Raw genomic sequence first — 40,562 nt, forward strand, 5'->3', positions numbered from 1 at the left:
GGTGCATGCCGGAGGTGCGTCGCCAGGCATCCGTACGCACCGGCGCCTCGAACCCGCGCAGCCAGTCGAACTCCTGGCGGGCCCAGGCGTACGTCTCCTCCAGGTCGATCTCGGCGCCGAGGTAGCGCCGGGCTGCCGACTCGGCCGACGCGGCTGACCTCTCGGCCGACGCGGCTGACGCCTCGGCTGGGGTCAGGGGCGCAGCGTGCCGTCCACGCGACGCGGCGTGCCGGTGTGTCCGTCGCGCAGCTCCTCGGGCAACAGCTCCTGGGGCGCGTCCTGCCACACCATCGGGCGCAGGAACCGGCGTACGGCGGTGACGCCGACCGAGGTGTGCAGGGTGTTGGTGGAGGGCCACGGTCCGCCGTGGTGCTGCGCCCACGAGACGCGTACGCCGGTGGGGAAGCCGTTGAAGACCAGGCGACCGGCGATCGGGGCGACCGCATCGACGAGTCGTCGGGTCAGCGCGGACTCGTCGGGCTCGGAGTAGAGGGACGCGGTGAGCGATCCGGGAACCTGGGTCAACGCAGCGACGAGGTCGGCCTCGTCGGCGTACCTCACCACGACGGCGGCGGGGCCGAAGCACTCCTCGAGGACCTCCGGGAGTCCCGCCGAGCCGGTCACCAGGAGTCCCGCGGCGGCCCAGGCGGGTCCGCCCTGCTCCTGCGCCGTCACGGCGGCGGTGACGCCGGGCGCCGACGTGAGGCGGCCGAGGATCTCGCGGTAGGAGTCGGCGATGCCGACGTTGAGCAGCGGCTGCGCGACCGACTCGGCCAGGATCGCGGCCAGCTCCTCGACCAGCTCGTCGCCGACCTCCCCGGCCGGCACGAACACCAGTCCCGGCTTGGTGCACAGCTGCCCGGCCGACCCGGTGATCGACGCGGCGAGACCCTCGGCGATGGCTGCGCTGCGAGCCACGGCGGCGCCGGGGGTGACCACGAGCGGGTTGAGGCTGCCGAGCTCGCCGTAGAACGGGATCGGCTCGGGGCGCGCGTTGACCAGGTCGAGCAACGCCCGGCCACCGGCGGGCGAGCCGGTGAAGCCGACCGCCTTGATGAGCGGGTGGACGACCAGGTCGGCACCGGCCCCGCGACCGTGGACCAGGCCGACCGTCCCGGGCGGCAGCTCGAGGTCCTCGACCCCGGCACGCAACGCGTCGAAGGCGAGCTGGGAGGTCAGCGGGTGCGACTCGTGCGCCTTGACCACGACCGAGCAGCCGGCCGCGACCGCGGAGGCGGTGTCGCCGCCCGGCACCGAGAACGCGAGCGGGAAGTTGCTGGCCCCGAAGACGGCGACCGGGCCGATCGGCACGAGCATGCGGCGTACATCGGGGGCAGGCCCGAGCGGCGTCTGGCCGGCGTGGTCGATCGCCGCCTCGAGGAAGCCGCCCTCCCGGACGGCCTCGGCGAAGAGGCGCAGCTGGAAGCCGGTGCGGCCAACCTCACCCTCGAGCCGCGGCCGGGTCAGCCCGGTCTCCGACATCGCGGTCTCGACGAGCCGGGCGCGGCTCTCCTCGAGCCGGTCGGCCATCGCTTCGAGCAGGCGGGCACGCCCCTCGCGACCCAGCGCTGTCAGCGCCGGCACGGCGAGATTCGCCTCCGTGACGACCCGGTCGACCTCCTCGGTGCTGGTGGCTCGCAGTCCGGTCGGGGTCTCCTCGCCGGTGGCGGGGTTTCGGGAGGACAGGAAGGTCACAGCAGCTTCCTTCCGGCGAGGTTGCGCATCAGGTCGGCGACGCCGAAGTTCCACGGCGCGCACTCCTCGCTCGCCCTGACGCGGTTGACGAGGGTGCCGAGCTCGGGCGCGGAGATCCGGACGATGTCGCCCGAGTGATGGGTGAACCCCATACCGGGCTCGTCCCGGTCGTGCGAGGGCGCGAACATGGTGCCGAGCAGCAGCACGGCCCCGTCGGGGTACTGGTGGTGCGGGCCGACCAGCTGGCGCACCAGATCGGCGGGGTCGCGGCTGATCGCGCGCATCGACGAGGTGCCCACCATCTCGAAGTCGTCCTCGCCACGCACCTCGAGCGAGACCGTCATCGCGCGCACGTGGTCGAGGGTGAAGCCGGCGTCGAAGAGCCGTACGAACGGGCCGACGGCACAGGCGGCGTTGTTGTCCTTCGCCTTGGGCAGCAGGAGCGCCGAGCGACCCTCGACGTCACGCAGGTTGACGTCGTTGCCCAGGGTGGCGCCGACGATCCGGCCGTCAGAGGCGACGACCAGCGCCACCTCGGGCTCGGGGTTGTTCCAGCGCGACGCGGCCAGCACCCCGACCTCGGTGGCGGTGCCGACCGCGGACAGCGGCTGGGCCTTGGTGAAGATCTCGGCGTCGGGTCCGATGCCGACCTCGAGGTACTGGCTCCACATGCCGCGCTCGCGCAGCACCTCCTTGAGCCGCTGCGCCTCCGGTGAGCCGGGGAGCAGCTCGTCGAGCCCGCCGCCGATCGCCGCGGTGATCTCGGCGCGCACCGTGGCCGCGGCGTCGGCCTCGCCCCGAGCGCGTTCCTCGATGAGCCGCTCCAGCATCGAGACCACGAAGGTCACCCCGGCGGCCTTGACCGCCTGCAGGTCGACCGGCGGGAGCAGCCAGGGGCGGGTGGCGTCGCGGCCCTCCGGCGGCGTGTTGGCGAGCAGGTCGGCCACCGTAGCCAGCGGCTCACCGGGAACGCCGGCCAGAGCGGCGACGGAGTCGGTGTGCTCGCAGAGGTCGCGCACCGTCGGGAACGTCCCGCTCACGTCGTACGCAGTGCCATCCCGCACCACGACGACGCTCGGGCCTCCTGCTTGCGGATCCCAGACACGCCCCACGAGCGTCGGGACAGCGCCATCGGTGGGCAGCGTGGCGGCCAGGTCGGGGCCCCAGTCGGTGGTGACGGTCATCGGTGGTCCTTAGGTCAGGCTCGGACGAATCGGGGTGCGCGCTTCTCGGCGAACGCCGCGCGGCCCTCGGCGGCGTCGGCGGTCGCGAAGCACACGGTCTGGATGTCGCGCTCGTAGGCGACCGCCTGCTCCAGAGGCATGTTGGCGGCGGCGGCCAGATTGGCCTTGGCGGTCTCGACCGCGATGGGTGCGCGGCTCGCGATGGTCTCGGCGAGCTCGAGGGCTCGCGGCAGGAGGGCGTCGGGCTCGAGCACCTCGCTGACCAGGCCCCAGGCGAGCGCCTGCCGCGCGTCGATCGGATCTCCGGTCATCAGCATCACCGCCGCGTTGCTCGGGCCGATCGAGCGTGCCAGCAGCGCAGACATCCCGCCGCCGCCGATCCAGCCGAGCTTCACCTCAGCGGCGGCGAGCTTCGCGGTGGTCGACGCCAGCCGGATGTCGCAGATCAGCGCGGTCTCCAGGCCGCCGCCGAGGGCGTACCCGTTGACGGCGGCGATGATCGGCTTGCGCAACACCTTGAGCGAGTCGCAGTAGTCCTCCCGGTTGCGGAAGGCCCAGGGGCTGGCGTACTTGTCGAGCTCGGCGATGTCCGAGCCCGCGCAGAAGGCGCGGTCCCCGGCGCCGGTGAGCACCACGACGCGGATCTCGTCGGTGTCGTTGCACCAACGTGCCAGCGCGACGAGCGCATCGGACATCTCCTGGGTGACGGCGTTGAGCTTGGCGGGCCGGTTGAGGGTGATCACGCCGATATGGCCGCGCTGCTCGAACAGCACCTCCGGGCAGGTCGACTCGGGTGCGGTCATCGGGCAGCTCCTTCCGGGCTCGTGCGGCCGAGGGTGGCCAGGTGGCGGTCGTCGATCCGAGACAGGGCAGCGGCGATGCTGATCGAGCCGGACAGGGCCTCGCGCACGACCTCGGCGGCCTCGGTCTGGAACGTCACGTAGCCCGGATGACGGGGCCGCACCCACGCCCGCTCGACCGTCTCCAGGGTGCCGCGGTAGAAGTCGCCCACCGGCTCGTTCACCGCCGGCGAGGTCCACGCGGCGCGTGCGGACGGCTGGCCGGCGTGCGCCGGGATGAAGTCCTCCTGCACCGGCGCTGACATGAGGTGGCGTACGTGGTCGAGCAGCTCGGGCGTGACCTGGCACCGTGCCGTGATGGCCAGGCCGGTCCCGCCGAGGGTGGAGCCGGGCCGGGTACCAGGTGCCAGCGTGGGCGCGTCGGTGAAGCGAACCGGACGGTCGAGCGTGGTGTCGGCGTAGGTGACGTAGCCGTAGACGAGCGGCACGTGGGCGATCGTGTCGCCCTCGGTCATCTCGGCGAGCATGCCGATCGGGTCGAGGTCCAGGGTGTGGCGCGGCGCCCGCGCGGCCAGGTCGGCCATCAGCTCGAGGGCCTGGCGTCCGACCTCGTCGGAGACGAACCGCTGGGTGCCACCCGGCTCTTCTCCCAGTGCGACGCAGACCGAGGTGAAGGTCAGGAGCGCGTGCGGGCCCGCTACCGAGAGCGCGACCGGCGCCCGCCGGGACAGCGCGACGACCTCCGCCCACAGCCGCGGCACGGCGTCGACGAGATCCGCACATGTCGCGGCCACCTGCGTCGCCGCGTCGAGAGGCACCGCCCACAGCCGTCCGTCCATGACGTACGACGCCAGGCTCGGACCCACGGCCGCGTCCGCCCACGCCGCCACCTGCTCGTGACCGACGAGGTCGTCGAACGACTGCAGGCAGCCGTGTGCGAGTGCGTCACCGAGATGCGGGTGGTCGAGGACGACGAGGTCGTAGTCGGCGGCGATCTCCTCGATCGGGGTGGACTCGAAGCCGCTGAGCGGGTGCACATCCCAGGTCAGGTCCAGGTCGCTCGCCTCGGCCGCCGCGACCAGCGCATCCCGGCCGCGCGGGTGGTCCCAGGTCAGGCCGCGAAAGGTCGGCAGGGTCATCGGACCGGCTGCTCGGGACGGGTCTCGGCGACCACGCCACCGGCGGTCAGCGCCGCGATCTCCTCGCCGGTGAACCCGGCCTCTGCGAGCAGCTCGCCGGTGTGCTCCCCGACCAGGGGAGCGCCCCGCTCGATCGAGGCCGGCGTGCTGGAGAAGGCGTACGGGAATCCCGGGGTCGTGACCCGGCCCTCGGTGGGGTGGTCGTACTCGACGAAGGTCCCGTTGTGCTTGATCTGCGGGTCCTCGACCAGGGCCGCGTAGTCCTGGACCGGGCCGCACCAGATGCCGGCGGCACCGAGTGCGTCGAGCCACTCGGCCGTCGTACGCAGCACCAGCCTGTCCGCAGTGCGGCGATGGACCTCGTCCCGGTGGGTCCAGCCGTGCACCTCCGAGCTCATCTCGGCGAACGCGGGCTCGTCGATGACCTTCCCCAGCGTCGGCAGGTCGGGCATGGCGAGGGCGAGGAAACCGTCCGCCGTCTTGAACGTGCCATAGGGCGCCCGGATGTAGACGTGCGCGTGCGGCTCCGCGCTGCGCTGCTGGGGCACCTTGCCGGCCACGAACACCGACAGCTCCTGCATCTGCAAGGTGGTGATCGCGTCCAGCATGTTCACCTTCACCAGCTGCCCCTCGCCCGTACGCTCGCGGTGCAGCAGCGCGGCCAGGACAGCTTCGAACGCGGTGGAGGCGGTGACCGCGTCGACGAGGTACTGCCCCGCCGGCTGCGGCGGCTCGCCGTGGCGACCGGTCGAGAGCATCGCGCCGCTGCGGGCCTGCAGCAGCAGGTCCTGCCCGGGCTGGTCGACGTCGGGGCCGTCCTCGCCGTAACCGGACATCGAGACGTAGACCAGGCGCGGGTTGATCGCCGAGAGCGTCGCGTAGTCGACGCCGAGCCGTTCGGCCACGCCTGGGCGGTAGTTCTGGAGGAACACGTCTGCCGTCTCGACCATCCGCAGCAGCACCTGCTTGCCGGCGTCGGCCTTGAGGTCGACGGCCAGCGAGCGCTTGTTGCGGTTGAGGGAGAGGAAGGAGACGTTGATCTGATTGCCCTGCGCGCCGCCGGCCGCGGCGTGGCGCTGCCACTCGCCGGTGACCGGCTCGACCTTGACGACGTCGGCGCCCAGGTCACCCAGCCGCTGAGCGGCGAACGGGCCGGCCATGGCGATCGAGCAGTCGAGGACGCGGTAGCCCTCGAGGATGCGGGGTGTGGTGGTCATCGGTTCGGGACTTCCTTGCCTGGGTGGGTTGGCGGGTCAGTCGGGCTGGTCGCCGAGCGCGCGGATCGCGGCGCGGGAGGCCCGGACGTCCTCCGCGCCGTCGAGCACGCGGATCGTGGTGGTGTAGCTGCGCGTGTCGCCGTGCTCGAGCCAGGTCATCGACCCGTCCTCGCGGGCGGCGGCGTCGCCGGCGACCGCATGCGTCGACGGCTCCAGCCCGATGGCGTACTGGCCGCTGCGGAGGTTCTGCCACTCGAAGAAGTGCGGCATCGTGGCGGAGTCCCAGGAGACCTCCACGCCGAGGGTCTCGTCGCCGCGGAGCAGCGCGACCCGGTGCCGGCCGTCGGCCTCGGCGACGAGGGTGTGCTCGTGGACCTGCTCGACGAACCGCGGCTGCGGCTCGGGGAGGGTGCGGTAGGAGACGCCCTGCTCGGCGACCGAGTCCGAGCACCACGGGGTCTCGCTGATGGCCGCGACGAACTCGGTGCCCGCATCGACCAGTGGCCAGCCGAAGTTGAGGTGGTAGAGGAACATGTGCGGCGTCGGGTCGAAGCCGAGGTTGTCGACGACGTCGTGGAGGCGGATCTCGAGTCCGTCGAAGTCGGCCTCGATCGTGCGGGTCAGGCGCAGGTGCTCACCGAAGGACGTCGCCTGGACGACCTCGCCGCGCACCCGCAGCACACGACGGTCGCCGTCCCACACCTCGCCGGCCTCGAGCAGGCGGCCGGGGATCGCGGTGAGCCGGCCGTGCAGGCCGTGGTTGACCGTCTGCTTGGGCGGATAGTTGTACGCCGTGGCGTCCACGTCGCCACCGAAGAGGGTGTGGTCGAGGCCGCCGGAGACCAGCAGGCCGTCGAGGGCGCGCAGCCAGGAGAGACCGCCTTCGTCGTGGTGCTCGTGCAGGCCCGGGTGGCGGAAGCCGTTGCCGCTGCGCCACCCGAAGGGGACGCCCCGCAGCCGGGCCGCGCCGAGGTCGAGCGCCCGGTCGACCAGCACCTCGAGCTCGAGCCCGGCCGAGGTGCGCAGCTGCACCGCCCGTACGCCGCGCTCGGAACCGTTGTCGAGGACGACCTGGCGTACTCCCGCGACGGACTCGGTGTCGCCGGTGCGCTCGCGCAGCTCTCGCGGCGTGAGTCGGTGTCCGAAGATGTCGAGCTTGTTGTCGTGTTCGCTCATTGCATGTTCCATCCGCCGTCGACGTTCAGGGTCTGCCCGGTCATGAAGGACGCGTCGGGCCCGACCAGGAAGGCGACCACCGCCGCCAGCTCGGCGGGCCGGCCGCGCCGCTTGAGGGACTGGTGGTCCAGCACGTGGGCCGTGTAGGCCTCGGGATCCTCGTGGATCTCCTCGGCCTTGGTCGGGAAGGCACCCGGGGCGACCGCGTTCACGCGGATGCCGCTCGGGCCGAGCTCGCGCGCGAGCGCACGGGTCAGCGCCACCGCCGCGCCCTTGGTCGAGACATAGCTGGCCAGCTTGTCCCAGCCGCCGGAGAAGGTGATCGAGCCGATGTTGACGATCGAGCCGCTCCCCCGCGGCGCCATCAGCCGGGCCGCCGCCTGGGCGGCGACGAAGTAGGCCCGCTGGTTGACCGCCACCACGTCGTCGTACTCGCTGACCGGGATGTCCAGGAACGGCGTGGCCGGATAGATCGCGGCGTTGTTGAGCAGCACCTCGAGCGGCCACAGCTCGCGCTCGGCCTCCTCCAGGGCGGCGACCACTGCATCGGCGTCGCGGACGTCCACGGGCAGGGTGACCTGCCGAGCTCCGGTCGCCTCGACCTCGGCGGCTGTGGTGGTCAGTGCGTCACCCGGCAGGTCGAGCAGGGCGAGCGAGAAGCCCTCCTGCCCGAGGCGTACGGCGCTGGCGCGGCCGAGCGAGCCACCCGCTCCGGTCACCACGGCACAACCGCGGGTCGGGGTCTGGGACGTCATCTGGCTGGTCCTTTCGTGAGTGGGGCAGGTCAGCGCGCGGCGGGGCCCTGGGGGCGCGGGTGGAGGGACGGCTTGCGGACGAGCCGGCGACCGGCTCGCTCCGGACGTACGTGGGGGCCGCCGTGGCGTCCCCAGTCGGCGGCCTCGTTCATGTGCTCGATCGCCGCCTCGTCGACGACCAGGCCGAGACCGGGGAGGTCGCCGAGCACCAGGTGCCCGTCCTCGATCTCCTGGTCGGACTCGATACCGAAGGGCAGATGCAGGTCCTGCACCTCCAGCGAGAGGTGGTTGGGAACGACCGTGGCTGCGTGGGCGATCGGATTGGCGTTGTAGCCGACCGGACTCACCGGCAGGTCGAAGGCCAGCGCGAGGGCGGCCACACGCAGGAAGTGGCTGATCCCCCAGACGCTGCCGGTCTGCACGACGTCGACCGCGTTGGCCTGCAGCAGCGGCCGGAACTGCTCGAGTCCGGTGAGGTTCTCCCCGGTCGCGACGGCCGCACGCACCGACTGGGAGACGCGAGTCAGGCCGTCGACGTCCCACCGGCGCACAGGCTCCTCGACCCAGGCGAGGTCGACCGACTCCTCGAGGCGGCCGATGTGGCGTACCGCCTCCTTGCGCGACCAGGACTCGTTGGCGTCGAGCATCAGCGCGGGCGCGGCGCCCGTCCGGTCATGGAAGACGTCGCTGACGAGGTGGAGGCGCCGCAGGTCGGCTTCGACGTCCAGGCCGCCCTTGATCTTGACGGCAGTGAAGCCGTGGTCGGCGAACCGGGTCTGGAGGGCGGCGAGCTCCTCGTCGGTCAGCGGCCCGTCCAGGCCGGAGGCGTACGCCGGCACGACCCGGTCGCGCCCGCCGAGCAGGCGCCACAGCGGTTGGCCGGCCGCCTTGGCCTTGAGGTCCCACAGCGCCATGTCGAGTGCGCCGATCGCCCCGAACACCGCGCCGCCGTGCCCGGACTTGAAGACCCACGACAGCATCCGGTCGTAGAGCGCCTGCACGGCGATCGGGTCCTCGCCCTCCAGAGCGGGGAAGACGACGTCGAGGCCCTGGTGGTGGCCGAGGCCGATGCCCTCCAGTCCGGAGTCGGTGGTGAGCACGACGATCGGAACGACTGTCTTGCCCGATCCGACAGCGCCGTTGACGTCGCCGATGGGACGACCCCAGTCGTGCACGGTCGTCAGCGTGCGATAGCCCGTGATGCGCATGGTTCGGCGGCCCCTTTAACTCTTTCATGGAGTCCGTGAATCATCAGACATCATTTGTCTGTTGTCAACTGTATGCTGTCTGCAGGCAGAAGTGATCACCGGTGCTCAGGGAGCACCGGTGATCGATGGGCGCGACGGTCAGATGGCGATCTCCGGACGCACCCGCTTGGGCGTCCAGACCCGTTGCCGGCGAGCGCCGTAGCTGGTCAGCAGCAGCGCGCCGACGAGGAAGGCGGTCAGGACGAGGGCGTCCGCGACGACCCGCCCGGAGAGCCCGCCGTACATCAGCTGGCGCAGCCCGTCGACGGCGTAGCTCATCGGCAGTATGTGGTGGAGCCAGTGCAGCGGCTCGGGAATGGTCTGCCAGGGGAACGTGCCGCCGGCGGTGACGAGCTGGACGACCATCAGGACCAGGCCGAGGAACTGGCCCGGGGCGCCGAGGAGCGCGTTGAGCATGTGCACGATCGCGATGAAGGTCGCGGAGGTGAGCAGCAGGAACCCCAACGTGCCGAGCCAGTTCACCGGCGTGATGTCGACGGCGAGACCGACGACCACGAGCACGACGACCATCTGCGCGACGCCGATGAGCGCCGGGGTGAGCCAGCCGCCCAGGGCCACCCTCAGCGGGGTCTGGTTGGCGGCCAGCGCGCGGGTCGAGATCGGCCGGACGAGCAGGAAGAGGACGTACCCGCCGATCCATGCGCCCAGGGCGAGGAAGAACGGCGCCAGCCCGGCTCCGTACGAGGACGCCTTCGCCTCGGAGACCGAGTCGATGGCGACCGGGTCGGCGATCGTCGAGGCGATCCGGTCGCGCAGCTCCTCGTTGGTGGCGGGTGCCTGCGCGGCGCCGTCCTGCAGCCCCTTCTTCAGGTCGCCGGCGCCGGTGGCGAGCTCGGCGGCACCGTCACGCAGCTTGGTCGCTCCGGTGCTGAGCTCGCCGGCACCATCAGCGGCCGAGGAGATCCCGGCGACGAGATCGGGCATCGCATCGGCCAGCTGCTCGTTGCCGTCGGCCACTTGGTCCGCACCGGTGGCGAGCTGGTCGAGCTGGCCCGAGACGTCGCCGACGCGCTGGTCGACGCGGTCGAGCGGGGCGGAGCCGCGGTCGTAGATGGCCAGCACCTCGGCTCGTTGCTGCTCATCGAGCCCCTGCGCCTGGAGCCGGGCGTCGAGGTCGTCCCGATTCGACTCGTAGGCGGCGACGGCGTCATCGACTGCGCTCGCGGCCCGTTGCCCGGTGGCGGCGATCTCGCCGTTGGCGTCGGCAACCTTTCGGGCGCCGGTGGCGAGCTCGCGCGTCTTGCTGGGCAGGTCGGTGACCTTGCCCTCGATGGTGTTCAGGCCGTTCTCGAGGTCGCCGGCTCCGGTGGCCAGCGTCCCGGCTCCGTCGCGCAGCGTGACCGCGCCCTTCTCCAGCTTCGCGGCGCCGTCGGCGGCCTTCACCAGACCCGAGCGGAGGTCGGAGATGCCGAGCAGGAAGTTGGCCGCCGCCTGCTCGGAGACCTCGCTGGCGATGGCGGCGCGGACCTTGTCGGTGACGTTGGTCGCGATCGTGGTGGACAGGTAGGAGTTGGCGTCGTTGGTGATGACCTGGATCTGCGCCTGCTCCGGGTCGAGCCGCTCAGCGCCGGTCAGCGTACGGGAGAACCCCTCCGGGATCCGTAGAGCGAAGTAGTAGTCGCCTTCCTGGACGCCCTCCTCCGCCTCGGCGGCAGAGGTCTCCGTCCAGTCGAAGTCGCCGGATTCCAGGAGGTTGTCGGCGACATCGCGCCCGGCCTCGATCTTCGTGCCGTCGGTCGTGGTGGCCCCGGTGTCCTCCACGATGAGCGCCGCCGGGAGCTCGTCGAAGTGAGCGTACGGATCGTGGTTGGCGTAGAGGTAGAGCCCGGCGTAGAGCGTGGGGACGAGGACGAGCGCCACGATGACGAGCTTCGCCAGCCGCCCGGCAGTGATCCGGCGCAGCTCGGTCAGGGCGATACGCAACGAGTTCATGCTTCCTCCGTCGGACCGATGGTGAACGTACGCACGCCGGCGGGGATGGTGACCGCACGACTCGCGGTGACGAGGACGCCGGGCCGGCTCTCGGAGCCGGCGAGGTCGTCGGCGATGTCCAGCCACTGTGCGACCGGCAGGCCGAGGCGTTCGGGGTAGGTGAGGACGAGGAAGCGGGTGCCTGGACGCAGCAACGCCATCCGGGCGAGGATCTCCAGGCGCGGCACCGGCGGGACCGCCTCCGTGGTGATGCCGGTCGCGAGGTCGTACTCCCCCAGCCAGCCGTCGATGGCTGCAGCGCTCGGCTTGTGCTTCGCCATGGCGAGCTCCTCACCAAGGATCGTGCGGAACGGCACCATCTCGTCGGGCTCGGAGACCCCCGGCACGTCGACCAGCGCCACCGCAGCCTGCAGGACCCGAGGCGACGCGTCACCGTCCAGCTCCGCCCTGCCCGCGTCGAGCCGGAGCCGCCCGGCGAGCGCCAGAGCCAGCGACGTGTGCCCACCTCCCGGCGGACCGACAGCCACCGCGACCTCTCCCCCGTGCAACGTCAACGACGTGGTCGGGAGCAGGTCCCGAGCCCCCTGCCGAACACGTACGCCGAGGGCTCGCAGCCTCGTCTTCTCCTCGTCGACCGCGTCCTCGCTCATAGCCAAACCCTGTCACCAAATGCCGCCGATGACGGTCAGACACAGCGATCCGAAGGCACCCGAACGCTTCGCGTCAGGACTCGAGGATCTCCTTGAGCCTGGCCAGATCCTTGGTCGTCGCTCGCCGCATGGCCCGCTCCATCACCGGCGCAGCGACCCGGGAGAAACCGGACGGGTTGCCGCGGTTGCGCAGCGTCATCCAAGTGCCGCCCTCTCCCGCAGGCTCCCAGGTGTAGGTCGTCTCCATCGGGAACGGTCCATCGGCCGTACGCATCACCAGCCGCTCCCCCGGCACCCACTCGACCACCTCGTAGGTGTAGGCCAGCCGGCGCCCCAGGAACTGCGCGACGAAGTCCATCCTCGACCCGACCCGCACCGGCGGCTCCGTACGCCACTCGACCGAGCGGATGTTGGCGTACCAGGTCGGCGCGTTGGTCGGATCGCCGGCGTACGCGGACACCTCACCCGGCGATCGATGAATCGTCGTTTCCACCAGCACGTCGACGGCCATGACAGCATCCTCCTCCGAGTCAGCGTCCACGGCGAGTATCCGGACTCGGCGTAGGGCGACGAGAGCAGCGCCGAAGCAGGTCAGCTCTGACCGTGGAGCCCGTCGATCCACCCGGTGACGTCGTCGTACGAAGCGGCGATCACGCCGCGGTGGTCGACCCCGGCGTACGTCTCGGAGGTGACAGCAACGCCGTTGGCGGTCAGCTGGGACGTCAGCGCCTGCGTCCATGCCGGCAGCACGGTGGTGTCACCGTCGCCCTGCGCGAGGAACACCGGTACCGACGGCGCAAGCCGGCCCGGCTCGTTGTCGGCCATCGCCCGGTCGAAGGCGGCGAAGTCAGCGCCCGGCTGGAACACCTGGTCGGTGCTGAGCGCACCCCAGGAGTCCGACGCGTTGAGCTGGCCGACGCAACGGTCCTCGGCGTGCGACATCAACTGGTCAGCACCCGGCGTCAGCAGTCCGTCGGTCGACACGCCGGTGGTCTCGACGCCACGGATGATGAGCGGCAAGAACCCGGTGATGCCCCGCAGCGGAAGGTTGCGGATCTGCTCGACGAAGCCGCTCAGCTGAGAGCCGGGCGCAAGACCGACCGCACCGATCAGAGGGAGCTCGGGCGTCCAGCGCGGTGCGACGTCTGCGGCGAACAGGGCCGCGTGACCGCCCTGGGAGTGCCCTGCGGCAACCCATTCGGCACTCAGCTGTCCCGGCGGACCTGGCATCTTGTGTGCGGCGCGCACCATGTCGGCCGCGGCGCGTCCCTCGGCCTCACCGACGAGGTAGCTGTGCTGACCGTCGGTGCCCAACCCCTGATAGTCGGTGGCGACGACCGCGTACCCACGGTCGACCCAGCGCTGCACCGTCTCGTGCATGACCTGCAGGTAGTCGTGGGTCGGATGATCGGCCGCGTCACGAGAGGGCGCGCAGACATCGGCGACGCCCGTCGTGCCGTGCAGCCACGAGATCACCGGCCAGCCGCCCTTCGGGGCCTGGCCGCTAGGGATGGCGACGGTTCCCGAGACCGCGACCGGCTCGCCCTGAGGCGTGACGGAGCGGTAGAGGACCAGCCAGTTGCGAGCGCCGTCGTACGCCGCGTCGCCGTGGAGCGGACGGCGCCGGATCACGCTGCCGTGAGGACCGTCGAGGAGGTCCTTCGGTGCCTGGTAGAAGGCGTCGCCCACCGCTCCGGCAACCGCGGTCGGAGCGCTCGCCGCCGCGTGATGCGGGCGCGCCTCGGCCGAGGTCGTGGTGACCACGGAGGTGAGAGCGGTCGCAAGGACCGCGCCTCCGACGAGGAGTCTCTTCATGACGGGCCCTGCCTTCTTCATCATTGACGGATGCGGCGAGGTTACGTATTCCGTCACAGATGTGTCAAAATTCGTAACGGATCAGATCTTGCTCAGACTCTGGCGCGTCGACCGCACCGCGACCGCGCCGTCCCGCTGAAGGGTCCTCAGGACGTCGGCGGCGTCGAAGACCTGACCCGGTGCGCAGGCCCCGGATCCGTGATGACGCCCATCCAGGAGGCGGGCGACACCCTCGACGACGATCGGCGCACTGACGGCGTAGATGTCACGGCCACTCACGCTCGCTCGACGTACGTCGCCGCCGTCTCGAGCCACGACGTCGACGAAGAACCTCTGGGCCGAGCGGCCACGTTGGTCGACGGCCTCCGGCGCCGGTGTCTCGGCGTCGCGAAGCTCGTCGAGCGAGCCGGTGTTGAGATGAGAGCGCAGCTCCTTCACCTCCAGGTGACGGTCGATGGTGATCACCTCGGAGAACGGCAGCTGGACGACGGCCTGTTCACCCAGCGGCTCGTCGAAGGTCCACGTCTCGAAGGGCGCAGGACTCTCGAGGGGTGCCAGCGCGCCATCGCGGATGACCAGTCGGGTCGCGGTGTTCCGCACCCCGGTCACGCGCGTCCCCGCGGTCGGCCACCACCGGTCCAGACCGATCGCCACCTCGACCTCCTCTGCGTGCGTACGCCCTTCAAGGAGTGCCGTGACGAGCAGGTCGGCGAGGCCACCGTAGAACGCCATCGCCGGGACGACAGCCACGTTCGCCGACCGGGCGGGCGCGTCGAGGTCGCGGTACAGCGCCTGCACGACCGGCTGCTCGGCCGTGACGTCGAGGTAGTGGGCGCCGGCGTCGACGGCTGCCCGGGCCAGCGGAAGCGCGGTGTCGAGGAAGGGACCCGCGCAATTGACGACCGCCGCGGTCCCGGAAAGGGCACGCCGGAGGCCAGCTGGATCCGCCAGCGTGGCCACCCTCCGCTCGAGGCCGGCATACCGCGCGGGACCAGCGGCCAGCCGCTCGGCGTCGCGGCCGGCGAGCACGGGCTCGAGCCCGCGGCGCAGCAGCTCGTCGACGACGAAGCGCCCCGTGTGACCGGTGGCGCCGTAGACAAGGACTCGTTCATTCGTGTTCATGCCTCGATCCTGTCGAGGTCGGGCCGTCGAGACGAGTGTCCGAAACGACATGCACCGTACAGTTTGCGACATGCATCGGATTGCGCTCGTCCTGCACGACACCGCGATGCTCTACGAGGTTGCGATCGCCTCCGAGATCTTCGGCGCCGACCGCCCGGACCAGGACCCCGCAGGCGGCTGGTACGACCTCGTGATCTGCACCGCCGACGGCGGTCCCCATCCATGGCTACCCCACGTGCGCACGGCCGGTTACGCGGAGATCGCCCACGTCGACACCGTCGTCGTGCCCTCGGCCGACGAGCTCGACGACCGAGTGGACCCGGCGCTCATCGACGCCCTCGTCGCCGCCCAGCGGCGAGGCACCCGACTTGCCGCCCTCTGCACCGGTGCGTTCGTGCTGGCGGCCGCAGGCGTGCTCGACGGCCGCGTAGCCACCACTCACTGGATGCACGCCGAAGACCTCGCCCGCCGCTACCCGCAGGTCGACGTACGGCCCGACATCCTCTACGTCGACGACGGGGGCGTGCTCACCTCCGCAGGCAAGACTGCAGCGCTCGACCTCTGCCTGCACCTGGTACGCCGCGACTATGGCGCTGCCGCGGCCAACGCCATGGCCAGGCGGATGGTCGTACCCGCCCACCGCACCGGCGGACAGGCCCAGTTCATCACCCCGCCCGCGGCGCCACGCAGTCCGGACGGGCTCGCCCCTACCCTCGAATGGGCCCGCGCTCGACTCGACCAGCCCCTCACCGTCGCCGACCTCGCCGCCAACGCCCACCTCAGCCCCCGCCAGCTCACCCGCCGGATGCAGACGGAGCTGGAGGCCAGCCCGCTCGACTGGCTCCACCGTCAACGGCTGGCCCGCGCTCAGGAGCTGCTCGAGAGCACCGATGCCTCGATCGACCAGATCGCGACCAGCTGCGGCATGGGCACTGCCACCACCCTGCGCCGCCACTTCCACCGCACGCTCGGCGTCACGCCGACGGCGTACCGGACGACGTTCCGGCTGACTGACGACCCCAGCTCAGGCACTGAAAACCACGAAGGCCCGGACCTTTCGGTCCGAGCCTTCGTCTTGGGGTAGCGGGGACAGGATTTGAACCTGTGACCTCTGGGTTATGAGCCCAGCGAGCTACCGAGCTGCTCCACCCCGCGTCGCAAGAACAACACTACCCGCGAACTGACCCGAACCCCAATCTCGGGCGCCTGGGTCTCGTCGAGCCCGAAATCACGAAGGCCCGGACCTTTCGGTCCGGGCCTTCGTCTTGGAGTAGCGGGGACAGGATTTGAACCTGTGACCTCTGGGTTATGAGCCCAGCGAGCTACCGAGCTGCTCCACCCCGCGTCGCAAGAAGAACATTACACGCGAGGGGAAACGAACCCCTAATCGGAGGTGCCCTCAGCCTCCCGAGATGAGGTCGGCGGCCTGGTCGACCTTGTCCTGAGCCTCGGCGATGAGACGCTCACGCTCGGCGTAGTCGCCCGACTTGCCGGCCTCGTCGGCCTGGGCGAACAGGGCACGCGCGTCCTCGAGGAGCTGGCCGACCTCGCCCGGTGAGTCACCGGATGGAGGCGGAGTGGTCTCGGCCGGCTCCTCGTCGGGATCGGATGCCGTCGGAGGCGTCGGCGCGGCGCCGGTCAGCGCGACCTCGAGGGCCTCGTTCAGCGTCGTACCGTAGCCGACCCGTCCGTCGTAGGAGACCAGCACGAAGGCCAGCTGGGCATAGCCCGAGGTCGAGGCGGTCGCTCGGCGGGCGTAGATCGGCTCGACGTACAGGAGGCCGTTCTTCGCCGTCGGATAGGTGATGACCTGGCCCCACACCGGCGCCGAGCCGGAGCGGTTGAACGAGGCGACCTCGTCGGCGATCGCCTTGTCCGTGCGGAACTCGTTGGAGACCATGCCCGGCCCCTGGGTGTCCTCGGGGAAACCGGTGGTGATCCGGATCTTCCCGTAGTTCTCCGAGGTGGCGTCCGAGTCCACGGACATCATCGCCGCCAGGTTTGGACGGTTGTAGGGCACGAAGGCGGACGTCAGCGACCAGCGTGCGGTGCCGGAGCCGTCGTCGAGGAACATCCGGTAGGGCGTCTGCTGGTGGTTGTCGTCGTTCGGGTCCTCGGGCACGGCCCAGCGCTCGTTACCGGAGAAGAAGACGTCCGGGTCGGAGACGTGGTAGCGCGCCAGCTGGTAGCGCTGCACCTTGTAGAGGTCCTCGGGGTAGCGAAGGTGCTCCATCAGCTCCTTCGGGACCGACGACTTCGGCATCACGGTGCCGGGGAAGGCCGCCTCCCACGTCTGCAGGATCGGGTCCGACTCGTCCCACTCGTAGAGGGTGACCGTGCCGTCGTACGCATCCACGGTCGCCTTCACTGCGTTGCGCATGTAGTTGATCTCGTCGGTCGGCAGCGTCTGCACGCCGGTCGAGGTCTGGGTGGCATCGTCGGTCATCGAGGCGAACGAGTCACGCGCGGCCTGCGGGTAGCGGTCGGTGGTCGTGTAGCCGTCGACCACCCACTGGATCCGCCCACCGACGACGACCGGGTAGACGTCGTCGTCCAGGGTCAGCCACGGCGCCACCTTCTGCACCCGCTCCTTCGGAGAGCGGTCGTAGAGGATCTCGGAGTTCTCGTTCACGCGCGAGGAGAGCAGGAAGTTCGTGGAGCCGAACTGGATGGCGTACATCAGCTGCCGGAAGTTGGAGCCGATCGGGACACCGCCGGCGCCCTCGTACGTCGTCCTGGTCTCGCCGTCCTCGGAGTTGTAGTCGAGCTCGACCGGGTTGCCCTTGCCGGCCTTGCCGACGATCGAGTACTCCGGCGAGTCCTCGCCGAAGTAGACCTTGTCCTGGAACTTGCCCTGGCCCGAGGTCAGGTCGTGCTGGCCGGTGCGGTCGCCCTCGGCCCACTGCATCTGGTTCGACTCGGTCTTGTCGTCGGCGCCGCGCATGTTGGCGTAGGAGGCGATCACTCCGTTGGAGTGGGTGTAGACCGTGTGCAGGTTGGTCCAGGTGCGGTCGGAGTCGGAGATGCCGGCCTGGTTGAGCTCGCGTACGCCGAGCACGACCGCCCGCTCCTTGCCGCCGACCTCGTAGGTGGAGATGTCCAGCGGCTCGTGCACCGAGTAGTAGGAGCGGCCCTGCTGGACCTGCTCGAACTCGCGGTGGACCACCGCGGGGTCGACGATCGGCAGCGAGGACGCGGTCTCGTCGAGCTGCTCGGGCGAGGCGCCGTCGGCCTCGGCCTGCGAGGTGTACTCGGTCACCTCCAGGTCGTCCTTGGCGATGCCGTAGGCGTCCTGGGTGGCCTTGATGTTGGCCGCGAGGTAGGGCTTCTCCTTGTCCTGCTCGCTCGGCCGGACCTGGAAGCCCTGCACGACCGCGGGCCAGATCATCCCGATCAGCAGCACCGAGATCGCGAACAGCGAGATCGCGATCGAGGGCAGCTGCCAGCTGCGTCGCCACATGTTGAGGATGAACAGCACGCCGCAGATCACCGCGATCCCGAGCAGGATCTGGTTGGCCGGGAGCACCGCGTGCTCGTCGGTGTAGGTCATCCCGTCGAGGCGGGGCCCGGAGCCGTTGACCAGGTCGTAGCGGTCGACCCAGTAGTCGAGCCCCTTGACCAGCAGGATCAGCCCGAGCATGGCGCTGAGCTGGATCTGCGCGGAGCGGGTGAACCGGTCGCGCTGCGCGGTGAGCCGGATGCCGCCGTAGACGTAGTGCACGATCATCGCGCCGATGGTGCCGAGGATCAGCCCGGTCAGCGCGAAGTTGACCAGGTAGTGCCACCACGGCAGGTCGAAGACGTAGAAGCCGATGTCCTTGCCGAAGAACTCATCGGTCTTGTCGAAGTCGCGCCCGTGGCGCCACATCAGATACGTACGCCACTGGCCGGCGCCCGAGAAGCCGGCGAAGATCCCGGAGACACCAGCGACGCCGACCAGGAGCCAGGTGCGGATCGGTGCGATCGCGTCGCGGTAGCGGTCCAGGCCACCGATGTCATCGGCCGGGTGGAAGTAGGGACGGGTGCGGTAGGCGAGCGCCGCGGGAAGCCCGATCATGATCGCCATCAGCACGAAGAAGATGACGAACAGTGCCGTACGCGTCCAGAAGACCGTGCCGAAGACGCTGCTGAAGTCGATCGCGTCGTACCACAGCGCGTCGGTGTAGATCGCCGCGAAGGCACTGATGCCGAAGAAGAGCACGATGACCGAGACGGCCGAGATCGCCAGCCATCGGTTGCGGCCGGTGCTCTGTGTGCGCGCCGGCGCCTGCGCCGGGTCGTCGTCGTCGAACAGACTCATGCGTCAGCCTCGCTGTCTGGGTTCTCCTCAAGAGTGACACGCAGCAGTTCGAGGAGCTCGGGGACCAGGTCGACGCCGCCGATGACCGACTGGTCGTCGTCGTGCGCCTTCAACCGCAGAGCACAGTACGTAGCACCAGCACGTGTCGCGCCGGCCACGATGCGTACCTCTTGCCGGTCGGGGTGCGCCTTGGCGAACTCCGCGGCCGCCTCGGCGTCATCGGGGATCTTGCCGTCGGCGTCAGGCGGCAGCACGAGGCGCTCGACCACCGCTGCGCAGCCGGTGACCCCGGCGGGCCAGGCTGTCGTCTGGAGGACCTCCTCCAGCTGGGTCGTCACCGGCACCTGGTCCTGCTCGATCGGGGTCAGCGACCCGTCCTGATCGGGAGCGTCGAGGCCCATCATCGCGGCGAGCGCGGGCTCGGCCCGGACCAGCGCGGCGGTGTCGACGAGCGCGAAGAGCCTCGCCGGTCCGTCCCAGCCTTCGCCGGCGACGTGTGCCTCGATCTCGAGGACCGCTGTGGCCAGGGCGGGGTCGGTCTCCAGGTCGAGACCGCGGCTGAGCTCGGGCGTGGGCTCAGGGGTGTCGTTCACTTCGTGCTCCCACAGGTCGGCAGCTTGGCATTCGGGTCCTCGGTCCAGGTTTCGATGGCCTTGATGGCGTCGTCGAGAGTCTCCACACGGGTCAGGCGCATGTCACCGTTCTCGGCACCCTCGACGTCTTGGCAGTTGCCGGCGGGCACCAGGAAGAGCTTGGCTCCGTCCGAGGCCGCACCCGGGATCTTCTGCTGGATCCCGCCGATCGGGCCTACGTTGCCGTCACCGTCGATGGTGCCGGTGCCGGCGATCTTCTTCTCGCCGGTCAGCGGCCCCTCGGTGAGGGTGTCGTAGACCGAGAGCGCCATCATCAGCCCGGCGCTCGGTCCGCCGATGGCCGGGTCGAGGGTGATCTTGACGTCGTAGGGGAACTCGTAGGTCGCTCCCAGCGAGACGCCGATGAAGGCCTTGCCGTCCTTCTCACCGGTCTTGATGGTCTCGGTGAGCGTCTTGCCCTTGCGCTCGATGGTCAGCTCGACCGTGTCACCGGGCTCGACCTTCTGCACCTCCGCGACGACCTCCTCGGGGGTGTCGACCGCCTTGTCGCCGACCTTGGTGACCACGTCGTCGGCCTTCAGCTTGCCGGCGGCCGGCGCGTCCTCGGTCACCTCGGCGACCGAGACCTCGTCGACGTCCTCACCGAGCTTGGTGAACGCCGCGGCGATCGCCGCGTCCTGGGCGCTGGCCATCTGCACCTGCCCGGCCTCACGGTCGTCCTCGACGGTGCCCTGGTCGGGGTAGGCGACCTCGCGCGGGTAGACCGCCTCGGTGTCGCTCATCCATGCGCCGAGCAGGGTCCAGAGCCCGAGCCTTGCCTCGCGGGTGGTCTCGGAGACCGTGGTCATCCGCAGCTGCCCCTTGTCGCGGTAGCTCTTGTGGCCCTCGACCTGGACGATGTCCTTGCCGTCGAACTCGCCCAGGACGTTCACCGTCGGCCCGGGGCTGTAGATCGTGAAAGGCAGCGGAACGACCCAGGCGATCACGATCAGGGCAACCACGAGCGGCAGGGCGACAAGGCCGGCCAGGGTGCGCTGTGTCATAGCGTCACCTTCTCATTCAAGACCAAGTGCACCCTAAGAGGCATCGCGGTTGACACGGACCGCGACTCCGGTCGACCTGTCGGGCGGCGGCTGAGGCGCTGCGTACCTTCTCGAGCGCTCGCGCGTCTTCTCCTTCTCGAGCGCGATCCCGAGGCGGCGTACGACCTCTTCGCGGTCCTGCTCGCGCCCCTCACGTCCGAGGAACGCGACCCAGGCCATCGCCAGCACGGTGATGACCGCTGACGGTACGAGCCAGAGCAGGATGTCCACGTACGCAGCCTATTTGGTGGCGCCAATGCTGCGCATCAGGGCGCGCCGACCCACTCGTCTGTGCCGTCGGTGAAGACCTGGTGCTTCCAGATAGGCACCTCGGCCTTCAGGGTGTCGATGAGGTCGCGGGAGGCGGCGAAGGCCTCGCCACGGTGGCCGGAGGCGGTGGCCACGATGACGGCGATGTCGCCGATGTCGAGGTGGCCGGTGCGGTGGACCGCGGCGAGGCCCGCGACGCCGTGGTCGGCGGCCACCTTCTCGGCGACATCCGCCAGGCGCGCGAGGGCGGTCGGATGGGCCTGGTAGTCGAGGCCGGTCACACCCTTGCCCCCGTCGTGGTCACGTACGCGGCCGACGAAGAGCGTCACCCCGCCGGAAGCGTCGTCGTCGAGTGCGGCCAGCACCTCGGCGACATCGAGAGGAGTCTCCCGGATGTCGAGAAGCTTGACGGCGCCATTCTTCGGTTCAGCCATGGAAACAGCCTAGTCCTTGCTGACAGCGGGCTTCCGTAACCGCGTAGGCTGGACATATGAGTCAGACCCCAGGTGGCCCCGACGAGCCGGAGGAGCCGGAGAACCCCTTCAAGGGCACGCCCTTTGAAGCGTTCTTCGGTGGTTTCCCCATCGGCGGCGTCGGCGGAGGCCCCGGCGGCATGCCTGACCTGAGCCAGATCTTCGGTCAGATCCAGTCGCTGCTACAGCCCTATGACGGCCCGCTGAACTGGGACGTCGCGATGGACCTCGCCCGCAAGGTCGCCGCGTCCACGCCCGACCCGACGCCTTCGCAGAAGCAGAAGGACGCGGTCGCCGATGCGATCCAGCTGGCCGACCACTGGTTGGAGGAGACCACGTCGTTCCCCTCCGGCGTGAAGTCCGCCACCGCCTGGTCGAAGGCCGAGTGGTTGGTCAACACCCTGGATGCGTGGAAGCCGCTGATCGAGCCGGTCGCGGCCTCGACCGCGGCCGCCATGAGCGGCCAGCTCCCCGAGGACATGAAGGCCCAGATGGGCCCGATGATCGGGTTCGTCGGCAAGGCGATGGGCGCGTTGTACGCGAACCAGGCCGGCACCGGCCTCGGTCACCTCGCCGGCGAGGTCATCTCCGTCTCCGACATCGGCATCCCGCTGACCGAGCCCGGTCAGGCCGCGCTGCTGCCGGTCAACGTCGAGCCCTTCGCCGAGGGCCTGGGCGTCAGCACCGACGACGTGCTGCTCTTCCTGGCCCTGCGCGAGGCCGCCCACCAGCGGCTCTTCGCCGGCGTGCCGTGGCTGCGTGATCACGTGGTCTCGGCCGTGACGGACTACGCGCGCGGCGTCGAGCTCAACATGGAGGCCATGCAGCAGCGCATCGAGGAGCAGATGCGCGGCTTGGACCTCTCCTCGATGCAGGACCCGTCCCAGCTGCAGAACATGTTCGAGGAAGGCATGTTCGAGGTGCCGGACTCGCCCGCGCAGAAGGCGGCGCTGGAGCGGATCGAGATCGTACTGGCGCTCGTGGAGGGCTGGGTCGACGAGGTCGTCGCCCTGGCCACTGCCGAGAGGATGCCGGTCGCGGCGCAGCTGCAGGAGGCCGTACGCCGCCGCCGGGCTGCCGGCGGTCCGGCCGAGCAGACCTTCGCGACCCTGGTCGGCCTCGAGCTCCGGCCACGACGGCTGCGGGACGCGGCCGCGCTGTGGGGCTCGCTGCGCACCCGGCAGGGCATCGAGGCGCGCGACGGCGTCTGGATGTCCCCGGCGCTGCTGCCCACCTCGGCCGACCTCGACGACCCGCTCGGCTTCCGTGAGGGCGCCGAGGCTCCCGATGTCGACTCGATCGACTTCGACGCGGAGCTCAAGAAGCTGCTCGGCGGAGACGCTGACGAGTGAGCCTGCACGCTGACGCGCTCGCGAACCTGCGGGCGTGGGAGGCGCCGTCGTCTCCGCAGGAGACCCTGCGGCAGCGCTACGTCTCCCATCTCGAGGCCGAGCCCGCCGGGGTCTTCAAGTCGTGCGTCCCCGACCACCTGACGGCCTCGTGCGTGGTGCTCTCCGACGACGGTTCCGCGGTGCTGCTGACCCATCACCGCAAGGCACGGCGCTGGTTCCAGTTCGGTGGCCATCTCGAGCAGGACGACGCGACCCTGTGGGCGGCCGCCGCCCGCGAGCTGCGTGAGGAGTCCGGGGTGCCCGACCTGGTTCCGCTGCCCGGGCTGGTGCAGCTCTCCGAGCACCCGGTCCCCTTCTGCGCTCCGTCCGGGGACGTCCACCACCTCGACGTACGCTTCATGGCCGTCGCTCCCTCCGGTGCGGTTCCGGCGGTGAGCGCGGAGTCGCTGGACGTACGTTGGTGGCCGGTCGACGGCATCCCCGACCCCGAGCCGGAGATGATCGAGCTCATCAAGCTCGCCCAGGCTCGCCTCTAGCGCGGACCTCCGGGGGTCGTGCCGAGCGCCGTGTGGGCGGTCGGACGGCGGCTGACAGCGAGCGCGGCGGGCGTTTCACCGGCGTACCTGACGACGTCGCGGGTCAGATGGCTCTGGTCGGCGTAGCCGTGACGGGCGGCGACCTCGGCGACCGGCAGCGTGCCGAGGCGATGTATCGAGCTTGTCGAGATGTCGGCGGCGGCGCGCTCGAAACGTACGACACCGGCAGCTGCCTTCGGGGTGAGCCCGACCGCGCGCCGGAAGCAGGTCGTGACGTACCGGTGGCTCCATCCGGTCTCAGCCACGAGGTCCCGGATACGCACCTGCCCTCCGGACTCGGTGATCCGGTCCCACAGCCACGACACCAGCGGGTCGGCCGGATCGCCGGCCGGACCACCGGCCCGTGTCAGCAGCGCGGACTGGACCAGGTCGAGCCTCGGTCGCCAGGTGCCGGCCTCTGCGAGCCGCTCCGAGAAGGACGCCCCGAACTGGGGGATCAGATCCTCGACCGCGATCACCCTGCCGGCCACCTCCTGCCCCGGGACACCGAGCAGCCGGGAGACACCGAGCGGCGTCAGATAGACCTGCACGCACGCATGGCTACGCCCCGACCGGGTCGAGACCGGCCCGGGCATGAAGCCGGAGAGGAACGATCCGTACGCCCCGGCGCCCTCCCCCGCGGCGACCTCGACGATCTCGAACGGGTCTCCGAACGAGAGGACCAGCGGCAGCAGGGTCCCCGCGGGCTGGCGCCGCTCGAGCGGCACGGCCGACTGCTCGCGGAAACCCACGATGCCCGCCACCAGACCCTGCAGCCCAGGGTGGGTGGGCAGTCGTACGACCTCGGTCACGCCCGTCATGTATCGATGATCGCCGGTCGATTTCGTTCAAGCCAGCCGATTCAAGCAGGGCGCAGGCTGTCGTCATGCGAAAACTGGCGATCGTGGAGTTCTTGAGCGTCGACGGAGTCATGCAGGGACTGGGCTCACCCGACGAGGACCGGGAGGGTGGCTTCGAGCACGGCGGGTGGGGCGCACCGTACGGCGCGGCGCTCGGGGAGGTCCTCTCCCCCGACATCGGCGCCCAGACCTCGGCGTACGTCATGGGACGGCGGACCTACCAGAAGATGGCGGAGTTCTGGCCGACCCAGCCCGACACGAACCCGATGGCGGCGAGCCTCAACTCCGCCCCGAAGCACGTCGCGACCCGCACGCTCGACGACCTGGCCTGGAGCGGGGCGAGCGTGCTCGAAGGAGACGTCGTCGAGGCGGTCGCCGGCCTCAAGACAGAGGGGCAGGGGACCATCGTCGCGCTCGGGAGCGGTGACCTCGTCCGTCAGCTGATGAGCGCCGGGCTCGTCGACGAGCTGCGGCTGTTCGTGCATCCGTTGCTGCTCGGCACCGGCAAGCGACTCTTCGGCGACCTGCCGTCGCCGTGCTCGCTCCGGCTCGAGGACATCGCCTCGACGAGTCTCGGCACGGTCGCGCTCACCTACGCCGTGGGTCAGTCGATCTCTTCGGCCCCTTCGACATCGTCGTCCTCCTCACCCGGAGGGGCGGGGAGCTTGGCGGCTGCGGACCAGCCGGCCAGGTAGCCCTTGGCACGCTCGGCCTGGGGATAGCGGTCGACCCACGCCCAGAACGCCTCGTTGTGCTTGGCCTCGAAGAGGTGGGCGAGCTCGTGGACGAGGACGTAGTCGACGACCCAGCTCGGCATGCCGCGGAGCCGATCGCTGAGCCGGATCGAGCGGTCGCCGGGGGTGCACGAGCCCCAGCGGCTGTTCTGGTTGTCGACCCAGCGCACGGAGTCGGGCTTGGCCAGGCCGCCGAAGTACTGGTCGCTCAGCGCGGCCGATCGCCGCATCAGATCATCGTCGCTCGGCTTGCGACGCCGTTCGGCCTTCTCCAGGCGGGCGACCATCTGCTCGACCCACTCGGCCTCCTCGCGCTGAGACATCGCGGCCGGGATCATCACGATGATGCGGTCGCCGTCACGGTAGGCGGAGACCGTACGCCGACGCCGCTTGCTGCGTCGCACCTCGATCTCCGGGCCGTCCATAGGTCAAGAAACTACCTGTTCGCCCAGGCCAGCAGGCGATCCCGAGGCCAGGTGTTGATGATCCGTTCCTCTTCGATACCCGCCATTTCGGCTCGTTCACATCCCAGGACGAGGAAGTCGAGCTGCCCCGGAGCGTGTGCGTCCGAGTCGATTGAGAAGAGGCAACCGGCGTCGCGGGCGAGCTCGAGGAGCTTGGTCGGCGGGTCTCTGCGCTCGGGCCGGGAGTTGATCTCGACCGCGACCCCGTGCTCGGCGCACGCCTCGAAGACCTGGCGGGCGTCGAACTGGCTGCCGGGCCGGGTGCCGCGGTTTCCGGTGACCAGCCTCCCGGTGCAGTGACCGAGCACGTTCATGCGGGTCGTGGAGACCGCCGCGACCATCCGCTTCGTCATCTGCTCCTTCTCCATCTTGAGCTTGGAGTGGACGCTGGCGACCCGCAGCTGGAGCTTGGCGAGCATCTCGTCGCTCTGGTCGAGGCTGCCGTCGTCGAGGATGTCGACCTCGATCCCCTTCAGCAGTGTGAACCCGTGTCCCGCGAGGTGGTCGTTGACCGCATCCACGACGCCGAGCTGGCGCTCCAGGCGGGCGGCGCTGAGACCGTTGGCGATCGTCAGCCGCGGGCTGTGGTCGGTGAGCACGAGGTACTCATGGCCCAGCTCGATCGCGGTGAACGCCATCTCCTCGATCGGCGACCCGCCGTCGGACCAGTCGGAGTGGCTGTGCAGGTCGCCGCGGAGACTGCTCCGCAGCTTCTCCCCCGCTCCGGCAGCGGTCAGCGAACCACCGTGGACGCGCTCGGTCTCCTGCAGCCGCTGCGGGATCTCACCGCGCGCGGCCTCGGTGATGACCTTGGCCGTGCTCGCCCCGACACCGCTCAGCTCGGTCAGCGTGCCCTCGGCCGCCCGTCGGCGTACGTCCTCCTCGGAGAGCGGCAGGATCGCCGCCGCCGCGGCACGGAACGCCTTCACCTTGTACGTGTCCTCGCGCCCGCGCTCGAGCAGGAATGCGATCCGACGCAGGGCTGCGACGGGGGACAACGGCTCGCCTACCAAATCTTCCTCCAACTATTTTTGCCTTCATAACCGGTGGAGAATGCTTTTCCCAGGTCAAGGTCCTGATTCAACCGAATATTTTCCTTCCGGTCACTTGGTTACTCACAGGAAAGCGCTTGTCTTCCACCGGCTGTCCCCAAGCAAAGCGGGGTTGTCCACATCTTGTCCACAAGCAACGCGGAGTGGGACGTTGACGCGCTCCCACATCCTCTTTAAGTTCGTTGTCAGTGGGACCCCCGGCGCCGCCGGACGGCCTTCGCAAGGGGAAGGCGAAGGACGATCCAGGCACCGGGGGTCCCTCCAGTTCTAGGTGGCCCCCGCGACCTTGGCGAGCGCCTTCGACAGACCTTCGATGCGTCCTCGAAAGCCCCGAATCCCCCGGTATGACGCCAACACGCCGACACTCGCTTGATAGCCCGTGTTGCCGCAGGAAGCGCCGCGTGTCGTAGGGTCGAGTTTGGCTCGTCATGACGAGCTTCCGACGGGCTTCCCTGACAACCCCGTCGCGACGACCAGTTACATATAGGCAAGGAGGCCGTCATGGCGGAGACCTGGAGCGGCGAGTTCTACTGCGTGAAGTGCAAGGAGAAGCGCGAGGCGACCGGTGAGATCCGGGTGAACGACAAGGGCACCAAGATGGCCAAGGCCGTCTGCCCCGTCTGCAGCACCAACCTCAACCGCATCCTCGGTAAGGCCTGACCACTCAGTTCATCCTGAGCCCACGCGGCGGCGTCCCCGGCATGTCCGGCGGCGCCGCTGCCACGTTTTGCCGAAGCGTCGGCCCCGTCGGCCGAAACGTCACCGGAGTGCCAACTCGGCCGACGCAGGTGACGCCTCGGCAGGTTATCCACAGGCTCTGTGGATTGCTGCTGCAGGAAATCCGGCGCAATGTGAGACTCCCCGGCATGAGCACGCGCTACCGGATTCGGCCGGGGTATGTGGCCGTACGACGTGATGAGACCCGACTCCAGATCGGCATCGACCCGCCACGGCGGGCGATCGTGCAGGACGGCGTGGAGGTACGCCGCCTGCTGACCGACCTCGCCGCCGGCCGGGCTGTCGAGCCCGACCACCTGCCCGGGCGGCACGCGATGCAGCAACTGGGCAACGCGGGCCTGCTGATGGACGCCGACGGCGGCGAGCCGCCACCACGCATGGGCTTCGACGGTCCGCCCGCCCTGCTCTCGGCGGCACGGGCGCTGATCGGACCGGCGCAGGCAACGCCGAGCATCCCGGACATCGTCGTGCTCCTCTCCGAGGGACCGCTCGACCGCGAACGAGCAGACGAGCTGGTGCGCGAGGGCCGGGCACACCTCGTCGTCGAGAGCGGACCCGACACCTGGACGGTGGGCCCGCTGGTCGTACCCGGGGTCACCGCATGCCTACGCTGCGTCGACGCGACGCTCGCCGAGGAGGACGAGCGGAGGGCGGTGGTCGTGAGCCAGCTCGTCGGCAACGAGGTGCCGAGCGACGCGCTGCTGCAGTCCCTCGCGCTCTCCTGGGCCGTACGCGACGGCCGCACCTACCTCGCCGGGCGCACCCCGGCCTCATGGTCGGCGTCGGTGGTCCTCACCCGTGACGACACACCCACCGTCCGGCCCTGGCTGCGGCATCCCTACTGCGGCTGCGCCTGGGACCTGATCGCCTCGGCCGGAACGGGGGCGGGCGAACCGGCTTGACCTGCGCCGACGCCTCCGGCACCCTTGCGGACATGGTCACGAAGAGCGCGCTGCGACGACGAGGCATGGGTCTCTGACCCCGCCCTCGCGTCAGCCTGCCCTCTTCACCTCCTAGGACCACTCTCGTGCACGAGCACACTCTTGCCCTGTCCGCATACCTGCAGGACGCCGTCGTCGCCTGCTTCGGCGACGCCTACGCCGGTATCGATCCCGAGCTGCGGCCGGCCACCCGGCCCGAGTTCGGCCACCTCCAGTCCAACCTGCCGCTGCGGCTGGCCGGGCCGCTCGGCCTGCCGCCGCGGGAGATCGGCGCCCGCCTCATCGACGCCATCGATCTGGGCGCCATCTCGACAAGCTCGATACATCGCCTCGGCACCCTCGACTTGGCCGGCGCCGGGTTCCTCAACATCACCTGGTCCCCGGCCGTGCTCGGCGCGGTCGTCGGCGACCTGCTGACCGACCCACACCTGGGCGTACCCGCCCCGGAGAGCCCGAAGCGGGTCGTCGTCGACTACTCCTCCCCCAACGTCGCCAAGCCGATGCACGTCGGCCACCTGCGCTCCACCGTCATCGGCGACTCCCTGGCCAGGGTGCTGGCCTACGCCGGCCACGAGGTCGTGCGGCAGAACCACCTCGGCGACTGGGGCACTCAGTTCGGCATGCTGGTCGAGGAGCTGCTCGGCGAGGGTCTCACCGACCCGGCGACCGTCGCCGACCTGGACATGACCGAGCTGCTCGCGCTCTACCAGCGGGCCAAGGCGCGCTTCGACGACGATCCGGGCTTCGCCGGCTCCGCCCGGCAGCGGGTGGTCGCGCTCCAGTCCGGCGAGCCGACCACCCTCGCGCTCTGGCAGGCGCTCGTCGACGCCTCGATGGCCGAGTTCGAGGCCACCTACAGCCGGCTCGGCGTACTCCTGACCGATGACGACTTCGACGGCGAGAGCCGCTACAACCCGCAGCTTCCGGGCGTCGTCGACGACCTTCGGGCATCGGGTCTGCTGACCGATTCGGCCGGCGCCCAGGTCGTCTACCCCGACGGCTTCACCGGCCGCGACGGTGCCCCGCTGCCGCTGATCGTGCGGAAGGCCGACGGTGGGTTCGGGTACGCCGCCACCGACCTCGCCACGATCCGGCACCGGGTCGACGACCTGGCTGTGGACCGGGTCGTCTACATCGTCGACCACCGGCAGAGCCAGCACTTCGAGATGGTCTTCGCCGTCGCCCGCGCCGCCGGCTGGCTGCCCGACTCGGTGGAGGTCCAGCACATCGGCTTCGGCACCGTGCTCGGCCCGGACGGCCGGCCGTTCAAGACCCGCTCGGGAGAAACGGTCTCGCTGACCGCGCTGCTGGACGCCGCCGAGGAGACCGCCGCGGCCAGCTATGCCGGCCCTGAGGTCGTACGCGCCGTGGCCAATGCCGCGGTGAAGTACGCCGACCTCTCCAACAACCTCGCCCGCGACTACGTCTTCGACCTCGCCCGGATGTCGGCCACCACCGGCGAGACCGGCCCCTATCTGCAGTACGCCCATGCCCGGGTGTGCAGCATCCTTGCGCAGGCTCCGCACCAGACGTACGTCATCGGCACCCTGTCCCACCCGGCCGAGCAGCGGCTGGCGCTGGAGCTGACCGGCTTCGCCCCGGTGGTCGCCAAGGTCGCCGACACCTTGGAGCCGCATCACCTGACCGCGTACCTCTATGGCCTGGCGACCGCCCTGACGGCGTTCTACGAGAACTGTCCGGTGCTCAAGGCGGAGGGTGAGGTCAGGCAGACCCGGCTCGCATTGTGCGAGGCGACCCGGCGAGTGCTGTCAGAGGGACTCAGGCTCCTCGGGATCGAGGCGCCGCAGAGGATGTGAGCGTGGTGCTCAGGCCCACCAGTCGGAGTCGAGCTTGGCTTCCATGGAGCGCACGTGACGTCGCGAGCAGGCCTCGCAGAACGACTTCGAACGCCCACGCTCAACCGCGGTGGTCCACGCGAGGAGGCGGTTGGGGTCGGCCTCGTAGCATCCGCAGAAATCGCAGGTCTTCATGGCTCAACGATAGGTCGAAATCCTGCGGTTCAGAGGGTGCAACACCGAAATTCTGCATCACCTGAATGTCAGCGCCGTGTTACCTCCGGGAAGGCAGGACACAGGCGGTGTCGAGGCCCAGAACGTGGTTGAGACGGCCGAACGCCAGCCACGATCCGAGGCACATGCTCAGCTCGACGATCTCGGCATCGGTGTAGTGGGCCGACATTCGGTCCCAGAAGTCCTGGTCGATGCCGTGATGGTCGATCGCGTAGCGCTCGGCGAACTCGGCGGCGAGCCGGGTGCGGTCGTCGAAGGCGTCGGTCGTACGCCACTGCTCGACCGCCTCAGTGAACGACTCTTCGACCTTCTCCCCGTCTCGTTCGGTGCGCCAGTCGAGGCAGAACACGCAGCCGTTGATCTGCGCGATCCGCAACCGGGCGGCCTCGAACTCGCGGAGCCCGAGCGTGGTGTGCTCGTAGACCGCGAGCGAGAGGCCGGCTGCAGCCGGGCCGATGCCGGGGACCATCTCACCCCAGACGTACTCGATCGGATCCCGCCCGTCGGGGACGTCGACGATCATGCGGTCACACCTTCCTGGGCGGCCTTGGCCGCGCCGAGCTTGCCGGTCGCCGGAAGCAGCGGTACGTCGAGCGCGTCGTAGAGGCCGGGGGCCGAGTCGACGAGCCACTCGATCGCGCCGACGAGCCGTCCGACCGCGGTGGCGTTGCCGCCCGCCGCCCGGTTGCCGGCCTTGTCGGTCGCCTCGACCGTCACCTCGATGCGCGGATCCCCCTCGATGATCACCCGGTGGGCGCCGTCGCCGTCGGGTGGCGTCGGCCAGTGCGGGGCACAGGAGCGATGGATGCGGGTGACGTGCTCGACGACGATGAGCGGCTCCCCTGCGACGATCCCCTGGACCTCGAAGCGCACCGCACCCTGGGTGCCCTTCTCGAACTCACCCATCGACGCGGTGGTCACGGTCTCGTCCAGCGGCAGCCGCTCGACGGTCTCCCGGATCTCGTCGAGCTCGACCTCGAGGCCCCGGGCCAACAGCCTGACCTGGCCGCCCCACACCATCGTCGGGACTGTCTCCGCGAGCATCGGGGCGTCGTAGTCCATCGGCTGACCCATCCCGACGAGATAGCGGACGGAGTCGGGCTGGTCGTAGGTGGAGTAGTCGAAGATCTCCTGGCACCGGACGACGTCCACGGTGCTGCCCAGGCCGCTGACCAGCAGCGGCAGTACGTCGTTGCCCCACCCGGGGTCGACACCGGAGACGAAGAGGGACCCGCCGCCCTCGGCGATCGCGGCCAGCACCGGCTCGCGCATCTCCGGCGGAGCGTTGCGCTGGTCGTAGAGCGCGTAGAGGGCTGGCGTGACCACCACGGCCCCGGTTCCGAGCGCTCGCACGATGTCGGCGAGAGCCTCGTCCGGACGGATGTCGCCCGATGCGGCGTACACCACCGCCTGCGGACGTGTCGCGAGCACAGACTCGATGTCGTCGGTGGCGGCGACACCGAGATCACGGCCGAGCTCCGCGAGGTCGCCCGCGTCCCGGCCGACCTTCTCGGGGTCGTGGACGAGCACGCTCGTCAGCTCGAGTCGTGGATGTGCGTCGACCGCGCGGATCGCGAGTCGACCGATGTTTCCCGTGCCCCAAACGCATGCGCTGACCATGCGATCTCCCTTGCCGGTTGCCCTGTTGGTTTGCTCTGCCGGATTGCGTGAATGTTGCGAACCTGTGACACCCCCACCGGCATACTAGAACATGTTCTAGCAATCAGTGATGAAAAGGGAGGTCATCTTGAGCAACACACCACGAGAGGACAGGTCGCGTGGCCTGTCACGCCGAGGGTTCGTGCTCGGCGCGGGCTCACTGGCTGGTGTCGGGATGCTGGGAGGAGCATTCGGAGCCAGCCCGACCTGGGCATCAGCGGCGGCGTCGTCGATCGGCAACGGCGCGCAGGTCCCGGTGCTGGTCATCGGCACCGGCTACGGCGGCTCGGTCGCGGCCCTGAGGCTGGCCCAGGCCGGCATCAACGTCCACATGGTCGAGATGGGCCAGGACTGGGCCACAGTGGCCCCCGGGTCCGACGGCAAGATCCATCCGAAGATCACCAGCCCAGATCACCGCGCCTTCTGGATGCGCACCCGAACCAAGCAGCCGCTCAGCAACTTCCTCGGGTTCCCCATCGACACGAACATCACCAAGCATGCCGGCATCCTGGACGCCGAGGACTTCGCCGGCATCTCCGTCTACCAGGGACGCGGCGTCGGCGGCGGCTCGCTCGTCAACGGAGGCATGGCCGTCACGCCGAAGCGGGAGAACTTCGGAGCCGTCCTCCCCTCGGTGGATGCCGCGGAGATGTATTCCACCTACTACCCGCGGGCCAATGCCGCCCTCGGCGTCGGGTCGGTCGACCCCGACTGGTTCGAGCGGACCTCCTACTACCAGTACTCCCGCGTCGGCCGGAAGCACGCCCAGCGCTCGGGCTTCGCGTGGACGTTCGTCCCGGACGTGTACGACTGGAACTACATGGTGGCCGAGGACAACGGCAGCGTCCCGAAGTCGGCGCTGGCCCAGGAGGTCATCTACGGAAACAACCACGGCAAGAAGACGCTGCCGAAGACGTACCTCGCCCAGGCCGCCGCCACCGGGAAGGTCACCATCTCTTCTCTGCACCGGGCCACGTCCGTCCGGCCTGCGGCAGCCGGTGGATATGACGTCGTCCTGGAACAGATCAACACCGCCGGCGACGTGGTGGCGACGAAGACGGTCAACGCGGGCAAGGTGTTCTTCGCGGCCGGCAGCGTCGGTACGAGCAAGCTGCTGGTGAAGCTGAAGGCAACCGGCGCGCTGCCCGCACTGAACAGCGACGTCGGCCAGGGATGGGGCGACAACGGCAACGTGATGGTCGGGCGGGCGAACCACATGTGGGACCCGACCGGTGACGTACAGTCGACGATCCCGTGCTCCGGCATCGACAACTGGGACGCCGGCGGCGCCTTCGCCGAGGTCGCGCCACTGCCTGCTGGTCTCGAGACGTTCGCGTCCTTCTATCTCGCGATCACCAAGACCCAGCGCCGGGCGGCATTCAGCTACAACTCGGCCACGGGCAAGGTCGACCTGTCCTGGCAGACCGCGTGGAAGCAGGACTCGATCACGATGGCGAAGACCATCTTCGACAAGATCAACAGGACCGAAGGAACGATCTACCGGACCGACCTCTTCGGCACCAACAAGATCTGGGGCGACCACCTGACCTACCACCCCCTGGGCGGCGCCGTCCTGAACAAGGCGACCGACAACTACGGCCGGCTGCACGGTTACAACGGTCTCTACGTCATCGACGGCTCGCTCATTCCGGGCAACACGAGCGTCAACCCGTTCGTCACGATCACCGCCCTCGCGGAGCGGAACATCGAGAGGATCATCGCCACCGACCTCTGATCTGATCAGGGCAAAACATAGGACCGGCCAGTCCGAGGGTTTCTCGGACTGGCCGGTCATCTTCCGCACCCGCGATCAGAGGGGTGAGGTCTGGGGTCCCATGGGGGACTTAGAGGTCGCGCGGGCGGGGCGGCCGTCGCGAGCGCCGTCCCAGTGCGTGCCCAGCAAGGCGGAGGAGGGAGGCGGCCCGGTGTTGGCCGTCGACCGACGACAACGCCGCTGGGTGCGTGCTGGGGCGGTGCGCAGCAGGCTGCCCTGCCCGCGCGACCTCTTAGAGCGCGCGGGCTAGAGCCAGCTTCGCCTGGACGGCGGCTCGCTCGGCCTTGCGGCCCAGGCGAGCGGCCTTGACGAGGGCATGGCCTCGCCGCAGTTCACGCGCCTCTCCCAGGCGCGCGGACATTTGCGCGCGCGCCAGGTCTTCGTAAAGCAAGTTCATCTGAGTGCTCCGTACTCGGTTGGTGTTCATGTCTGTTGGTTCTCCTGCTGGTCAGCGGGCTCCGGCGCCCATGGTCATCACGATCGGGTTCATGGCTGTTGGCCTTTCGTCATTGAAACGGCTGCTGGTGTTGAGGTGCTCGGTCGTTCAGGCGGCGTCCTTGCGGGGCCGGCCACGGGGCCGCTTGCGGGGGATCACCTTCCCCTGCAGGAGCAGCTGGCCGCCCCAGACGCCCCAGGGCTCACGCCGGTCGAGAGCGCTGGCGAGGCAGAGCGGCTGCACGGGGCAGGTCGCGCAGAGCGTCTTGGCGAACTCGACGTCGGCGGGAGACTCGGCGAACCACAGCTCCGGGTTGTTGACCCGGCAGGGCAGCTGGTCCTCGTCGTAGCGGTTGGCGCGGTCGTGGAGAACGCCGAGAGTGACCTCGGGCTCGAGAATGCTGGTCATATGTACACCTCCTTTGTGACTGATCGCGGGTTTTGAGAAACAGAAAGGCCGCGGATCCCGGGTTTCGGGTTCCGCGGCCTGGAGGCTGCTGTGACTACGTGGTTCTACGTAGTCGGACAGCTCCAGGCTCGAATCCCGTGGGACTTGACCTTGATGGCATCCGCCTGCGGGGACACGAGTCCCTCGACGCGCGTGCCGTAACCGGCGCCCATAAAGGCACCGGCAGCCGGGATGGCCCAGGTCGGGCCGGACAGCTCGGGGTGGCCGCACGCGGACATGGCGATGCCATTGATCGGCGTCTGGATCGTGTTGATCTTCACTGGGGACACCTCCTTCGGGGCTGTCGGGCGCGCCTCATCGGCGCGCGGCTTTACTTGATGAAAGAACAGTAACCGGCCGGGCAGGTCGGCCGCAAACGATTAAACCGGTTGATTTCGAGGAATTTCTTTGAAGGGTTTTCAGGCGTCCGCGGCGATCACATCAAGGACTTCCGAGCCGTACGTCTCCACCTTGCTGCGGCCGATGCCGGCGATGCGCTGCAGATCCTGGAGGGTTCCCGGCTTCTGCTCGGCGATCTGCTCCAGGGTCGCATCGGTGAAGACCACGAACGCTGGCTTGCGGATCGCCTCGGCGGTCTCCTTGCGCCACTGCTTCAGCCGGCCGTAGAGCTCCTCGTCGTAAGGCGCGTCGCAGCCCTCGTGACGGCCCATCCGCTTCTCGGCCGCCGAGCCGAGCGGCCCCCCGCAGGCGTTGCACATCCGCGCCTTGCCTGAGCCGGGGCGCCGGGTCGGCGCCGTGGAGGACCGAGCCGGTCGCAGCGGGTCGAGGAACCGCGACGGCCTGCGCCGCGCGGCCTGGCCCGGCTGGCGTGCCAGCGCCCAGGACAGGGTCAGGTCCACCCGCGCCCGAGTGAGGCCGACGTAGAGCAGCCGCCGCTCCTCCTCGATCTCGGCCGGGGTCGGCTCCTCGCCACGGAGGATGAACGGCATCGTGCCGTCCTGGAGGCCGACCAGGAACACCGAGTCCCACTCCAGACCCTTGGCGGCGTGGAAGGTCGCCAGGGTCACTCCCGACGGGACCGGTGCGTGCTGTTCGGCCGCACGGCGGTCGAGCTCGGCGACGAGTCCTGCCAGGTCGCCGCCGGCCGCGGAGAAGGTGCGCGCCTGGTCGATCAGCGCCTGCCACGACTCCCAGCGGTCGCGGGTCTGTCCCCGCCCCTCGGGCGGCTCGGAGGTCCAGCCCATCCCGGCGAGGATGCCGTGGACCGACTCCAGCAGCTCGTCACCGATCACGGCACCCTGGCCGCCTCGCGCCGCACCGCGGATCCGGGTCACCGCCTCGCGGACCTCGGGCCGGTCGAAGAACCTGGCGGCGCCGCGCAGGACGTACGGGATCCGGCGCGCGGTGAGCGCGTCCTCGTAGGCCTCCGACTGCGCGTTGATCCGGAACAGGATCGCCATCTCGTTGTAGGGCTTGCCGGACTGGTGCAGACGCAGGATCTCGGCGGCGACGCCCTCGGCCTCGGCGACCTCGTCGGGCTGCTCGACGTGCTCGACGGCCGGCCCGGAGTCGCGCTGCGCCTGCAGCTGGACACCGGCGCTCGGCGTACCTTCCAGGACCTTGTTGGCGGCCCTCACGACCTGCGGCGAGGAGCGGTAGTTGCGGACCAGCTCGACCGAGGTGGCGCCGGGGTGCTTCTTCGGGAAGTCACGCAGGTAGGCGGCGTCGGCGCCGGCGAAGGTGTAGATCGTCTGCGCCGGGTCGCCGACGACGCAGAGCTCGCTGCGCCCTCCCAGCCACAGGTCGAGCAGCGCCGACTGCAGCGGCGAGACGTCCTGGAACTCGTCGACGGTGAACCATTTGTACTGTCGCCTGACCTGCGCCGCGACGCGCTCGTCGTGCTCCAGGAGGCCGGCGGTCAGGAGCAGTACGTCCTCCATGTCCATGCGCGCCTGGGTGCGCTTGACGTCCTCGTAGGCCGCATAGATGTGTCCCACCATCGCCGGCGTCAGCCCGCCGACCTCCCGGCCCCGCGCCTCGGCCGACTTCGGGTAGTCGTCGGGATGGATGTTGGAGACCTTCGACCACTCGATCTCCGAGGCCAGGTCGCGCGCCTGGGCCTGGTCGACGTTGATCCGCTGGCGCTGGGCGGCCGCGCGGATGAGTGGGATCTTCGACTCGGTCAGGTTGGGCAGCTCGGTGCCGTAGACCTTCGGCCAGAAGAACCGCAGCTGGCGCAGGGCTGCGGAGTGGAAGGTGCGCGCCTGGACCGCGCCGGCGCCCATCGCCCTCAGCCGCTGCCGCATCTCCCCCGCCGCCCGGGTGGTGAAGGTGACCGCGAGCACCTCCGGGGGCGCGTAGACGCCGGTGGCGACGCCGTAGGCGATCCGGTGGGTGATCGCCCGCGTCTTGCCGGTCCCCGCACCCGCCAGCACCCGGACCGGACCCCGCAGTGCCTCCGCCACCCGGCGTTGCTCGGGGTCGAGGGCGGCGAGGAGGGACTCGGGGGTCATGGGCGGGGCAGGGTTCAATTGGGAATGGCTCCTCGGGGTGGGAACGTTATGCCTTGCAGGCCAAGACTATTGGCTCGCACCGACAGTTCTGATGAGGAGAGCCCCCGATGAGCAGCTTCACGATGTACACCACACCCTGGTGTGGATACTGCCAGCGACTCAAGGGTCAGCTCGGCCGTGAAGACATCACCTTCGACGAGGTCGACATCGAGCAGGTCCCGGAGGCCGCGCAGATCGTCGAGCAGGTCAACGGCGGCAACCAGACCGTCCCGACCCTCGTCTACTCCGACGGCACCGCGATGACCAACCCGTCGATCGCTCAGGTCAAGGCGAAGCTCGCCGAGCTGGTCTGAGGCCGGTCACCACGAGCCGGGCAGCTCCCCGCCGTACCACTCCTCGACCAGCGAACGGCTGATCGAGATGCCGCTGGGCAGCTTGATCTCACCGCTCTCCGCGACCGCGGCGAGCTCCGCGCGGGTGAACCAGCGCGCCTCGCGGATCTCGTCCTCGTCGACCGTGATCTCGGTCGACGCCGCGCGCGCGAAGAAGCCGAGCATCAGGCTGGCCGGCAGCGGCCAGGGCTGGTTGCCGAAGTAGTCGACCTGGCCGACACGTACGCCAACCTCCTCGGCGACCTCGCGACGGACCGCGTCCTCGAGCGACTCCCCCGGTTCGACGAAGCCGGCGAGGGTGGAGAAGTTGGGCGCGGGCCAGCGGGTGTGGTTGCCGAGCAGGCAACGCTCCTCGTCGCTTCCTGGCTCCCCCGACGTCACCAGCATGATCACCGCCGGGTCGGTACGCGGGAAGATCACGTGTCCCTCCGCGCAGGCCAGCTCGTGACCGGCTGAGCGCGGTTCGAGGCGGCCGCCGCACCGGGAGCAGAACCGGGTCGCCCGGTGCCACTCGGCCAGGCCGATCGCGTGCATCAGGAAGCTCGCCTCGGTCGTGTCGGCGAGCAGCGCGGGGAAGAGCCCGCGCAGGTCACGCCACGTCTCGTCGGCCTCCTCGCGACCGGTGAGCACCGCGAACCGGGCACCGTCGGCGGTGTCGCCGAGGAGCAGCCGGATCCCCTCCGGCGAATCCGCCGGCGTACGCCACCTCACCCCGGTCCTGCCTGACGGCTCGACCCTGTTGCCGGCGACCACGAGGACCCTCGTGGTCTCGTCAGACCAAGCCTTGTCGACCCAGCCGTCGTCGGCGCGCAGATGGCCGGAGCGGTCGTGGGGATCCTGAATGATTCGCAGATGGATGGGCAGCTTCGGGGAGTCCACCCCTCAGAGCCTATGAGGTGGGTATAAGTTCCGCCGCGTGGATCGGTTCTGGCGTATCGCCGCTGTCGTCTCCGTCGTGGTCGCTCTGGCGATCAACGTCTACATCGCCTGGGGTTCCAACCTCTCGTTCATGTACGACGAGATCGGCACCGTCATCCATGGACGGACCGTTCTCGGGCTCGACTCGCCGCAGCTGAACACCCCCGGCTACTACCCCGGGTGGGGCGTGCTGCTTGCGCCGTTGTGGCTGGTCACGTCCAACGTCTTCACGTTCTACCAGCTGGCGATCGTCGTCGGTCTGGTGATCAGCATGGTCACGATCTGGCCGCTGGCCCGGGTCGCGGTGCGGCTCAGCGGGGTCACCCCGGCACAGGGTGTGGTCGCCGGCGCCATCGTGATGGCCCTGCCGCCGCGCGCGATCCAGGCCGACTACATCCTCTCCGAGCGGCTGGTCACGCTGCTCGTCGTCCTGGCGACCCTGGTCGCGTTCCAGCTCTGGGAGAAACCGACATACCGCGGCGTACTCCTGCTCAGCCTGCTCACCGGGCTCGCGCTCTTCTCCCATGCCCGGATGCAGGTCTTCGTCGCCGCGGTCGCGCTGTGGTTGATCTTCTTTTTGGTGCGCCGGTGGCAGATCGCCCTCGTCGGACTGGTCGCCACCGGCGTGCTGGCCGTGATCGCCAACAAGGCCGCGCTCTGGTTCCACGCGCAGCTGGTGCCGTGGAAGTTCATCCAGGCGCAGGGCTTCTTCGAGAAGGTCACCCAGGCCAACCCGCGGTACTGGGTCGACACCTTCGCCGGCGAGGCCTGGACCCAGATGATCGGCAGCTTCGGCCTCGTGGTCGTCGGCCTCGTCGTGGTGACCGCACTGTTCTGGAAGGAGCTCCGCTCACGACAGGTGGGGCCAGCCGGGTTCGTGCTGATCGCGGCCGGGTCGATGTACGTCCTCAGCTGCTTGAACTGGGGCAACGAGTACTCGCTGTTCACCATGGAGTGGCGGCGCTTCGACTACTGGATCTACGGGCGCTACATCGACCCGGTCTTCGCGGTCCTCGTGCTGGCCGGGGTGTGCGCGGCGATCCAGGCCGTACGCTCCCGTGCGGTCCTCATCTGGACCTGGGTGATCGTCGCCGGGATCTCGCTGGTGACCATCCTCGTCGTCGCCCCAGACGCACCCACCTGGGCCTACACCACCCCGGCGCACATCCCCGGCGCGATCCCGTGGTGGTGGGCGCTTCCGGACGGGCAGTTCCCGCAGCCGGGGCCGATCCCGTCGTTCACCAACGACAACCGCTTCTGGCTGATCGCGACTCTGTGCGCCCTGGTGCCGCTGGCGATCTGGACGCTCCTCGCGGCCCTCTCCCGGCTCAGCCCGCGGCTGGGTGACCGGGTGCGCTCCGTCGTCGTCACCGCGCTCGTCCTGGTCGTGGGCACCGCCGGATCTGCCGTCGCCGACGTGGCCTCCGACGAGTTCCACGACCGCTTCGACCACGCCACCCCGGTCGTCGACGACCTGCGCTCGATCCTCGCCGAGCACCCCGACGCGGTCGTCGCCTACGACGACAACTGCCCCCGCCGCCCCTCGGCGATGAACTCCGAGCGCAACTGGCTGATGTGGTGGATGCTGCCCACCATCGTCGAGCGCGAGTGGGAGTGGGGTGACGACATCGTCTTTTCCTGCCCGGACGGCGAGCCGGCGTACGTCACCGGAGCGGTGATGCTGCGAGAGCGGCCGTTCCCGTATGCCACCGTCTGGATCCTTCCTGGCGATCTGCTCGACTCGTTGCGTGAGTCGGGTGAGTTGCCGGAGGTTGCGCGGACGGTGAAGTAGCTTTCGGCTGCTCGCCGTTTGAATTCGGTTGGGGTCTTGGTCTGGCGTTTGGATGGGGCCGATTTCTCTGGCTGGGCTGGGCCGCCGACCCGTTCTTCGAGGGTCTTCTCGACCTGCCCCGGAGTAAAGGACGGCCTGCGGCCGCCGGCTTCGCCGGTCGCCTGCGGCGATCCTTGACACCGGATCACGTCGAGAAATGATTTGGCTGGCTATCCGGGCGGCGGCCGGGGTGTGGCCACGGCACACTGCCCCACGGAAGTTGACCATTCCGCGCTTACGTCAGACATGGGGTCTCCGCGTGAAAGAAAAATTTCTTTCACCCCACCAACCCCACCCCGGTCGAGGCTGCAACTTGAGGCGAACGAATTTTCGTTCGCCTCGCCGTGGGCACCTATCCGCGCGAGTCCCGGAGCGGATCCCGGACGAACGAAAATTCGTTCGCCCCGCCACCAG

Annotated in this window: 39 protein-coding genes and 2 tRNA genes; 10 read left to right on the top strand and 31 right to left on the bottom strand. The window is 69.6% G+C overall.

The window, feature by feature from the left end:
* Positions 1 to 192 precede the first annotated feature (192 nt).
* The 13 genes from ABZY89_RS25860 to ABZY89_RS25920 form a co-directional block, all read right to left on the bottom strand.
* Positions 193 to 1,695: an aldehyde dehydrogenase (NADP(+)) gene (locus ABZY89_RS25860; protein WP_355231848.1), complete on the bottom strand. Its 1,503-nt coding sequence runs from the start codon at positions 1,693 to 1,695 to the stop codon at positions 193 to 195.
* Complete coding sequence (locus tag ABZY89_RS25865) at positions 1,692 to 2,879, bottom strand: fumarylacetoacetate hydrolase family protein (protein WP_355231849.1); 1,188 nt, start codon at positions 2,877 to 2,879, stop codon at positions 1,692 to 1,694. The genes ABZY89_RS25860 and ABZY89_RS25865 overlap by 4 nt, the downstream gene beginning before the upstream one ends.
* Positions 2,880 to 2,893: 14 nt before the next feature.
* Positions 2,894 to 3,682 carry an enoyl-CoA hydratase/isomerase family protein gene (locus ABZY89_RS25870; protein WP_355231851.1) on the bottom strand — a complete coding sequence of 263 codons (789 nt, stop codon included), beginning with the start codon at positions 3,680 to 3,682 and terminating at the stop codon, positions 2,894 to 2,896.
* A complete protein-coding gene (locus ABZY89_RS25875) occupies positions 3,679 to 4,818 on the bottom strand; it encodes a hypothetical protein (protein ID WP_355231853.1) in 1,140 nt (379 codons plus the stop codon). Before ABZY89_RS25875 ends, ABZY89_RS25870 begins: the two co-directional genes overlap by 4 nt.
* Positions 4,815 to 6,035, bottom strand: coding sequence for a CoA transferase (locus ABZY89_RS25880; protein ID WP_355231855.1), 1,221 nt, complete (start codon positions 6,033 to 6,035; stop codon positions 4,815 to 4,817). The genes ABZY89_RS25875 and ABZY89_RS25880 overlap by 4 nt, the downstream gene beginning before the upstream one ends.
* Before the next feature lie 36 nt (positions 6,036 to 6,071).
* Positions 6,072 to 7,211, bottom strand: a complete 1,140-nt coding sequence (locus ABZY89_RS25885) for an aldose 1-epimerase family protein (RefSeq protein WP_355231856.1) — start codon at positions 7,209 to 7,211, stop codon at positions 6,072 to 6,074.
* Positions 7,208 to 7,966: an SDR family oxidoreductase gene (locus ABZY89_RS25890; protein WP_355231858.1), complete on the bottom strand. Its 759-nt coding sequence runs from the start codon at positions 7,964 to 7,966 to the stop codon at positions 7,208 to 7,210. The genes ABZY89_RS25885 and ABZY89_RS25890 overlap by 4 nt, the downstream gene beginning before the upstream one ends.
* Before the next feature lie 29 nt (positions 7,967 to 7,995).
* A complete protein-coding gene (locus tag ABZY89_RS25895) occupies positions 7,996 to 9,174 on the bottom strand; it encodes a mandelate racemase/muconate lactonizing enzyme family protein (protein ID WP_355231860.1) in 1,179 nt (392 codons plus the stop codon).
* A gap of 138 nt (positions 9,175 to 9,312) precedes the next feature.
* Positions 9,313 to 11,166, bottom strand: a complete 1,854-nt coding sequence (locus tag ABZY89_RS25900; RefSeq protein WP_355231862.1) for a YhgE/Pip domain-containing protein — start codon at positions 11,164 to 11,166, stop codon at positions 9,313 to 9,315.
* On the bottom strand, positions 11,163 to 11,816 hold the full coding sequence (locus ABZY89_RS25905; RefSeq protein ID WP_355231864.1) for a hypothetical protein: 654 nt from the start codon (positions 11,814 to 11,816) through the stop codon (positions 11,163 to 11,165). Before ABZY89_RS25905 ends, ABZY89_RS25900 begins: the two co-directional genes overlap by 4 nt.
* 73 nt (positions 11,817 to 11,889) lie before the next feature.
* Positions 11,890 to 12,327: an SRPBCC family protein gene (locus tag ABZY89_RS25910; RefSeq protein ID WP_355231866.1), complete on the bottom strand. Its 438-nt coding sequence runs from the start codon at positions 12,325 to 12,327 to the stop codon at positions 11,890 to 11,892.
* Between the two features lie 80 nt (positions 12,328 to 12,407).
* Complete coding sequence (locus tag ABZY89_RS25915; RefSeq protein WP_355231868.1) at positions 12,408 to 13,631, bottom strand: lipase family protein; 1,224 nt, start codon at positions 13,629 to 13,631, stop codon at positions 12,408 to 12,410.
* An 81-nt stretch (positions 13,632 to 13,712) separates the two neighbouring features.
* Positions 13,713 to 14,753: a saccharopine dehydrogenase NADP-binding domain-containing protein gene (locus ABZY89_RS25920; protein WP_355231870.1), complete on the bottom strand. Its 1,041-nt coding sequence runs from the start codon at positions 14,751 to 14,753 to the stop codon at positions 13,713 to 13,715.
* Between the two features lie 70 nt (positions 14,754 to 14,823).
* Here ABZY89_RS25920 and ABZY89_RS25925 point away from each other — a divergent pair, with 70 nt between their 5' ends.
* Positions 14,824 to 15,837 (top strand): helix-turn-helix domain-containing protein, encoded by a 1,014-nt coding sequence (locus tag ABZY89_RS25925; protein ID WP_355231872.1) that lies wholly within the window; start codon positions 14,824 to 14,826, stop codon positions 15,835 to 15,837.
* Here ABZY89_RS25925 and ABZY89_RS25930 read toward each other — a convergent pair.
* The 7 genes from ABZY89_RS25930 to ABZY89_RS25960 form a co-directional block, all read right to left on the bottom strand.
* Positions 15,835 to 15,908: transfer RNA gene (locus ABZY89_RS25930), tRNA-Met, on the bottom strand. The genes ABZY89_RS25925 and ABZY89_RS25930 overlap by 3 nt on opposite strands.
* A gap of 116 nt (positions 15,909 to 16,024) precedes the next feature.
* Positions 16,025 to 16,098: transfer RNA gene (locus tag ABZY89_RS25935), tRNA-Met, on the bottom strand.
* Between the two features lie 54 nt (positions 16,099 to 16,152).
* Positions 16,153 to 19,053 carry a UPF0182 family protein gene (locus tag ABZY89_RS25940; RefSeq protein WP_355231874.1) on the bottom strand — a complete coding sequence of 967 codons (2,901 nt, stop codon included), beginning with the start codon at positions 19,051 to 19,053 and terminating at the stop codon, positions 16,153 to 16,155.
* Entirely contained in the window at positions 19,050 to 19,646 is a 597-nt protein-coding gene (locus tag ABZY89_RS25945) for a PPA1309 family protein (protein WP_355231876.1), read from the bottom strand. The genes ABZY89_RS25940 and ABZY89_RS25945 overlap by 4 nt, the downstream gene beginning before the upstream one ends.
* Positions 19,643 to 20,689, bottom strand: a complete 1,047-nt coding sequence (locus ABZY89_RS25950) for a PDZ domain-containing protein (RefSeq protein ID WP_355231878.1) — start codon at positions 20,687 to 20,689, stop codon at positions 19,643 to 19,645. The genes ABZY89_RS25945 and ABZY89_RS25950 overlap by 4 nt, the downstream gene beginning before the upstream one ends.
* Before the next feature lie 33 nt (positions 20,690 to 20,722).
* Positions 20,723 to 20,959 (bottom strand): hypothetical protein, encoded by a 237-nt coding sequence (locus ABZY89_RS25955; protein ID WP_160027430.1) that lies wholly within the window; start codon positions 20,957 to 20,959, stop codon positions 20,723 to 20,725.
* Positions 20,960 to 20,994: 35 nt separating this feature from the next.
* Complete coding sequence (locus ABZY89_RS25960; protein WP_355231879.1) at positions 20,995 to 21,432, bottom strand: molybdenum cofactor biosynthesis protein MoaE; 438 nt, start codon at positions 21,430 to 21,432, stop codon at positions 20,995 to 20,997.
* Positions 21,433 to 21,488: 56 nt separating this feature from the next.
* Between ABZY89_RS25960 and ABZY89_RS25965 the strand changes: the two genes are divergently transcribed.
* Both ABZY89_RS25965 and ABZY89_RS25970 read left to right on the top strand, forming a co-directional pair.
* Positions 21,489 to 22,823 (top strand): zinc-dependent metalloprotease, encoded by a 1,335-nt coding sequence (locus ABZY89_RS25965; protein WP_355231881.1) that lies wholly within the window; start codon positions 21,489 to 21,491, stop codon positions 22,821 to 22,823.
* The gene (locus ABZY89_RS25970) at positions 22,820 to 23,359 is read left to right on the top strand and encodes an NUDIX hydrolase (protein ID WP_355231883.1); all 540 of its coding nucleotides are present in this window, start codon (positions 22,820 to 22,822) and stop codon (positions 23,357 to 23,359) included. The genes ABZY89_RS25965 and ABZY89_RS25970 overlap by 4 nt, the downstream gene beginning before the upstream one ends.
* Here the strand turns inward: ABZY89_RS25970 and ABZY89_RS25975 are convergent.
* Positions 23,356 to 24,219 carry an AraC family transcriptional regulator gene (locus tag ABZY89_RS25975; RefSeq protein WP_355231885.1) on the bottom strand — a complete coding sequence of 288 codons (864 nt, stop codon included), beginning with the start codon at positions 24,217 to 24,219 and terminating at the stop codon, positions 23,356 to 23,358. The genes ABZY89_RS25970 and ABZY89_RS25975 overlap by 4 nt on opposite strands.
* A 65-nt stretch (positions 24,220 to 24,284) precedes the next feature.
* Between ABZY89_RS25975 and ABZY89_RS25980 the strand changes: the two genes are divergently transcribed.
* Positions 24,285 to 24,953 (top strand): dihydrofolate reductase family protein, encoded by a 669-nt coding sequence (locus ABZY89_RS25980; protein ID WP_355231887.1) that lies wholly within the window; start codon positions 24,285 to 24,287, stop codon positions 24,951 to 24,953.
* Here ABZY89_RS25980 and ABZY89_RS25985 read toward each other — a convergent pair.
* Positions 24,863 to 25,417 (bottom strand): M48 family metallopeptidase, encoded by a 555-nt coding sequence (locus tag ABZY89_RS25985; RefSeq protein WP_350717389.1) that lies wholly within the window; start codon positions 25,415 to 25,417, stop codon positions 24,863 to 24,865. The two genes, ABZY89_RS25980 and ABZY89_RS25985, sit on opposite strands and share 91 nt — an antisense overlap.
* An 11-nt stretch (positions 25,418 to 25,428) precedes the next feature.
* Positions 25,429 to 26,454 carry a PHP domain-containing protein gene (locus ABZY89_RS25990; RefSeq protein WP_355231889.1) on the bottom strand — a complete coding sequence of 342 codons (1,026 nt, stop codon included), beginning with the start codon at positions 26,452 to 26,454 and terminating at the stop codon, positions 25,429 to 25,431.
* Between the two features lie 555 nt (positions 26,455 to 27,009).
* On the opposite strand from ABZY89_RS25990, the gene ABZY89_RS25995 reads away from it, so the two are divergent.
* The 3 genes from ABZY89_RS25995 (at position 27,010) to argS (ending at position 30,004) form a co-directional block, all read left to right on the top strand.
* Positions 27,010 to 27,168 carry a DUF5679 domain-containing protein gene (locus tag ABZY89_RS25995; RefSeq protein WP_091051197.1) on the top strand — a complete coding sequence of 53 codons (159 nt, stop codon included), beginning with the start codon at positions 27,010 to 27,012 and terminating at the stop codon, positions 27,166 to 27,168.
* A gap of 206 nt (positions 27,169 to 27,374) precedes the next feature.
* Positions 27,375 to 28,148, top strand: a complete 774-nt coding sequence (locus ABZY89_RS26000; RefSeq protein WP_355231891.1) for a hypothetical protein — start codon at positions 27,375 to 27,377, stop codon at positions 28,146 to 28,148.
* Positions 28,149 to 28,306: 158 nt separating this feature from the next.
* Positions 28,307 to 30,004, top strand: coding sequence for an arginine--tRNA ligase (gene argS / locus ABZY89_RS26005; protein ID WP_355231906.1), 1,698 nt, complete (start codon positions 28,307 to 28,309; stop codon positions 30,002 to 30,004).
* Between the two features lie 9 nt (positions 30,005 to 30,013).
* Here argS and ABZY89_RS26010 read toward each other — a convergent pair whose 3' ends face one another.
* The 3 genes from ABZY89_RS26010 to ABZY89_RS26020 all read right to left on the bottom strand — a co-directional run bounded on the left by ABZY89_RS26010 (position 30,014) and on the right by ABZY89_RS26020 (position 31,837).
* Complete coding sequence (locus ABZY89_RS26010) at positions 30,014 to 30,178, bottom strand: hypothetical protein (RefSeq protein ID WP_168381087.1); 165 nt, start codon at positions 30,176 to 30,178, stop codon at positions 30,014 to 30,016.
* A gap of 79 nt (positions 30,179 to 30,257) precedes the next feature.
* The gene (locus ABZY89_RS26015) at positions 30,258 to 30,740 is read right to left on the bottom strand and encodes a carboxymuconolactone decarboxylase family protein (RefSeq protein ID WP_355231893.1); all 483 of its coding nucleotides are present in this window, start codon (positions 30,738 to 30,740) and stop codon (positions 30,258 to 30,260) included.
* A complete protein-coding gene (locus tag ABZY89_RS26020) occupies positions 30,737 to 31,837 on the bottom strand; it encodes a dihydrodipicolinate reductase (protein WP_355231894.1) in 1,101 nt (366 codons plus the stop codon). Before ABZY89_RS26020 ends, ABZY89_RS26015 begins: the two co-directional genes overlap by 4 nt.
* Positions 31,838 to 31,964: 127 nt before the next feature.
* On the opposite strand from ABZY89_RS26020, the gene ABZY89_RS26025 reads away from it, so the two are divergent.
* A complete protein-coding gene (locus ABZY89_RS26025) occupies positions 31,965 to 33,611 on the top strand; it encodes a GMC oxidoreductase (protein ID WP_355231896.1) in 1,647 nt (548 codons plus the stop codon).
* 271 nt (positions 33,612 to 33,882) lie between these two features.
* Here ABZY89_RS26025 and ABZY89_RS26030 read toward each other — a convergent pair whose 3' ends face one another.
* The 4 genes from ABZY89_RS26030 to ABZY89_RS26045 form a co-directional block, all read right to left on the bottom strand.
* Positions 33,883 to 34,077 (bottom strand): hypothetical protein, encoded by a 195-nt coding sequence (locus ABZY89_RS26030; RefSeq protein WP_091051207.1) that lies wholly within the window; start codon positions 34,075 to 34,077, stop codon positions 33,883 to 33,885.
* Positions 34,078 to 34,194: 117 nt separating this feature from the next.
* A complete protein-coding gene (locus ABZY89_RS26035) occupies positions 34,195 to 34,494 on the bottom strand; it encodes a WhiB family transcriptional regulator (protein ID WP_355021597.1) in 300 nt (99 codons plus the stop codon).
* Between the two features lie 104 nt (positions 34,495 to 34,598).
* Entirely contained in the window at positions 34,599 to 34,814 is a 216-nt protein-coding gene (locus ABZY89_RS26040) for a hypothetical protein (RefSeq protein ID WP_355231898.1), read from the bottom strand.
* A 138-nt stretch (positions 34,815 to 34,952) separates the two neighbouring features.
* Positions 34,953 to 37,007 (bottom strand): ATP-dependent DNA helicase UvrD2, encoded by a 2,055-nt coding sequence (locus tag ABZY89_RS26045; RefSeq protein WP_355231900.1) that lies wholly within the window; start codon positions 37,005 to 37,007, stop codon positions 34,953 to 34,955.
* Positions 37,008 to 37,114: 107 nt separating this feature from the next.
* On the opposite strand from ABZY89_RS26045, the gene ABZY89_RS26050 reads away from it, so the two are divergent.
* A complete protein-coding gene (locus ABZY89_RS26050; RefSeq protein WP_045551315.1) occupies positions 37,115 to 37,360 on the top strand; it encodes a mycoredoxin in 246 nt (81 codons plus the stop codon).
* 6 nt (positions 37,361 to 37,366) lie between these two features.
* On the opposite strand, the gene nudC is transcribed toward ABZY89_RS26050, so the two are convergent.
* Entirely contained in the window at positions 37,367 to 38,278 is a 912-nt protein-coding gene (gene nudC, locus ABZY89_RS26055) for an NAD(+) diphosphatase (RefSeq protein WP_355231901.1), read from the bottom strand.
* A 37-nt stretch (positions 38,279 to 38,315) separates the two neighbouring features.
* Here nudC and ABZY89_RS26060 point away from each other — a divergent pair, with 37 nt between their 5' ends.
* Positions 38,316 to 40,109: a hypothetical protein gene (locus ABZY89_RS26060; protein WP_355231903.1), complete on the top strand. Its 1,794-nt coding sequence runs from the start codon at positions 38,316 to 38,318 to the stop codon at positions 40,107 to 40,109.
* Positions 40,110 to 40,562 lie beyond the last annotated feature (453 nt).

The sequence above is a fragment of the Nocardioides sp. NPDC006303 genome (genome assembly GCF_040613175.1).
Taxonomy (GTDB): Bacteria; Actinomycetota; Actinomycetes; order Propionibacteriales; family Nocardioidaceae; genus Nocardioides.

Excerpts from the sequence above, each read along its gene's own strand:
- ABZY89_RS25960 (WP_355231879.1), bottom strand. The coding sequence starts at position 21,432 with ATGGCTGAACCGAAGAATGGCGCCGTCAAGCTTCTCGACATCCGGGAG.
- ABZY89_RS25965 (WP_355231881.1), top strand. The coding sequence starts at position 21,489 with ATGAGTCAGACCCCAGGTGGCCCCGACGAGCCGGAGGAGCCGGAGAAC.
- ABZY89_RS25925 (WP_355231872.1), top strand. The coding sequence starts at position 14,824 with ATGCATCGGATTGCGCTCGTCCTGCACGACACCGCGATGCTCTACGAG.
- ABZY89_RS25985 (WP_350717389.1), bottom strand. The coding sequence starts at position 25,417 with ATGGACGGCCCGGAGATCGAGGTGCGACGCAGCAAGCGGCGTCGGCGT.
- ABZY89_RS26015 (WP_355231893.1), bottom strand. The coding sequence starts at position 30,740 with ATGATCGTCGACGTCCCCGACGGGCGGGATCCGATCGAGTACGTCTGG.
- ABZY89_RS25865 (WP_355231849.1), bottom strand. The coding sequence starts at position 2,879 with ATGACCGTCACCACCGACTGGGGCCCCGACCTGGCCGCCACGCTGCCC.
- ABZY89_RS26045 (WP_355231900.1), bottom strand. The coding sequence starts at position 37,007 with ATGACCCCCGAGTCCCTCCTCGCCGCCCTCGACCCCGAGCAACGCCGG.
- ABZY89_RS25975 (WP_355231885.1), bottom strand. The coding sequence starts at position 24,219 with ATGACGGGCGTGACCGAGGTCGTACGACTGCCCACCCACCCTGGGCTG.
- ABZY89_RS25880 (WP_355231855.1), bottom strand. The coding sequence starts at position 6,035 with ATGACCACCACACCCCGCATCCTCGAGGGCTACCGCGTCCTCGACTGC.
- ABZY89_RS25915 (WP_355231868.1), bottom strand. The coding sequence starts at position 13,631 with ATGAAGAGACTCCTCGTCGGAGGCGCGGTCCTTGCGACCGCTCTCACC.
- ABZY89_RS25995 (WP_091051197.1), top strand. The coding sequence starts at position 27,010 with ATGGCGGAGACCTGGAGCGGCGAGTTCTACTGCGTGAAGTGCAAGGAG.
- ABZY89_RS25910 (WP_355231866.1), bottom strand. The coding sequence starts at position 12,327 with ATGGCCGTCGACGTGCTGGTGGAAACGACGATTCATCGATCGCCGGGT.
- ABZY89_RS25920 (WP_355231870.1), bottom strand. The coding sequence starts at position 14,753 with ATGAACACGAATGAACGAGTCCTTGTCTACGGCGCCACCGGTCACACG.
- ABZY89_RS26000 (WP_355231891.1), top strand. The coding sequence starts at position 27,375 with ATGAGCACGCGCTACCGGATTCGGCCGGGGTATGTGGCCGTACGACGT.
- ABZY89_RS26010 (WP_168381087.1), bottom strand. The coding sequence starts at position 30,178 with ATGAAGACCTGCGATTTCTGCGGATGCTACGAGGCCGACCCCAACCGC.
- ABZY89_RS26035 (WP_355021597.1), bottom strand. The coding sequence starts at position 34,494 with ATGACCAGCATTCTCGAGCCCGAGGTCACTCTCGGCGTTCTCCACGAC.
- ABZY89_RS25900 (WP_355231862.1), bottom strand. The coding sequence starts at position 11,166 with ATGAACTCGTTGCGTATCGCCCTGACCGAGCTGCGCCGGATCACTGCC.
- ABZY89_RS25875 (WP_355231853.1), bottom strand. The coding sequence starts at position 4,818 with ATGACCCTGCCGACCTTTCGCGGCCTGACCTGGGACCACCCGCGCGGC.
- ABZY89_RS25905 (WP_355231864.1), bottom strand. The coding sequence starts at position 11,816 with ATGAGCGAGGACGCGGTCGACGAGGAGAAGACGAGGCTGCGAGCCCTC.
- ABZY89_RS25885 (WP_355231856.1), bottom strand. The coding sequence starts at position 7,211 with ATGAGCGAACACGACAACAAGCTCGACATCTTCGGACACCGACTCACG.
- ABZY89_RS25890 (WP_355231858.1), bottom strand. The coding sequence starts at position 7,966 with ATGACGTCCCAGACCCCGACCCGCGGTTGTGCCGTGGTGACCGGAGCG.
- ABZY89_RS25895 (WP_355231860.1), bottom strand. The coding sequence starts at position 9,174 with ATGCGCATCACGGGCTATCGCACGCTGACGACCGTGCACGACTGGGGT.
- ABZY89_RS26050 (WP_045551315.1), top strand. The coding sequence starts at position 37,115 with ATGAGCAGCTTCACGATGTACACCACACCCTGGTGTGGATACTGCCAG.
- ABZY89_RS25940 (WP_355231874.1), bottom strand. The coding sequence starts at position 19,053 with ATGAGTCTGTTCGACGACGACGACCCGGCGCAGGCGCCGGCGCGCACA.
- ABZY89_RS25950 (WP_355231878.1), bottom strand. The coding sequence starts at position 20,689 with ATGACACAGCGCACCCTGGCCGGCCTTGTCGCCCTGCCGCTCGTGGTT.
- ABZY89_RS26030 (WP_091051207.1), bottom strand. The coding sequence starts at position 34,077 with ATGAACACCAACCGAGTACGGAGCACTCAGATGAACTTGCTTTACGAA.
- ABZY89_RS25980 (WP_355231887.1), top strand. The coding sequence starts at position 24,285 with ATGCGAAAACTGGCGATCGTGGAGTTCTTGAGCGTCGACGGAGTCATG.
- ABZY89_RS26020 (WP_355231894.1), bottom strand. The coding sequence starts at position 31,837 with ATGGTCAGCGCATGCGTTTGGGGCACGGGAAACATCGGTCGACTCGCG.
- ABZY89_RS25870 (WP_355231851.1), bottom strand. The coding sequence starts at position 3,682 with ATGACCGCACCCGAGTCGACCTGCCCGGAGGTGCTGTTCGAGCAGCGC.